The 57,671-nt window shown below is 45.3% G+C and carries 57 protein-coding genes and 1 pseudogene (1 of these 58 running past the window's edge); 20 read left to right on the forward strand and 38 right to left on the reverse strand.

Going from position 1 to position 57,671, the window contains the following annotated elements; translation table 11 throughout:
* Positions 1-145: 145 nt before the first annotated feature.
* On the forward strand, positions 146-481 hold the full coding sequence (locus tag H7708_RS10995; protein WP_223670831.1) for a hypothetical protein: 336 nt from the start codon (positions 146-148) through the stop codon (positions 479-481).
* Between the two features lie 97 nt (positions 482-578).
* Here H7708_RS10995 and rplI read toward each other — a convergent pair whose 3' ends face one another.
* Genes rplI through rpsF form a run of 3 tightly spaced genes read right to left on the reverse strand, consistent with a single transcriptional unit; the run spans position 579 to position 1,705 of the window.
* Positions 579-1,043 carry a 50S ribosomal protein L9 gene (rplI, locus tag H7708_RS11000; protein ID WP_223670832.1) on the reverse strand — a complete coding sequence of 155 codons (465 nt, stop codon included), beginning with the start codon at positions 1,041-1,043 and terminating at the stop codon, positions 579-581.
* 24 nt (positions 1,044-1,067) lie between these two features.
* Positions 1,068-1,295, reverse strand: a complete 228-nt coding sequence (gene rpsR / locus H7708_RS11005) for a 30S ribosomal protein S18 (protein ID WP_223670833.1) — start codon at positions 1,293-1,295, stop codon at positions 1,068-1,070.
* Positions 1,296-1,309: 14 nt separating this feature from the next.
* The gene (gene rpsF, locus H7708_RS11010) at positions 1,310-1,705 is read right to left on the reverse strand and encodes a 30S ribosomal protein S6 (protein ID WP_223670834.1); all 396 of its coding nucleotides are present in this window, start codon (positions 1,703-1,705) and stop codon (positions 1,310-1,312) included.
* 202 nt (positions 1,706-1,907) lie between these two features.
* On the opposite strand from rpsF, the gene H7708_RS11015 reads away from it, so the two are divergent.
* The 6 genes from H7708_RS11015 to thrC all read left to right on the forward strand — a co-directional run bounded on the left by H7708_RS11015 (position 1,908) and on the right by thrC (position 8,708).
* A complete protein-coding gene (locus H7708_RS11015; RefSeq protein WP_223670835.1) occupies positions 1,908-2,387 on the forward strand; it encodes a hypothetical protein in 480 nt (159 codons plus the stop codon).
* Positions 2,380-3,342 carry a hypothetical protein gene (locus H7708_RS11020; protein WP_223670836.1) on the forward strand — a complete coding sequence of 321 codons (963 nt, stop codon included), beginning with the start codon at positions 2,380-2,382 and terminating at the stop codon, positions 3,340-3,342. The genes H7708_RS11015 and H7708_RS11020 overlap by 8 nt, the downstream gene beginning before the upstream one ends.
* Positions 3,342-3,821, forward strand: a complete 480-nt coding sequence (locus H7708_RS11025; protein ID WP_223670837.1) for a pilin — start codon at positions 3,342-3,344, stop codon at positions 3,819-3,821. The genes H7708_RS11020 and H7708_RS11025 overlap by 1 nt, the downstream gene beginning before the upstream one ends.
* 212 nt (positions 3,822-4,033) lie before the next feature.
* Positions 4,034-6,478 (forward strand): bifunctional aspartate kinase/homoserine dehydrogenase I, encoded by a 2,445-nt coding sequence (thrA, locus tag H7708_RS11030; RefSeq protein ID WP_223670838.1) that lies wholly within the window; start codon positions 4,034-4,036, stop codon positions 6,476-6,478.
* Positions 6,475-7,446 (forward strand): homoserine kinase, encoded by a 972-nt coding sequence (gene thrB / locus H7708_RS11035; RefSeq protein ID WP_223670839.1) that lies wholly within the window; start codon positions 6,475-6,477, stop codon positions 7,444-7,446. The genes thrA and thrB overlap by 4 nt, the downstream gene beginning before the upstream one ends.
* Positions 7,434-8,708, forward strand: coding sequence for a threonine synthase (gene thrC / locus H7708_RS11040; RefSeq protein ID WP_223670840.1), 1,275 nt, complete (start codon positions 7,434-7,436; stop codon positions 8,706-8,708). Before thrB ends, thrC begins: the two co-directional genes overlap by 13 nt.
* On the opposite strand, the gene asnC is transcribed toward thrC, so the two are convergent.
* Positions 8,709-9,176: a transcriptional regulator AsnC gene (gene asnC / locus H7708_RS11045; protein ID WP_223670841.1), complete on the reverse strand. Its 468-nt coding sequence runs from the start codon at positions 9,174-9,176 to the stop codon at positions 8,709-8,711. It lies immediately after the preceding gene.
* Positions 9,177-9,330: 154 nt separating this feature from the next.
* On the opposite strand from asnC, the gene asnA reads away from it, so the two are divergent.
* Positions 9,331-10,323, forward strand: coding sequence for an aspartate--ammonia ligase (gene asnA, locus H7708_RS11050; RefSeq protein WP_223670842.1), 993 nt, complete (start codon positions 9,331-9,333; stop codon positions 10,321-10,323).
* Positions 10,324-10,368: 45 nt separating this feature from the next.
* Here asnA and H7708_RS11055 read toward each other — a convergent pair whose 3' ends face one another.
* Positions 10,369-11,073 (reverse strand): hypothetical protein, encoded by a 705-nt coding sequence (locus tag H7708_RS11055; RefSeq protein WP_223670843.1) that lies wholly within the window; start codon positions 11,071-11,073, stop codon positions 10,369-10,371.
* Positions 11,074-11,198: 125 nt separating this feature from the next.
* Here H7708_RS11055 and H7708_RS11060 point away from each other — a divergent pair, with 125 nt between their 5' ends.
* Genes H7708_RS11060 through H7708_RS11075 form a run of 4 tightly spaced genes read left to right on the forward strand, consistent with a single transcriptional unit; the run spans position 11,199 to position 14,800 of the window.
* Complete coding sequence (locus H7708_RS11060) at positions 11,199-12,416, forward strand: Nramp family divalent metal transporter (protein ID WP_223670844.1); 1,218 nt, start codon at positions 11,199-11,201, stop codon at positions 12,414-12,416.
* A gap of 13 nt (positions 12,417-12,429) precedes the next feature.
* Positions 12,430-13,185, forward strand: a complete 756-nt coding sequence (pxpA, locus tag H7708_RS11065; protein WP_223670845.1) for a 5-oxoprolinase subunit PxpA — start codon at positions 12,430-12,432, stop codon at positions 13,183-13,185.
* On the forward strand, positions 13,186-13,866 hold the full coding sequence (gene pxpB, locus H7708_RS11070; RefSeq protein ID WP_223670846.1) for a 5-oxoprolinase subunit PxpB: 681 nt from the start codon (positions 13,186-13,188) through the stop codon (positions 13,864-13,866).
* Positions 13,856-14,800: a 5-oxoprolinase subunit C family protein gene (locus H7708_RS11075; protein ID WP_223670847.1), complete on the forward strand. Its 945-nt coding sequence runs from the start codon at positions 13,856-13,858 to the stop codon at positions 14,798-14,800. Before pxpB ends, H7708_RS11075 begins: the two co-directional genes overlap by 11 nt.
* A 2-nt stretch (positions 14,801-14,802) precedes the next feature.
* On the opposite strand, the gene rlmB is transcribed toward H7708_RS11075, so the two are convergent.
* From rlmB to H7708_RS11090, 3 genes are all read right to left on the reverse strand, one after another.
* Positions 14,803-15,543 carry a 23S rRNA (guanosine(2251)-2'-O)-methyltransferase RlmB gene (rlmB, locus tag H7708_RS11080; protein WP_223670848.1) on the reverse strand — a complete coding sequence of 247 codons (741 nt, stop codon included), beginning with the start codon at positions 15,541-15,543 and terminating at the stop codon, positions 14,803-14,805.
* Positions 15,544-15,574: 31 nt separating this feature from the next.
* Entirely contained in the window at positions 15,575-17,944 is a 2,370-nt protein-coding gene (gene rnr, locus H7708_RS11085) for a ribonuclease R (RefSeq protein WP_223670849.1), read from the reverse strand.
* 129 nt (positions 17,945-18,073) lie between these two features.
* Positions 18,074-18,364, reverse strand: a complete 291-nt coding sequence (locus H7708_RS11090; protein WP_223670850.1) for a hypothetical protein — start codon at positions 18,362-18,364, stop codon at positions 18,074-18,076.
* 145 nt (positions 18,365-18,509) lie between these two features.
* Between H7708_RS11090 and hldE the strand changes: the two genes are divergently transcribed.
* Complete coding sequence (gene hldE / locus H7708_RS11095) at positions 18,510-19,931, forward strand: bifunctional D-glycero-beta-D-manno-heptose-7-phosphate kinase/D-glycero-beta-D-manno-heptose 1-phosphate adenylyltransferase HldE (protein ID WP_223670851.1); 1,422 nt, start codon at positions 18,510-18,512, stop codon at positions 19,929-19,931.
* A gap of 58 nt (positions 19,932-19,989) precedes the next feature.
* Here hldE and H7708_RS11100 read toward each other — a convergent pair whose 3' ends face one another.
* The 18 genes from H7708_RS11100 to H7708_RS11185 form a co-directional block, all read right to left on the reverse strand.
* A complete protein-coding gene (locus tag H7708_RS11100; RefSeq protein ID WP_223670852.1) occupies positions 19,990-20,586 on the reverse strand; it encodes a Yip1 family protein in 597 nt (198 codons plus the stop codon).
* A 24-nt stretch (positions 20,587-20,610) separates the two neighbouring features.
* Positions 20,611-21,318 carry a fumarate/nitrate reduction transcriptional regulator Fnr gene (gene fnr / locus H7708_RS11105; RefSeq protein WP_223670853.1) on the reverse strand — a complete coding sequence of 236 codons (708 nt, stop codon included), beginning with the start codon at positions 21,316-21,318 and terminating at the stop codon, positions 20,611-20,613.
* Positions 21,319-21,373: 55 nt separating this feature from the next.
* Positions 21,374-22,747 carry an oxygen-independent coproporphyrinogen III oxidase gene (gene hemN, locus H7708_RS11110; protein WP_223670854.1) on the reverse strand — a complete coding sequence of 458 codons (1,374 nt, stop codon included), beginning with the start codon at positions 22,745-22,747 and terminating at the stop codon, positions 21,374-21,376.
* Positions 22,748-22,849: 102 nt separating this feature from the next.
* Complete coding sequence (locus tag H7708_RS11115; RefSeq protein WP_223670855.1) at positions 22,850-23,545, reverse strand: sulfite exporter TauE/SafE family protein; 696 nt, start codon at positions 23,543-23,545, stop codon at positions 22,850-22,852.
* A 1-nt stretch (position 23,546) separates the two neighbouring features.
* Positions 23,547-23,756 carry a cbb3-type cytochrome oxidase assembly protein CcoS gene (ccoS, locus tag H7708_RS11120; protein WP_223670856.1) on the reverse strand — a complete coding sequence of 70 codons (210 nt, stop codon included), beginning with the start codon at positions 23,754-23,756 and terminating at the stop codon, positions 23,547-23,549.
* A gap of 6 nt (positions 23,757-23,762) precedes the next feature.
* On the reverse strand, positions 23,763-26,177 hold the full coding sequence (locus tag H7708_RS11125) for a heavy metal translocating P-type ATPase (RefSeq protein ID WP_223670857.1): 2,415 nt from the start codon (positions 26,175-26,177) through the stop codon (positions 23,763-23,765).
* Positions 26,178-26,666: a FixH family protein gene (locus tag H7708_RS11130; RefSeq protein ID WP_223670858.1), complete on the reverse strand. Its 489-nt coding sequence runs from the start codon at positions 26,664-26,666 to the stop codon at positions 26,178-26,180. It lies immediately after the preceding gene.
* 4 nt (positions 26,667-26,670) lie between these two features.
* On the reverse strand, positions 26,671-28,083 hold the full coding sequence (gene ccoG, locus H7708_RS11135) for a cytochrome c oxidase accessory protein CcoG (protein WP_223670859.1): 1,413 nt from the start codon (positions 28,081-28,083) through the stop codon (positions 26,671-26,673).
* A gap of 18 nt (positions 28,084-28,101) precedes the next feature.
* Positions 28,102-29,010 carry a cytochrome-c oxidase, cbb3-type subunit III gene (gene ccoP / locus H7708_RS11140; protein ID WP_223670860.1) on the reverse strand — a complete coding sequence of 303 codons (909 nt, stop codon included), beginning with the start codon at positions 29,008-29,010 and terminating at the stop codon, positions 28,102-28,104.
* Entirely contained in the window at positions 29,003-29,176 is a 174-nt protein-coding gene (locus H7708_RS11145) for a cbb3-type cytochrome oxidase subunit 3 (protein ID WP_223670861.1), read from the reverse strand. Before H7708_RS11145 ends, ccoP begins: the two co-directional genes overlap by 8 nt.
* A 2-nt stretch (positions 29,177-29,178) precedes the next feature.
* Complete coding sequence (ccoO, locus tag H7708_RS11150; protein ID WP_223670862.1) at positions 29,179-29,817, reverse strand: cytochrome-c oxidase, cbb3-type subunit II; 639 nt, start codon at positions 29,815-29,817, stop codon at positions 29,179-29,181.
* 12 nt (positions 29,818-29,829) lie between these two features.
* The gene (gene ccoN / locus H7708_RS11155; RefSeq protein WP_223670863.1) at positions 29,830-31,260 is read right to left on the reverse strand and encodes a cytochrome-c oxidase, cbb3-type subunit I; all 1,431 of its coding nucleotides are present in this window, start codon (positions 31,258-31,260) and stop codon (positions 29,830-29,832) included.
* Positions 31,261-31,525: 265 nt separating this feature from the next.
* Complete coding sequence (gene argH, locus H7708_RS11160; protein ID WP_223670864.1) at positions 31,526-32,833, reverse strand: argininosuccinate lyase; 1,308 nt, start codon at positions 32,831-32,833, stop codon at positions 31,526-31,528.
* Positions 32,834-32,842: 9 nt separating this feature from the next.
* Positions 32,843-33,775 carry an N-acetyl-gamma-glutamyl-phosphate reductase gene (argC, locus tag H7708_RS11165; RefSeq protein WP_223670865.1) on the reverse strand — a complete coding sequence of 311 codons (933 nt, stop codon included), beginning with the start codon at positions 33,773-33,775 and terminating at the stop codon, positions 32,843-32,845.
* The gene (locus H7708_RS11170; RefSeq protein ID WP_223670866.1) at positions 33,765-35,096 is read right to left on the reverse strand and encodes an acetylglutamate kinase; all 1,332 of its coding nucleotides are present in this window, start codon (positions 35,094-35,096) and stop codon (positions 33,765-33,767) included. The genes argC and H7708_RS11170 overlap by 11 nt, the downstream gene beginning before the upstream one ends.
* A complete protein-coding gene (locus H7708_RS11175; RefSeq protein ID WP_223670867.1) occupies positions 35,089-36,168 on the reverse strand; it encodes an acetylornithine deacetylase in 1,080 nt (359 codons plus the stop codon). Before H7708_RS11175 ends, H7708_RS11170 begins: the two co-directional genes overlap by 8 nt.
* Positions 36,165-37,373 (reverse strand): argininosuccinate synthase, encoded by a 1,209-nt coding sequence (locus H7708_RS11180; protein ID WP_223670868.1) that lies wholly within the window; start codon positions 37,371-37,373, stop codon positions 36,165-36,167. Before H7708_RS11180 ends, H7708_RS11175 begins: the two co-directional genes overlap by 4 nt.
* Before the next feature lie 10 nt (positions 37,374-37,383).
* Positions 37,384-38,385, reverse strand: coding sequence for an N-acetylornithine carbamoyltransferase (locus H7708_RS11185; RefSeq protein ID WP_223670869.1), 1,002 nt, complete (start codon positions 38,383-38,385; stop codon positions 37,384-37,386).
* A gap of 397 nt (positions 38,386-38,782) precedes the next feature.
* Here H7708_RS11185 and H7708_RS11190 point away from each other — a divergent pair, with 397 nt between their 5' ends.
* The 7 genes from H7708_RS11190 to H7708_RS13520 all read left to right on the forward strand — a co-directional run bounded on the left by H7708_RS11190 (position 38,783) and on the right by H7708_RS13520 (position 45,382).
* Complete coding sequence (locus H7708_RS11190) at positions 38,783-40,531, forward strand: choice-of-anchor I family protein (protein ID WP_223670870.1); 1,749 nt, start codon at positions 38,783-38,785, stop codon at positions 40,529-40,531.
* A 67-nt stretch (positions 40,532-40,598) separates the two neighbouring features.
* On the forward strand, positions 40,599-40,904 hold the full coding sequence (locus H7708_RS11195) for an excalibur calcium-binding domain-containing protein (protein ID WP_223670871.1): 306 nt from the start codon (positions 40,599-40,601) through the stop codon (positions 40,902-40,904).
* A 94-nt stretch (positions 40,905-40,998) separates the two neighbouring features.
* On the forward strand, positions 40,999-42,501 hold the full coding sequence (locus H7708_RS11200; protein ID WP_223670872.1) for a S10 family peptidase: 1,503 nt from the start codon (positions 40,999-41,001) through the stop codon (positions 42,499-42,501).
* A gap of 319 nt (positions 42,502-42,820) precedes the next feature.
* On the forward strand, positions 42,821-43,390 hold the full coding sequence (efpL, locus tag H7708_RS11205) for an elongation factor P-like protein EfpL (RefSeq protein ID WP_223670873.1): 570 nt from the start codon (positions 42,821-42,823) through the stop codon (positions 43,388-43,390).
* 18 nt (positions 43,391-43,408) lie between these two features.
* The gene (locus tag H7708_RS11210; RefSeq protein ID WP_223670874.1) at positions 43,409-44,545 is read left to right on the forward strand and encodes a saccharopine dehydrogenase family protein; all 1,137 of its coding nucleotides are present in this window, start codon (positions 43,409-43,411) and stop codon (positions 44,543-44,545) included.
* Complete coding sequence (locus H7708_RS11215; protein WP_223670875.1) at positions 44,523-44,996, forward strand: DUF2269 family protein; 474 nt, start codon at positions 44,523-44,525, stop codon at positions 44,994-44,996. Before H7708_RS11210 ends, H7708_RS11215 begins: the two co-directional genes overlap by 23 nt.
* A gap of 2 nt (positions 44,997-44,998) precedes the next feature.
* Positions 44,999-45,382, forward strand: coding sequence for a DoxX-like family protein (locus H7708_RS13520; RefSeq protein WP_223670876.1), 384 nt, complete (start codon positions 44,999-45,001; stop codon positions 45,380-45,382).
* Between the two features lie 44 nt (positions 45,383-45,426).
* Here H7708_RS13520 and H7708_RS13490 read toward each other — a convergent pair whose 3' ends face one another.
* From H7708_RS13490 to H7708_RS11280, 12 genes and pseudogenes are all read right to left on the reverse strand, one after another.
* The gene (locus H7708_RS13490; protein ID WP_223670877.1) at positions 45,427-46,617 is read right to left on the reverse strand and encodes a DUF418 domain-containing protein; all 1,191 of its coding nucleotides are present in this window, start codon (positions 46,615-46,617) and stop codon (positions 45,427-45,429) included.
* Between the two features lie 103 nt (positions 46,618-46,720).
* The gene (locus tag H7708_RS11230; RefSeq protein WP_223670878.1) at positions 46,721-48,022 is read right to left on the reverse strand and encodes an adenylosuccinate synthase; all 1,302 of its coding nucleotides are present in this window, start codon (positions 48,020-48,022) and stop codon (positions 46,721-46,723) included.
* Positions 48,023-48,221: 199 nt separating this feature from the next.
* Positions 48,222-48,407: a DUF2065 domain-containing protein gene (locus H7708_RS11235; protein WP_223670879.1), complete on the reverse strand. Its 186-nt coding sequence runs from the start codon at positions 48,405-48,407 to the stop codon at positions 48,222-48,224.
* Between the two features lie 69 nt (positions 48,408-48,476).
* Positions 48,477-49,364 carry a protease modulator HflC gene (gene hflC / locus H7708_RS11240; RefSeq protein WP_223670880.1) on the reverse strand — a complete coding sequence of 296 codons (888 nt, stop codon included), beginning with the start codon at positions 49,362-49,364 and terminating at the stop codon, positions 48,477-48,479.
* An 11-nt stretch (positions 49,365-49,375) separates the two neighbouring features.
* A complete protein-coding gene (gene hflK / locus H7708_RS11245; protein ID WP_223670881.1) occupies positions 49,376-50,425 on the reverse strand; it encodes an FtsH protease activity modulator HflK in 1,050 nt (349 codons plus the stop codon).
* Between the two features lie 102 nt (positions 50,426-50,527).
* Positions 50,528-51,841, reverse strand: a complete 1,314-nt coding sequence (hflX, locus tag H7708_RS11250; protein ID WP_223670882.1) for a ribosome rescue GTPase HflX — start codon at positions 51,839-51,841, stop codon at positions 50,528-50,530.
* A 114-nt stretch (positions 51,842-51,955) separates the two neighbouring features.
* Positions 51,956-52,297, reverse strand: a pseudogene (hfq, locus tag H7708_RS11255) (RNA chaperone Hfq); the annotation flags it as partial.
* 179 nt (positions 52,298-52,476) lie between these two features.
* Entirely contained in the window at positions 52,477-53,418 is a 942-nt protein-coding gene (gene miaA, locus H7708_RS11260) for a tRNA (adenosine(37)-N6)-dimethylallyltransferase MiaA (protein ID WP_223670884.1), read from the reverse strand.
* The gene (gene mutL / locus H7708_RS11265) at positions 53,418-55,199 is read right to left on the reverse strand and encodes a DNA mismatch repair endonuclease MutL (RefSeq protein WP_223670885.1); all 1,782 of its coding nucleotides are present in this window, start codon (positions 55,197-55,199) and stop codon (positions 53,418-53,420) included. The genes miaA and mutL overlap by 1 nt, the downstream gene beginning before the upstream one ends.
* Before the next feature lie 4 nt (positions 55,200-55,203).
* The gene (locus tag H7708_RS11270; protein ID WP_223670886.1) at positions 55,204-56,520 is read right to left on the reverse strand and encodes an N-acetylmuramoyl-L-alanine amidase; all 1,317 of its coding nucleotides are present in this window, start codon (positions 56,518-56,520) and stop codon (positions 55,204-55,206) included.
* A 42-nt stretch (positions 56,521-56,562) separates the two neighbouring features.
* Positions 56,563-57,084, reverse strand: coding sequence for a tRNA (adenosine(37)-N6)-threonylcarbamoyltransferase complex ATPase subunit type 1 TsaE (tsaE, locus tag H7708_RS11275; protein ID WP_223670887.1), 522 nt, complete (start codon positions 57,082-57,084; stop codon positions 56,563-56,565).
* A protein-coding gene (locus H7708_RS11280; RefSeq protein ID WP_223670888.1) for an NAD(P)H-hydrate dehydratase crosses the window boundary here: on the reverse strand, positions 57,085-57,671 show its final stretch. Its footprint extends 1,018 nt past the window's final position; 587 of the gene's 1,605 nt are visible here — the last part of the coding sequence; its start codon lies beyond the right edge, outside the window; the stop codon is at positions 57,085-57,087. It abuts the gene before it with no gap.

Genomic DNA, 57,671 nt, shown 5'->3' on the forward strand with positions numbered 1-57,671 from the left:
CGCTTTCTGTAATGTGCTTGACGGCCTGAATTTTAAATTCTTCGGTATATCGCTTGGATGACATTTCATTCTCCTCTTTAGCTTCATTGTATAGCTAAAAAGTGTCTAGGAATATCGGGGCGATTCAGATGGCGTAGCAACTTTTATGTATTATGAGCTTGTAAGCTATTCATTTAGCGTTACTCCTCAAACAAATAGTAAGTCACATAAAAAAACAGTGGATAATCTCAATACTATCCTTGGGGCGTTAAAGCCAGAAGCAAAAGAAGGGAGGGTTCTAGCCATGCATTACCTTGGTAGAACTTACTTTGCTTTATGGGACTACCCTAAGGCCTTTGCATGGTTTACAGTAGCAGCAAAAAAGGGGCATGCTCCTTCTGGAGTCTATCAAAAAATGACACTTCAGTTTGTCGAGAAAGAGGAACTATTCGAACAGTCTATAAAAGAGCTAAACAAGGTTATAGAGTTCACTGGAAATTAGTAGATAAAGCAGGCTTGAGCTGTAAACGAATATACTACTCCCAGAGTCAAAAAGGCACCCGAAGGTGCCTTTTTCTTAACGCTTTTAGCTTAACTGATTAAGCTTGAGCTTCGTCGAATTCACCAACAACAACAACTTTGATGCTAGCTTCAACTTCTGGGTGTAAATGTACTTCGAAAGTATATTCGCCCGTTTGACGGATAGCGCCTTCTGGCATACGAACTTCTTTCTTCTCTAATTCAACACCTTGCTCAACTACCGCTTCAGCGATGTCAGCTGTACCAACTGAACCGAAAAGCTTACCTTCGTCACCAGCGTTAGCAGCGATAGTAACTTCTAGACCAGCCAGTTTATCAGCGCGCTCTTGAGCTGCTTTAAGAACTTCAGCAGCTTTCGCTTCTAGCTCAGCACGACGCTCTTCGAAGTGCTTGATATTTTCTTTTGTCGCAGGGACTGCTTTACCGTTAGGGATAAGGAAGTTACGACCATAGCCAGCAGCTACAGTTACAGTATCACCTAAATCACCAAGGTTGCGACGTTTTTCAAGTAAAATGACGTTCATCGTTATACCCTCTCAAAATGCCGCTTATTCGTGGCTATCAGTGTATGGCAAAAGAGCCAAGAAGCGTGCACGCTTTACAGCGCCAGCTAGTTGACGTTGGTATTTTGCGCTCGTACCGGTAATACGGCTAGGAACAATTTTACCAGTTTCAGTGATGTAGTTTTTCAGTGTAGCAATATCTTTATAATCGATCTCAGTTACACCTTCAGCCGAGAAACGGCAGAACTTACGACGACGGTTAAAACGTGCCATGATATGTCTCCTTATTACTCAGCCGCAGCTTCAGTTGATTCTTCTTTCTTAGCCTCTTCTTTCGCTGGCTTTTCGTCACGAGTAGGTTTCTCGTCTTTCTTAGCCATTGGAGAAGCTTCCGTGACAGCTTCCTTACGACGCATGATCATATTACGTAGAACAGCATCGTTATAACGGAAAGTGTCTTCTAATTCTTCGATAGTTTCACCAGTCGCCTCAACGTTCATAAGTACGTAGTGCGCTTTGTGAAGCTTATTGATTGGGTATGCAAGCTGACGACGGCCCCAGTCTTCTAGACGGTGAACTGTACCAGCAGCATCAGTGATCATCTTGCTGTAACGCTCGATCATGCCTGGAACTTGGTCAGACTGATCCGGGTGCACCAAGAATACGATTTCGTAGTGTCTCATTTAAAGTCTCCTTTCGGTTTCCAGTCACCTATGGCTAAGGAACCATAAGCAACAAGGAGTAAACCTGATTGTAAAAAGCTTGGCCACAACGACCAAGGGCGCGTATTTTAAGGGCTTTCGGCCCGATGATCAAGCCAATTTGACCTTCCGGTCTCTCCTGTATTAATATTTCTGCCACAGGAAAAGGAAAAACGATAAGATATTGGATCCTCTATTTAAACGCCACCGCCGTAATTTCGGTAAAAATCTGTTTAAAAACAACTGGTTAGCTTTAGAGCTAATTGCCGTGCTATGCCTCATCTGTTTGTTATTGGTCAGTTTTCTGCAAGTTATCCCACAGTATTTCTATAAAACCTCGGCGACAGAGCCTCTGTCACAATACCCCATCAACGCTCGAGTCAGGCAACAAGAACATTATGCCTGGCATGGGGCTTTTGATGAAAAGCCTCCCAGCGCATCGATATCCAAAAGTACTGTCGGTGAAACGGTAATGCTCTCAGGGGGCAGCACGACAAGCATCACCACCAAGAGCTATAAACAGCTGCCCGAAACAAGTTACCAGATCGAGCTGATACCAATATCCGGTTCGCTCATCATGCCTCAGTGCACCAGCACGGAAACCGAACACCGTTATTTACTACCTTACATCTGCAAACTACAAAACCAACACTTCTATGAATAATCACTTATTTTATCTACGCCAACTGTCCCATTTACTGGGCAAGGGAACCGAAACAGGGGAGGCGCTGGAGCAAATCACCCAGCAAACAGTATCCTGGCAGCCCGTTCTACAACATTATCAGCAGTCGCAAGACTTACTGGCTTCGCTGGAGCAATTAAACGATAGCGACATGTCGAGCTTCATCGAAAACCTCAAAGCTGGGCGTGAACTTGGCCTCAACGACAGAGACCTTTTGCTCCATATCGAATCATCAACCTCGTCCAGTCTACAAATCAACACTATTATCAAAGCCCGCTTAGTACGTTCGCTCGGTTATGCCGCACTGGTTGCAGGTATCGCCCTTATCGTGCTGGCAATTTTCTACCTGTACGTCCTGCCAGTTTATCAAACCGTTATTTACGACCAGATGACGCAGTCGAAGTCCTTAATGGCTCACATAGATGCTCTGACCTTTAATTCCTGGCGCTCGCTGTACATTTATTTACCGCCAGTTATCATTATCGTCATTTTCGCGAGCATAGCCTTTACGCCGACTAAAGCCCTTCCTCAGAGTCGCCTGCTATCTTTTATTCCAATGATGAAAGGTTTACCCAGACACAGTGCAAGAGTGGCTTTAATCCATCAACTTAATGATTTTTATGTTTTTTTATCTCGCGACAAAGACACATTTAAACAACAGCTGAACTCAAATTTTTTCACCTCACAATCTCGCTGGGACTTCACTCAGTTATTTAGCGCAAAAGAACGTGAAACCATTATGGCGTTGCATCAGTTAGATACTTTCCATCAGGAGTCCGGAAACTTAGTGACTCAAGTTGAAAGTGATGCCATAGAAAGTATTTCCAGCCAAACCAATATTCTGGCAGTCATTTTCCATATTGCCATTATTATTATCGTTGCCCAGATCGTGATGTCGATCTATCAACCCATCTTCCAACTAGGAGCAGGATTCTAATGACAAAAAATAATCACGGCTTTACCCTTATCGAACTTATGATCGTTGTCGCTATTATTGGTATTTTAGCGGCCATCGCCCTGCCCGCTTATCAGGATTACACTGTTCGCGCCAAAATTGCGGAAAGCATCAGTCTCGCCAGCGAAATACAAGGTTCAGTAAAAGAATATTATAAATACCACACCAAGTTCCCCAGCGATAACCATGAAGCCGGTGTACCGAAAGCTAAACACTTAATGGGTAATTACGTCAGTTCAATCCAAGTCGAGCAAGGCGCTATTCATGTCACTTTGGGTAACAAGGTTAATGCCCCGGTAAAAGGGAAGATATTATCTCTTCGCCCTATCTATGTAGAAGCAAGCCCAACGAGCCCAATTTCATGGGTCTGTGGTGGAGACGCTCCACCTGAAGGAATGCTTGCATCTGGTGAAGATAAAACAAATATTGAACCAAAATATTTACCTGCGAGCTGTCGTTAATAACTTATTGACAGCAATATCTAATCAAGATAATCTCAAGCTCATGAATAATTTTTACACAACAACCACGACCACAACGATTTTCCTGACGGAGGTCGCTGGCTAGTTATTGTGTGAAGAAAGTACAGAACGCTTAAGCCCGAGGCCTCAAAACCTCGGGCTTTTTTTTGCTTTAAATTTATCAACCATAAACCAATAAACAGGAAAACGTTATGAAAGTACTAAAATTCGGTGGTTCCTCGCTGGCGGACAGCGCAGGGTTTCGCAATGTTGCTCAGATTATTACTGCCCAGGCGACCCGCAGTATTATCACAGTATCAGCAACTGCGACCACCACCGATACGTTACACCTGTTTATCGAAACAGCAGACAAAGCCGAAGCACATCAGTTATTGTCTGCACTTTTTGAGAGACATCAACAACTTGTCGATGCGTTAGATCTTAACGACAGCGGACAGTTATTGATGCAGTTCAACCAGCTGCAGCAACAGCTTCAACAACACTGGCAAGCTCGTCACAGTTCATCTTTGTTGGATCCGCACCGGCTTAGCGAGATTCTCTCCGCAGGTGAACTCTTAAGTTCTTATATATTATATGCGCTGCTGAAAAGCATGGGCTATGCCAGTCATTGGCTGGACAGTCGAGAAGTTATACATGCGAGCGGGCCAGTCCTCGAGTCACAGGCTGATCTTATCGCCAGTCAGGAAGCGTGGAACTCTCTACAGCTACCCTCTAATGTCCATTACATCATTGTCCCTGGCTTTATGGCATCGGATAACGCTCAAGCAACCTGCTTGCTAGGCCGAAATGGTTCAGATTATTCGGCGGCTATATTTGCAAACTTAAGTCATGCCGATAGCTTGGAAATATGGACTGATGTTTCAGGAATTTATAGTGCTGACCCCAGGAAAATATCCCAGGCTCAGTTGATTAAAAGCATTTCTTACCGTGAAGCGATGGAGTTAGCACATCATGGCACGGGCGTTATTCACCCCAAAACCATAGGCCCTGTTCGCCAAAAAGGCATTCCATTAATAGTAAAGAACAGCTTCCAACCCAATGACGCAGGAACGGTTATTACTCCCAGCTGCTCCAATCCAGCTAAGGTAAAAGCAATATCGAGTCAGAGTCGAATGAGCTTAGTCAGTATCAGCGGCAGTTACCTCTGTGATACTTCTGGTGCTGCTGAGCGAATCTTTGGTTGCCTGGCACAACAGCATATCTCCATCATACTCATCAGCCAGTCATCTTCAGAGTACAGCGTTTGCTTTGCTATCCGTCAGCAAGATGAACAAATCGCCAAAGCGGCCCTTAAGGCAGAGTTTTCCAGCGAACTGCAACAGCAAGTGCTTGATCCAATTGATATCAGATCGCACCGCTCCATTTTGACCGTGGTTGGTAAAGGACTGATTGACGAGAAAGGCATTTCCTCTAAGTTTTTAAGCGCTATCTCTGCTGGCGGAGCAAATATCGAAGCCATTGCGCAAGGTTCTTCGGAGCTTTCGATCTCAGCAGTAATAAAAGACCAGCATTTATCTTCTGCTTATCGCAGAGTCTACGCTGAGTTTTTTGATCGCAAACGTCAGGTTGACCTGTTCATTCTCGGTTGTGGTAACGTTGGCACTGAGCTTATCCGGCAAGTACAGTCGCAACAGGACTACCTTCATAACAAAGGTATTCGTGCGAATGTTCGCTTAATTGCCAACTCAAAATACTATTGTGATGATGAGCAGCTGGAACAACAGGACTGGCGTCCACTACTCGAACAAAGTCACCAGACTCTTAGCAATAAACAACTTCAGGGACTTATTGAGTCAGGCCATTACGTCAACCCAACCATTGTCGACTGCACTTGTTCAGAAGAAGTCAGCGCTAATTATGCCGACTATCTCGATATGGGGTTCAACTTAGTGACGGCCAACAAAAAAGCTAACTCCAGCGATATGGCAACATACCGTCGTATCCGCCAATCTGCTTCACGCCGATTCCGCCACTTTTTTTACGAAACTAACGTTGGTGCCGGACTCCCTATTCTGAAAACACTGGACTCACTTCTATGTTCAGGTGATACAGTGCAAAATATTTCAGGGATACTATCAGGCTCACTCTCCTATATTTTAGGACTGGTTGAAGATGGTCTGCCAATGTCACAGGCTGTTGCTCAGGCAAAAGAGCAAGGTTTTACCGAACCGGACCCACGGGACGATTTGAGTGGTATGGATGTCGCCAGAAAGATTTTAATTTTAGCCCGCGAGTTAGGTGCTGAATTAGAGCTATCCGACATTCGCTTAAACTCGTTATTACCAAATGAGTTTGACTCGAGTGGTTCAGTTGCAGACTTTATGCAGTCCTTACCGCAAACGGATGCTTATTTTGAAGAACTATTCGCCAAAGCAAAATCACAACATGCCACATTAAAATATGTTGCGAGTTTTGAAGATGGGCAATTAAGCGTAGGATTACAGCAAGTATCGGAAACCGAACCGTTATACCCGATTAAAGGTGGCGAAAATGCTATTGCCGTTTATAGCGAATACTATTCTCCAATCCCTTTTGTGATTAAGGGTTATGGTGCTGGCGCATCGGTTACGGCCTCCGGTATTTTTTCAAACATACTGCAAACCTTACCGCATCGCGAACAGGAGTTAGCGTCATGAGCATCAAGATTTTTGCACCAGCATCCATCGGTAATTTTTCTGTGGGCTATGATCTTCTGGGAGCAGCTATTAGACCAATAGATGGCTCGCTGTTAGGAGATGTTGTAGCAGTTAAAGCTAGTGATAATTATGAGCTGATAACGGATGGGCGCTTTGCATCACAGCTACCAGGCCATCCTGACGACAATATTATTCATCACTGCCATGAACTTTTTCAACAACAACTTTCTGAAAAAGCTATGCAAACACAACCAGTATTAATCACACTGTCTAAGAACTTACCGGTAGGCAGTGGCCTGGGGTCGAGTAGCAGTTCGATTGTTGCTGCTTTCGTCGCGTTAAACCAGTGGTACGATTGTCCATTCTCGGAGCAGGAGCTGTTACTTATGATGGGGCAAATGGAAGCACAAATTAGCGGCAGTCTGCACTATGACAATATAGCCCCGTGCTTCATCGGTGGTTTGCAGCTGATGACTAATGATAACCACATTTGCCAGTCACTACCTTGGTTCAATGATTGGTATATCGTTATTGCCAACCCGGGTATCAACATCCTGACCAAAGCAGCGCGGGATGCCATACCTAAAGCGATAAAACTTTCTAGAGCCACCGAGTATGCTCAAAACCTGGCAGGATTTGTTCAGGCACTATATCGTCAAGATAAAAGTAGCGTTGCTCACCACTTAAAAGATGTTATCGCCGAACCTTATCGTTACACACTGATGCCAAACTTTAAGCAACATAAAGCAAAGCTTCTCCGGATGGGTGCACATGCCATGGGTATTTCTGGTTCAGGCCCAACTATTTTTGCAGTTTGTTCGAATCGTGATATTGCAGATGAAGTTCATCACTACCTGCAAAAACACTACAACGAAAACGAATGCGCATTCAGTTACGTATGTAAACTTAGCGGACAGGGCGCACAACAGCTAAAAGAAGAATCAGAGGGCGTAGCATGTCATTCATAAATATTGCACAGCAAAAACAAATCGTTTCTTTTAAAGAAGCTGTACTCAACCCTATTGGCGACAATAAAGGGATTTATTTTCCCAGAGAAATAAAAAAGCTCGATAGTAATGTTTTTGCAAGTAAAGACTTCAATCACATTGCAGTAGAAACCTTGTACAACCTGACCTGTGGTGAAATTCCAAAAGTTCAGCTACAGCATATGGTTGGCCGTGCTTTTAATTTCCCATTGAGCGTTCACTCGTTAAATCCTCAACTCCACGTCTTAGAGCTTTTTCATGGCCCGACTTTGGCCTTTAAAGATTTTGGCGCCAGATTTTTAGCCGAATGTTTAGCCAGCTTTAATAAAAAGCAAGCGACTATCATCACTGCGACTTCCGGAGATACTGGAGCAGCAGTAGCCCATGCTTTTCATGGTAAGTCAGATATTGATGTCGTCATTCTCTATCCGAAAGGGAAAATATCGAAAGAACAGGAGCAACTGTTCTGTACTTTAGGCGATAATATTCATACGGTTAAAGTCGATGGTGACTTCGATGCATGTCAGAATCTGGTTAAACAGGCGTTTAATGATAATGACATCAAGCAAGCTCACAACCTTAACTCCGCCAACTCAATTAATGTGGCTCGCCTGGTGGCCCAGGTCTGTTATTACAATGCACTACCTGCGCTTCTGGACAAACCTATCGATAAGTTGGTCGTGCCCAGTGGAAATTTTGGTAACCTGACCGCGGCCATGATAGCCAAAGCCATGGGCGCTCCTATTGACCATTTAGTAGCAGCAACCAATATTAATGATACGGTACCCCGTTTCTTTATGGATAAGACTTGGCGCCCGAAAGAAACTCAACGTACTCTATCCAATGCCATGGATGTATCACAACCTAATAACTTTTCACGCATTCTCTATTGTTACCAGAAAAACTTAGAGACTCTGTTTGATGATATGAGCGCTATGAGTATAACCGATGAAGAAACTCAGGAAATTATAAAGCAACAAGCACAACAGGGTTATCAGGTTGACCCGCACACAGCTGTTGGCTTAAAGGCGATACAAGATCGCCAGCCGACTTTCGGATCAAATAATAATTTAGTCGTCTCCACAGCTCACCCGGCCAAGTTCGCTGATGTATTAGAAGATATTCTGCAACAACCAATGGAGCTTCCATCAGCAATAACCGAAGCTTTGCATAAACCAAACTTGTCGAAGCCATTGAGTAATGACTTTGATGATTTCAAAGACTATCTGTTAGCTATGAGTTAACTACACCAACAGGCCATCAATATCCCTGTAAATTGGATTTTGCAGGGATATTAACGTCTCCGTCGAGCGCACCTGTTCGATCGACTGCAGCTTATTGATAAGAATGTCCTGAAAATGATCAATGTCCGGTGCGATTACTTTGATCAAAACACTGTATTGCCCGGTGGTATAGTAAGCTTCAATAACTTCAGGGATCTCGATTAGCTGCTCTTTCACCGGATGATAGTCCTTGGCTGATTTAAGATAAACTCCAACAAAGCAGCACACATCATAGCCCAGCGCCTTGGGTTCGATTTTAACTTTAGTACCTTTGATGACTCCAGCCTGACGCATTTTCTCTATCCTGACATGAATGGTACCGGCACTCACTCCGACATTCTCTGCAATTTTGGCGTAAGGAGTACGAGCTTCCTGCAGTAAATGAGCCAATATCTTTTTATCCAAATTATCGATTTCATAATTTTTCATCTGCTAACCCACGCATTCTGAATACAATCTAAAACAACAAGCTGCAATTAGACAATATATAGCATGCAAAGCATTTTATTAAACAAATATTGACCAAAATGCCAAATAAATTATAAAAATACTAACAAGACAATAACTTCACCGAGACAGACTAATGAAAAAATTACCAAAAGAAGCCTTTATTCAAGATCAAAGGCTGATCCAGAGAACCAAATCTTTTTTTATGGATAAACTGAGCCAGGAGCTTTCACTGCTAGAAATTCAAGCCCCTATTTTGACCTATCAGGGGGATGGCGTTCAGGATGATCTTAACGGTATTGAGAAGCCGGTTGCGGTGCAAAGCCAGACGTTGAACAGATCTCTGGAAATCGTTCAGTCGCTGGCCAAATGGAAAAGACAGCTTTTAGCCAGAAGTGACTTTGACATTGATAGCGGTATCGTCACTCAAATGCGAGCCATTCGTCCCGACGAGGAATTCTTAAGCGAGCGGCACTCATTGTATGTTGATCAATGGGACTGGGAAAAAGTCATCGGTACAGAAGACCGCCATTTAGATTATTTAAAAGAAACGGTCGAAAAAATTTATAAAGCATTGCTCGAAACCGACCAAATCGTGGCTCATGCAACATTGCGCGACACCTTGCTACCACCAGAGATTACCTTTATTCACACCGAGGAGCTGCTCAAACGCTATCCCGAACTCACACCAAAACAGCGTGAACACGAAGCCTGTAAAGAGTACGGGGCTATTTTCCTGAGCGGTATTGGCGGAGAGCTAAGCGATGGCTCCATTCATGATGGACGCGCCCCCGACTATGACGACTGGAGTACCCCAACAGAAAGTGGTTGTTATGGTCTAAATGGCGACATTCTGCTGTGGAACCCAGCTTTGAAAGATGCTTTTGAAATTTCCTCCATGGGAATTCGGGTATCACCGGAAATAATGCAGCAGCAGCTTCAAATCCGTGGCTGTGAACATCGCTTAAACTATCTTTGGCATCAGCAGTTAATGGCAGGTCACCTACCACAAACCATCGGCGGTGGTATCGGTCAGTCACGACTATTAATGTTTATGCTACAGAAAGAGCACATAGGCCAAGTCCAGTTCAGCGTTTGGCCAGAAGAACTGGAAATTGAAGTATTATAATTAATGAAAAGAAGGCTCGTAGCAATACGAGCCTTCCAGAGGTATTTAGCCTTCGGAATCCGGGCGCTCTATATAAATATATACGTTATTTGATTCATCGTCATGATGAGATGAACTCAAGTAATCTTTGAATTGCTCATCCTCACGAAGCATTTGCGAGAATTCAAAGTAGGCTCCAATTCTTGCCCCCACTCCTTCCTGTAATGGCGTTACCGAGACTCGACAACTGCTCGTTTTACAGGTGACCTCATTCACACTCATTCTTGCCAACAGCTCAGAATCACTAATCACATCATTGAGGTCATCTTGCGTAGGGTAAGCCCACTCTTGGTTAACAGCTTCATTTTCAAAAAGCGCTATTCTTCTATTCTGATCTTCCTTTAACTCTTCAACAGTTTTTTCGCCCTTACTTTTCTTTGGCTTATCATTACTTGCGACTTCTTCAGGACTGTTGTCCACAGTAGTTCTGTCCTCTTCTAGGCTTGCTATTTTACTCTCGAGCTCCTGATTCTTTTTTTTCAAACTTTCGACAAGTGAACGTGACTGAAGTAATTTTTCATTCAGATCCTGAATAATGGTATCTGTCTCTGAATGGTTATCTGCCGGCTTAATCTCAACGACTTCAGCCACAGCACTTTGACCTTCAGATTGCTTAACCTCCGGCTTCTGAGGCTGGCCGCTATGATCAAACAAAAGATAAGCATTGCCTACAACTGAGGCGACTAATAGTGGGACGAGTAGTTTATTCATTTTAACTCCATGTTTTTCATATTTTTCGTCGGTAGTTATAGCGGATTAGTTATAACAAGGCAAATTATTGCGGGACTCAGCAATTATCTGTAACCTCATAACAAAACAGAACTAAAGTCCTTACTATGGCAAAATTTAAACTCTCCATTGGGCCTGCGGCATTAGTGGCAGCAGCCTTTATCGGTCCAGGAACTGTGACTATGGCAACCAAGGCCGGTGCAGGCTTTGGCTTCAGCCTGCTGTGGGCATTACTTTTTTCCATTATCGCGACCATGATATTAAAGGAAATGACCGCTCGGCTTGGCGTGGTTGGACAGAAGGGGCTTGGCGAAGCCATCCGCGAACTGATAAAAAATCCCATCATAAAAGCATTCTCAATCTTACTGGTCGTTAGTGCCATTATCATCGGTAATGCCGCCTATGAAGGAGGGAACATCGCCGGTGCAACATTAGGTATACAGGCAGTTTGGGATTATACCGAACTCGGTGGTTTCGATTTTACAGCCGTGATTATCGGGGTCGTTGCTTTTATTATTTTATGGACAGGCAGTTATCGGTTTATCGAAAAAGCCCTCATCGCTGTCGTTATTTTGATGAGCATTGCCTTTCTTGTAACTTTCTTTATGACGAAACCCGACTGGAGTGAATTATTTACAGGGTTATTCGTTCCATCGTTACCCGATGGTTCTACATTAACGGTTATCGCTTTAATCGGTACCACAGTGGTCCCTTACAATTTGTTCCTTCACTCCTCCAGCGCAAAAAAGAAGTGGAGTACTCCTGAAGAACTGCCGCAGGCAAGAAAAGATATTTACATTGCCATTCCCTTTGGCGGGTTAATTTCGATAGCCATCGTATCAACAGCGGCCAGCGCCTTTTTTGGCAGCCAGCTGGAAATCAGCAACGCCGCAGACATGGCAAAAAGCATCGAACCGGCCTTTGGTAACCTGGCCAAGTATATGATTGCTGTCGGGCTATTTGCTGCCGGTATATCCTCAGCGATTACTGCACCTCTTGCCTCAGCTTATGCCTTAACCGGCCTGTTAAATATTCCAGAAGACTTGAAATCATTTCAGTTCCGAGCTATCTGGATCATTATTTTAGTCATTGGCGTCACCGCGGCATCGTTAGGCCTAAAACCAATATCTGTGATTTGGTTTGCCCAGGTTGCTAATGGACTGTTACTACCTATCATTGTCATATTTTTATTATGGGCCATGAACCAGAGCTTTCTTGGAAACTATCGCAATAACTGGTGGAAAAACTTATTGGGCATGATCGTCGTGATGGTGTCGATCATTCTCGGTGGCAAGAGTCTACTTGCTGCATTCGAGTTGTTATAATCGGCACATGACTATGACGATTGATATTAACTGTGATCTTGGTGAAAGCACTGAACCTGAACAATGGGAGCGGGATGCTTTATTGATGCCTTATATTTCGTCTTGCAATATTGCTTGTGGCGGACACGCTGGTAATAAAAGAAGTATTGAGGTCTCTGTCAGAAATGCTTTTTCACACAGCCTTGCTATAGGTGCGCACCCTTCTTACCCAGATAAGGTAAATTTTGGTCGTCGCTCGATAGCGATCGATAATAAAAGCTTAAGGCAAACCATTTCGGAGCAAATATCACAGGTACTCGAAGCCTGTGAGTCACAACGGACCAGTCTTCGCCATGTCAAACCCCATGGCGCCTTATACAATGATGCTGCCAAAGATCTGGAACTGTCAACGTTAGTTGCAGAAGAAATCGCACAAATTTCTCCTGACATAAAGCTGATGGGGCTCGCCGAATCAGCAATGTATGAAGCGGCTCAAAAGGTTGGTATCGATTTTATTCACGAAGGCTTTATGGATCGAAACTACCAGACTGATAAAACTTTAATCCCTAGGACACAACAATATGCTTTGCATAACTCACTCGAAGATAGCCTCAACCAGGCCCTTAATTTTGCACTGAGTAAACCCATTAGTACACCAGATAACGTTGAATTAAAAATCATCGTCGATTCAATTTGTCTGCACGGCGATAATCCCAATGCATTATCGATAGCCAAACAACTGTACGAGAGATTACAAGAGCATGAGTTCAGGGTAAGGGCTCCAATTTAAATGTCACAGCCAGAGCTTTTCATTAACAGCGATAATTCGATTATTATAGAGTTTGATGATGCCATTAGTCTCAAACTGACGCGGTATATTCTCGGCGTAAAATTATCCATTGAAAAAGCCAAGCTCGAAGGTTTTGTAGAAGCAGTTCCGGCTTACGACAGTTTACTTATTCTATTTGATGCAGAAACTTTTCACCCGGAACGTCATTGGCAGCAACTCCATTCGATAGTCAAGACAGCACAACCCATTGATAACAGAGACAGTCAGCGCTATGTCATTCCAGTTTGCTATGATCTTGAAGTAGCACCAGATCTACCGTTTGTAGCTGACCATGCTGGGCTTACCACCGACGACGTAATTCAACTGCACAGTGAGCAGGATTATCCCGTTTACATGCTTGGCTTCCTTCCCGGCTTCCTCTATTTAGGCGAGCTGAAGAGTCAACTGCACTGCCCCAGGCGCTCAGCTCCCAGAGCAAAAATCGAAGCGGGCTCTGTTGCCATTGGCGGCAGTCAAACCGGGATATACCCAATCGATAGTCCAGGCGGGTGGCATATTATCGGCAAAACACCAATGAAAATGCTGGACGTTTCTGCCAGTAACCCCGCTATTGCCAAGCCTTTAGATATCATCACCTTTAAACCGATCGGCCTGGAGGAGTTTAAGCAATATGAGCATTAACGTCCTGAAAGCCGGTTTACAAACAACGATTCAAGATTCAGGCCGCGAAGGCTTCCGAGAATACGGTATAGCCAGCAATGGCGCACTCGATGAATACAGTCAGAGAATGGCCAATTGGCTGGTTGGGAAAAGTGCTGGAGAAACCACGTTAGAAATCACCCAGATTGGTCCAACGCTAGAGTTTGAAGCGGATATGACGATCGGCGTTACCGGTGCCAACTTTGAAATTCTGGTGAACGACCAACCTCAAACAACAAACAAAACGCTACAGCTTAAGGCTGGGGACGTTGTAAAATTCGGAAAACTTTACTCAGGAGCAAGAGCCTATCTGGCTTTTTCGGGTCAACTGACAACTGACACCATTATGGGTAGCCAATCGACAAACCTCTTGGCAGGTTTCGGCGGTAACCGGGGCTTGGCTCTAAAGGATGGCGACAGGCTAAACGTCGTTTCAGAAATATTCAATCAAACCCGCCAGATACCCGAAGCATTACAGCAGGAACATCATCATAACCTGCAGCAGCACCACTTAATTGTTCGCTTCACTCAAGGCAGAGAGTTTGACTTATTATCCGATGAAAGCAGAAACGTTTTCCTACAAACGAATTATCAGGTCAGCAGCTCAAGTAGCCGTATGGCTGTCACCTTAGAGGGTGAGAATCTCGCTTTGGGAGATGACCTCTCAATGACCACAGTCCCCATCGTTGCCGGAACCGTACAGCTCCCCTCTCATGGCCAGCCCATCATCACTTTAGCCGATGGACAAACGACCGGTGGCTATCCAAGAATAGGACAAGTGATTAGCGCCGACCTGAGTTTGCTTGCTCAGCTGAAACCGAACGACTCCGTATCTTTTTATCCGGCAACTATCGCGCAAGCGCACAAGGCACTTATGCAAAAGGAACAATATCTTAAAACGTTATTAACGGAATAAGGTTATTGATTTCTCTGCCTGACAGCTTCAAACAATGTGACACCAGTAGCAACCGAAACGTTCAAACTGGATACTTCACCCGCCATTGGAATCTTAATCAGAAAGTCACAGTTTTCTCGAGTTAGTCTTCTCATTCCATCGCCTTCTGCTCCCATGACGATGGCAAGCCCACCTTTCAAATTGGCTTGATAAATATCCTGTTCTGCTTCGCCTGCCGTGCCAGCAATCCAGACATTCCTTTCCTGCAATAACTTCATGGTTCGAACCAGGTTGGTCACTGGAATAAATGGAACAGACTCTGCCGCACCGCATGCCACTTTACGCACAACATCAGTAATGCTGGCAGCGTTATCTTTAGGAGCAATAACCATATGAACACCTGCCGCATCCGCACTTCGCAGGCAAGCTCCAAGGTTATGCGGGTCGGTCACACCATCCAGGATCAGAATAAAGGGGGCTTCTTCTAAAGCATCCAGCAGATCAGGAATATGCTTTTCATGATATTGCTTTTCTTTTAGCTGATGGCATTGAGCAATCACACCCTGGTGACGCTGCTGAGTCATTTCATCAAGCTCAACACGCTCTTTTTGTTCCACTGTAATATTCTTAGCTTGTGCGAGCTTTACTAATTTGTGGACACGCTGATCATGACGATTTCTCTGTACGTATAAACGTTGGACGCTATCGCTATTTCTTTTCAACAACACTTCAACGGCGTGAACACCATAAACTAATTCAGACATAATAACCTAGTATTTAAATATTAAGAGTGTATTAACGGCGGCTTTTCTTGCCGCTTTTACCGCGTTTTTTCTTACTGTTTTTAGCGCCTTTGCCTGCGCTGCCTTTCTTCCCTTTAAAGCCAGCCTTGTCACCTTTTTTGGCGACTGAACCCGAGCGCTTGGCTTTTTCAAATAATTTTTTTCGTTCAGAACCGCGAACTTTTTCACGCTTTACTTTGTCGCGCTCAAGCAATTCAAAGTCGATATTACGTTGTTCTAAATCAACTTGGCTTACCTTGATCTTAACGCGGTCACCGACTCTAAAGGTTTGGTGAGTTCGTTCACCGACAAGTCGCATTTTGGTTGCATCAAAGTGGTAATAATCATCACCAAGCTCGCTGATATGAACCAGACCCTCAACATACAGCTCGTCCAGCGCAATAAAAATACCGAAACTGGTAACTGACGATAGCGTCCCCCAGTATTCATCGCCCACTCGAGTCAGCATATATTCGCACTTCAACCAGTCGACAACATCTCGTGTAGCCAGATCGGCACGGCGCTCCGTCATCGAACTGTGCTCAGCGAGCTGAACTAATTCCTGTTCATTGTACTTGCGCCCACCTTCCGTTCCGATCAGCTCACTCGACTTCAGTAGTGCTTTTATAATGCGGTGTACCAGAAGATCGGGGTAACGACGAATAGGCGAAGTGAAGTGGGTATAAGAGTCAAACGCTAAACCAAAGTGCCCTTCATTTTCTGGAGTATAAACTGCCTGCATCATTGAGCGCAGCATCATGGTTTGTATTAACTCATAATCAGGTCGCTCCTTGATCGCATCATGTAATTCCCGGTAATGATTCGGCTCTGGTTTATCCCCCCCAAAAAGGAAAATTCCCAGCTCACCGAGAAAAGCTCTGAATTTTTCCAGGCGCTCTTCAGACGGGCCTTCGTGTACGCGGAAAATACCCGGCAATTTACTTTGTTCGATAAATTCTGCCGCAGCGACATTGGCGCAAATCATGCACTCTTCAATAATCTTATGAGCATCATTACGTTGACTCGCAACGATATCTTTAATCTTACGGTTTTCATCAAACACGATTTGAGTTTCAGTCGTCTCAAACTCGATTGCGCCACGTTTATTCTTTAGGGCCAGACGAGTTTTAAATAACTCATACAGTTCTTCCAATTCTGGCACACGCTCTGAGTACTCTTGACGTAACTTCTCATCACCATTCAATATGGCCCAGACTTTGTCATAAGTAAAACGAGCATGCGAATGCATCACCGCAGGATAAAACTGACTATCAATAACATTGCCGTCGGCATCCAGCTCCATTTCAGAAACCATGCACAAACGATCAACATCCGGGTTTAGCGAGCACAATCCATTGGATAGGATCTCAGGCAACATTGGCACCACATACTCAGGGAAATAAACCGAGTTACCTCGCTCAATAGCTTCCTTATCCAGAGCGCTTTCAGGTCGTACATAGTGACTGACATCGGCAATGGCTACCCACAACTTCCAGCCACCTTTTGCCTGCTTCTCACAATAAACAGCATCATCAAAATCGCGAGCATCAGCCCCGTCAATCGTCACCAATGGTAACTGGCGCAAATCAACACGCCCCTGCCAATCTTTATCCGTCACCTCTACTGGTAGGTCGGTTACTTCCGAATTAACCTCTTTCGGCCATTCATGCGGGATCTGATGGTTGCGGATAGCAATTTCGATTTCCATCCCTGCTGACAGGTGATCACCAAGCACTTCGGTGATGATGCCGTGAGCATGACGGTTCTTTTGGGGGCGCTGTGTAATCTCAGCAACCACAACCTGCCCCTTTTTCGCACCTAGAGTGTCATCAGAAGATATTATCAGGTCATGCAGAATCCTCGGATCTTCGGACGACACAAAAAGCATTCCGCTTTCTTCAAGCAAACGGCCTACGATGTGGCTTGTTGAACCATCGAGAATTTCGACAATAGCGCCTTCCGTTCGTCCTCTGCGATCAATATTTTTAACTCGAGCCAGTACCTTGTCACCATGAAAAACACTATGCATTTCACGCGGTGATAAATACCAGTCGTCTCCACCTTCTTCAAGCGCCAGGTACCCATAACCGTCGCGATGGGCTAACACTTTTCCTCGCTTTAAATCCGTAGCATCCACCAAACAATATCGCCCTTTACGATTACAGATTAGCTGGCCATCACGCTCCATGGCGTTAAGGCGCTTATGCAGTGCTCGTTTCTGCTCGGACTCTTCGATGCTTGATTTCTTTGCAATAGTATCAAATGATACCGGCTCACCAGCTTCTTCCAGCAACTGTAAGATAAATTGGCGGCTGGCAATGGGGTTGTCGTAGCGCTGAGCTTCGAGCTCAGCCTGTGGATCGTGCTTGGTCTTCTTCGGCATATATTCATCCTAATTTTTTATTATTGTATCGGTTATCACCCCCTGTCACCAAGCCTAATTAGAGAATAAGTCCTCTGACAGTAAAAAAGCGGCATAAACGCCGCTTTATTTGATGACTCAAGGGTTTTATTAACCTTTTCGTGACTCTCTGATGTAGTAGCGTGCCTTTTCTGCGTTGTTAACACAGGCATCGTAGCTTTCAAAAGTTTGATTGGTTTTGGCCGCGGTTAACAAGCTGGCGGCCTTGGTATAGTTAACCGTACCAGCAAAACCTTCACTCTTGGCAAAACTCAGCTCGTCATAAGCCGTATCGAGAGCTTGTCGACATTGAGCTGCGTTATATCCTTTGCGGGAACCAGCACAAGAAGCCAATACCAACACTGTCACACTCAACAGTAAAAACATTGTAACTTTTTTCATAATTTACCTCCGGCGATAAGCCTTTTATGGTCACAGTTTACCGCCAAACCCATTGATATAACACAAAATACCTCTCAACTCTTACATCACTCAGGGTAACACGCTATCATTAACACACACTTAATATATTCATTGAGTAGATGGTTTGAACTTAAATCTTCCAAAATTTAACAAAGCAAGAGTACTGGTAATTGGCGATATCATGCTGGATCGCTATTGGCATGGTGATACCTCACGCGTATCGCCTGAAGCCCCTGTCCCCGTGGTCAATGTCAGTCAAACAGAAGATCGGGCTGGTGGCGCAGGTAACGTTGCCTTAAACATAGCAGTACTCGGCTGTCAGGTGACATTATGTGGCGTCACAGGTGATGATGAAGCGGCTCAAAGTCTGGAAGAAATTCTTAACCACCACCAAGTCTCCTGTGAATTCGAAAAGCGCAATCATCACCAAACCATCACCAAACTGCGTTTAATGAGCCGAAGCCAACAACTTCTGAGAGCAGACTTTGAACAGGAATTTTCACTCAATAATGGCATTTCCATGGAAGCCGTTAACCGCTTAGTTGAAGAACACGACGTCATCGTACTGTCTGACTATGGTAAAGGCACTTTGCAGGATCCACAGCCCATTATTCAGGCGGCAGTAGTACACCAAAAACCGGTCATCGTCGATCCCAAAGGGAGCGACTTCAGCAAGTATCGTCAGGCCACCCTGATCACGCCGAATCAATCTGAGTTTGATACCATTGCCGGTAAATCGGTAAACGAAGACGAATTCCTGGACAAAGCTCAAAAAATACGCCAACAACTGAGTATTGATAGCCTGCTGGTGACGCGTAGCGAAAAAGGCATGGCGCTATTTTCCGCTAACTGCGAACCCTACTTACAGGCAACTCAGGCACAGGAAGTTTATGATGTTACCGGTGCCGGTGACACAGTGGTGGCGACGCTCGCCAGCGCCATGGCGGCTGGTGCTTCATTACAAGAATCGGTACAGATAGCAAATCTTGCAGCCGGTATTGTGGTTGGTAAGTTGGGTACGGCTACCGTCACCACGCAGGAGCTTCACCACGCCATGCTCAGTCATCAACCACTGCAACAGGGTGTGGTATCAGAGCTGACGTTATTGGAGCTCATTGCGCAGGCTAAAGCCTCCGGGGAAACGATCGTGATGACCAACGGTTGCTTCGATATTCTGCATTCAGGCCATGTTAGCTACCTGAAACAGGCAGCGGAATTGGGTGATAGACTCATCGTTGCCGTTAACAGCGACGACTCGGTCAAACGCCTCAAGGGCGACAGCCGCCCACTCAACCCTTGCCAACAACGCATGCTGGTATTATCAGAATTATCCAGCGTCGACTGGGTGGTAGAGTTTACCGAAGATACGCCTCAGCGCTTGATAGAAGCAATGCGACCAGACGTATTAGTCAAAGGGGGCGACTATAAAGTGGAGGAAATCGCTGGTTCCAGTAGCGTCATAAGCAATGGCGGTGATGTGGTCATACTCGACTTTGTCGATGGTGTTTCAACCACCAATATCATTAATAAAGCCAAAACACATTAAAAGCAAACCCTAACAAAAGCCTCAATTAATCGAGGCTTTTTAAAACCTGTGTCAGTACTTAGCGAGTAAATACCGGACCGACACCATGTGCCCAGAAGAGTACGCTCATGGCCAGGGCCGCAACCACTAACACCAGACCGACCGTAATAATCGAGTTTGAGAAGAAGAAAGCCTTTTCACTGTTAATGCCCATCATGATAGGCGTACCCAGGAACAGCAGCCTGACGGAGAAAGCCACGGCCACTAGGGTCAGCAACATATCTAACCACAGTATCGGATAAGCGCTGAAGACACTGACTAAGAATAATGGAATACACGAATAAACCACCAACGCAAAGCAGTCAGACAGGCTTGCATCAGAACCATAAGTTTTCGCCATCCAGTGAATTAAATGAGAGAAGATATAAGCACCCACCAGAATAGCCAAATAGGCGGTAATGGAAATACTTAAAGCGCTTTGCCAGGTGAGTTTAACCGGTTCTTCGTTGCCAATCCTCCAGCCACTGTAAACGGCCCCAATAAAAGCAAACAATGGCGGCAATAACGCCATCACTATCAAGACCCGAACATACACCTGAGAAACACTAAAGTTTTTTTCTTTAATGTGCTTCCAGGTGTCGACCGGACTGTACAAAATATTAAAACGATTTTTCATACCCACCCCTCCGCATCAAATGGTTTAGTGGCAACGAGCACCTGCCAGCTCGCTCATTGCCTGAAAATCCACTATGGTAATTTCCTTTTCTTTAACTGAAATCAGCGACTTTTGTTGTAATTTTGAAAAGAGCCTACTGACCGTTTCGACGGCCAGGCCAAGATAGTTGGCAATATCGCTTCGTGTCATGGTGAGGTTAAAGCAGGTTTTCGACAGCCCTCTGCTGGCAAACCGGCTCGACATATTCATTAAAAAAGCTGCCAAACGCTCATCCGCACTCTTCTTACTTAGTAACAGAAGTAGCTCTTGGTCGTCGTGAATTTCCCGACTCATCACTCGCAATAGCTGTTGGCGCAGACCTGGGATTTCTCCAGACAACATTTCTAACTTAGCGAAAGGAATGGTACAGACGGAAGAGGTTTCTATCGCTTTCGCCATACTCGGGTGCTTTTGCCGATTAATGGCATCGAGACCGATAATTTCACCCGGCAGATGAAATCCGGTGATCTGCTCCTCACCACTTTCGGAAATGGTATAGGACTTAATGCAACCCGAGCGTACCGCATAAATGGCTTTAAACTCATCGCCAGCGTGAAACATCATCTCACCTTTTTTCAACGGACGTCGCCGTTGAATGATACTATCCAAGTGTTCGACTTCAGCTTCAACCAGCATCACCGGAAGGCATAACTGGTTAATACTACAGCTCTGACATTTAACCGAAGGCAGCATATCTTAGTCCCTAATTTTCAAACGTTACTCAAGTATAAAGGTTAATTTATTTAAGTTAAATGGCTTTTGAATAAATCTGTAATGCCTTTAACTCTTTGAAATATTCATCGAAGGTCATACAAATATTTCTAATGAGTAAACGCCCATTTTCCGTTACCTCGATCCCCTTATCATCCAATATCAGAAGCCCATCCGACTCCATGCCCTTAAGTTCTTCAAGCTCACTAGCAAAATGCTCTTTAAAGTCAATATGATAAGCCGCTTCAATGCTCTTATAATCCAAGCGAAATAAACAAATAAGCTGCATAATCACATCGTGACGTAATCTATCCTCCAACGTCGATTCATAGCCTCTCCATAGGGCATATTTATCATTCTCCACGCATTCATAATACGCATTTAAGTCACGCTGGCTTTGGATGTAACAGTCGCCAACTTGACTGATCGACGATACACCCAAACCAATCAAGTCACAGTCAGCTTTGGTGGTATAGCCCTGGAAATTTCGATGCAAATCGCCCGTCTGTTGCGCATGGGTTAACTCATCATGCGGCAGGGCAAAATGATCCATGCCGATATACACATAACCTGCTTCGGTAAGCTTACGAATGGTCATTTCAAGAATGGCCAACTTTTCCTTGGGTGATGGTAAATCAGCGGCTTCAATTCGACGCTGTGGCTTAAAGCGGTGTGGTAAGTGCGCGTAATTGAAGACGGAAAGGCGATCCGGCGCCATCTCAATAATTTTATCCACGGTTTCGGCAAAGCTTTCTTCGCTTTGGAATGGCAAACCGTAAATCAGATCCACATTGATCGACTCGAAACCATACTTTCTTGCGTTAATCAGTACATTGCGGGTCATTGCTTCTGGCTGGATGCGGTTAACCGCTTTCTGCACCTGTTCATCAAAGTCTTGCACGCCCAGGCTGATCCGATTAAAGCCCAGCTTTGCCAATTCCGGCAATGTTTGGTGATCCATACGTCTCGGGTCAATCTCAATCGAGTAGTCACCCTCTTCTGCAAAATCAAAATACTCTTTTAAAGTATCCACCACCTCGGCAATTTCATCATTATTCAGGAAGGTTGGCGTACCACCACCCCAATGCATCTGCTCAACCTGACGCCCTTTGACATGCTCTGCAATACGCTTTGCTTCTCGCAGTAAAGCCGCTATATAGCGTTTAGTCTTACTTCTATCCTTGGTAATGACCTTGTTACAGGCACAGTAGTAACAAATGTTTTCACAAAACGGGATATGAATATAGATCGACAGCGGCTTGCTTGATTTACCCTGCTCTAACACCTCCACCAGACGCTCGGCGGTAAAACCTTCTTCAAACTGTAGAGCCGTTGGATAGGAGGTGTAACGCGGCCCAGAGATACTGTATTTCTCGATTAAAGAGCCATCCCATAAAACCTTTGTGTTCATAACCAGGTAGAGTTAATGATTGATAGGGTAAGGATAGTGGAGTAAGGGTTCAGTCACTTGATCTGGATCAATATAGTTGTCTGCAGATCACATAAATCGGTGTTAATGATGTAGGTGATGCGCCACTGGAGCCTGGGCCACAAAGACGATGGCATAGAGCTGATAGCCACCCCATACGATAAAAATGGCACCGATGAGATTTCTTACCCATTGGCGGCGGAAGAACTGGATCAAGTGTCTGGCAAACAATCCGGTAATATAGAGTGCCGGCAAGGTACCCAAGCCAAAAGCCAGCATGGTAATAACACCTTCTAGTGCGCCGCCGCTGGCCGCAGCCATGGCTAACGCACTGTAGACTAAGCCACATGGCAACAATCCCCATAAGAGACCAATTGGAATGGCTTGTGATGCTTTGCGTAGCGGCAAAAAGCGTTTTTGGAAGGGCTGGATAAGCCGCCACAAACGACTGCCCTGCTTTTCAAGGTAAGTTAGCAGGTTCCAGCTTCCCATCAGATACAACCCCATCATGATCAGTAAGATGCTGGCAAACAGCATCAAAATGGGAAACTCGGTCCAGCGCCCGATAACGGCTCCAACTAAGCCAACCACAGCTCCCAAAATGGCATAACTGATGACTCGACACAGCTGATATATTAAGGATAGATAGGCTTGTTTCTGAGGTTCACAACCGGAACTGAGTGCGACCGTAATACCACCGCACATTCCCATGCAGTGCGTACTGCCGAGCAACCCCATCATAAATGCCGGTAACCAAATCACAGAAAACTCAGTCACCACGCTAGCCTCCTGACTCTGTATCGTCGTCCGCCCTGGTGCCGTTGTCTGATTCTGCCTGCTCTTTCTGAGGAGATTCCTTATCGAATAAGATCCGGTGTGCTTCTTTATCCAGATCCGAGTACTGATCCGAATTCACGGCCCAGAAGAATACGGCAACTGCCACAATCAGCAGTACCACAGTTATCGGAATTAACAAATAGATAGCATCCATGATGCGTTATTTCTTTAACCTCAACGAATTAATGACGACCACTACCGAACTGAAAGACATTCCCAGTGCCGCCAAATACGGCGGGATATATCCCATCGCAGCCACTGGGATCATGGTCGCATTATATAGCAAGGCCCACAACAGGTTTTGTTTAATAATCCGCTGCGTATGTTTCGATTTAGCTAACGCAAAATCGATATCCGCGAGTTTATCCGACAACAAATAACAGTCTGCCGATACTCGGGTAATATCGGCAGCATCGGCCATGGCCATAGAAGCATTGGCCACGCTCATCACGGGAGCATCGTTGACACCATCCCCCACCATAAGAACTTTGCTACCTTGCGCCTGTAAGGTTTTCACATATTCGAATTTATCTTCTGGCTGCGCATTATTTTTCCACTGGTCCAGTTGCAACTGCCGACTCACCTCTCCGACCTGCGACGAAGGATCACCGCTGAGTAAATGCAACCGATACCCCTGCACCTTAAGCTTGGCACAGACATCAAACGCCGACTCCCGCAGAGTGTCATTCAAAGTGACTTTCGCTACGGGCCGCTGCTCCTGTAATAGCCATAAGGCATCGAGATCAGAACGCTTCTCAATATAAGATTCTTCCACACCCTGTATACAGTCCGCATTACCGAAAGTATAGATTGTCTGCTCCACCTCGCCGGTCACCCCTTTAAAAGGAAAAAAGTGTACATTGGTAGCGAGACACTGTGAGGTCTCAAACGACTTAAAGGCTTGTCCAATAGGATGCTCCGACTGGGCCTCAAGAGCAGCAATAATCTGTAGTGCTTTTTCTTTTTTGAATGAACCAAAGGTTTCGATGTCATCAACCGATAAAACGCCTTGTGTCAGGGTCCCGGTTTTATCAAAAACAATGTCCGTAATTTCACTCGAGGCCTGCAGGAACGACTGGCCTTTAATTAAGATATTGCGTTGATTATAAGCTAGCGTTCCACAGGTCATGGCAATAGGTGTCGCTAAGGATAGAGCACAGGGGCAGCTCACCACCAGAACTGATAAAGTAATCCCGAGCGCATCTTCCGAGCCAGCATTAAGCCAGTAAAATGCAACGCCGGTCGCAATCAATAAAATGGTTGCGACAAAATAGCGTGCCACTTTATCGGCCAATAAACCAATCTTTGGCTTATCCAGTAATGCAGCTTCCTGCAATCTCAACAGTTTCTGCCAATAACTCCCCTGTTCGCTGATACGCGCGCGCATCACAAAGGGTTGATGGTTATTCACGCTACCGGCCAACACAGACTGCCCATGACGGACTTTCGACGGTAAAAATTCACCATTAAGCATGGAAACGTTGAGTTCAGCCTGCTCACTGACCAGCTCGCCGTCAACAGTGACACTCTTGCCGGCCCGTACCAATAATAAATCACCGTCCTGTATCGCTTTAACAGCTATTGGAGTTGTGTCTCCCGTCTTGGCATCATACTGCTCAGCATAATTAGGTTTTCGTGCGCTGCCTTTGTAGATCCGCTCACTGATTTGTTGTCTGACTCGAAACTCGATATAGCGGCCGATTAATAAAAAGAACACAAACATGGTGACCGAATCAAAATAGACTTCACCGCCAGCAGAAAACAGCGCCCAGATGCTGGTGCCGTAAGCAATAAACAGAGCCAATGTAATGGGGACGTCCATATTGAGCTGCTTATTTCGTAACGAAGCCAGGCCACTCGAATAAAACGGATAACCGGAGTAGAAAAGCACCGGCGTTGCAATCAAGAAACTGACCCAGCGAATGAGGCCCTGATACTCCTGCGCCATGCCATTAAAAGCGCCGAGGTAAAGCGCTACCGCAAACATCATCACCTGCATCATGCCGAGGCCAGCCATACCTAATCGTTTAAGCCAGCCCTTCTGTGCTACTTTCTGCTGGATAACAGTTTCTTCCGGCTTGTAAGGCGTTGCACTGTAGCCCAGACTGTGCAGCTCTTTTAAGATACGACTCAGCGCAATGGTTTCTGGATTCCATTTCAGATGGATAATTTGTGATGTCACATTCACTTGAAGCGAGCTCACCCCCGACAGTTTATTCAGACGGCGCTCAATAAGCCAGGCGCAGGCACTGCAACGGATCTGCTCTGAGAAAAGTAACACGCTTTTCTCGGTTTCTGATGTGATATCCAGTAAATAATCTTCCTGGACCTGTTGCTGATCGTAGGCCGCCAACTCAGATTCCAGTTGTTTAACGTTATCGGGTCTATCCGCGGTCTCGGTTCGAAACTTATAATAATCATCCAGCTCGCTACTGACGATCATATCAGCAACGGCGTAACATCCTTCACAACAAAAAAAGCGTTCCTCCCCTAAAACTCTAAGGGATTTTATATAGTCATCGGGGATCGGCAGGCCGCAATGGTAACAGTCGTTGCCGCGGTAACGCTGTTCCATCTAATAACCTAGTCTCACTTTCGTCTTACTGGGTAGAATGACTTTTCTTTCAATCTCCCAGCTTTCTTGATAAGGATACAAACGGATAAACCAACTACCATCAATCTCATGTTGTAATTGTGAATAATATTGACCTTTGCCGTCTTTCGTTAACGCAACTTTGAAGTCTCGGGTCGATAGCGTTGCATGTTGGAAATTAACAAATAGACTATCGTTAACAGTTGCTTCCGAATCCAGTTCAACAATGACCTTATCCTGCTCAAAGGAGAGTGTCGCCTGAATGCCTAGTTGCTTCGCTTTTTCCTGCTTCGCCAGAGATTCGTTAATGGCCAGCCCATCTTTGTAATAATCATCCACCACCATACTATCGGTGGTATTGTTAGCAATGATCACCGTGCTGATGCCAGCGATAACCGACGACAAAGGTAAAGCAATTAAAAACCAGGGCCAAAACTGCTTATACCATGGTTTATTATCTTGTTGTTGCATAACACTAACGCCCTCTACGCTGAACGGGACCAATAAAACTGGCCGGCTGAGTCACTTCGATGGACTCATCGTCAATACTTCTCAGTTGAAATGCAATATCCACGCTGGTGGTCTTTAATAAGAAAGGATCAATCTCAACTCGTACCGGAACTTCTTTTATCGACTCAGGTTGCAAAGTCACCTGCTGAGGGCCTTCATATTCAATTCCATCAAAACCGCTGGCTGAAATGGCATAAGTATGTACATGTTGATCTTTGTTCAAAATCCGTAATTTATAAATATTAACAATAAAACCTTCCGAGTTGGTTAGATACAGACGGTTTCGGTCTTTGATAATATCCAGCTCCAGCGGAGTTCGCATCCACACCGATACCACAAAGGCTGCCGAAATAATTGCTAATGCAATCCCGTAACCAATCGTCTTAGGACGGAAAGGATTCAACTTACCGCCGGCATCATGAGTTTCCGAGGTATAACGAATCAGGTTTTGCTCATAACCCATCTTGTCCATGACATCGTTACAGGCATCGATACAAGCTGCACAGGCAATGCACTCATACTGCAGACCATCACGAATATCGATTCCTGTCGGACAGACATGAACGCACTGCATACAATCAATACAATCACCCAGACCTTCACTTTGGTACTCTTCCTTACTTAATGATTTTTTCCTCGCGCCTCTATCTTCACCACGTTTTTCGTCATAAGCAATGATCAATGTATCCTTATCAAACATGGAGCTCTGGAAACGGGCGTAAGGGCACATGTAAATACAGACCTGTTCGCGTAACAAGCCGGCGTTACCCCAGGTGGCAAAACTATAAAAGAGAATCCAGAACCACTCCCAACCGCTGAAGGAAAGTGTCCATAATGAACCGGTCAGCTCACAAATGGGCGTGAAATATCCGACAAAGGTATAGCCGGTAAACAGGGCAAAAACTATCCATAAGGAGTGCTTAGTAAAACGCAGTCGAAACTTACGGAAACTCCATGGCTCCTTATCCAGTTTAATCTGCTTATTACGGTCCCCTTCGACCAGTCGCTCCATCCACAAAAAAGCCTCGGTCCATACCGTCTGCGGGCAGGCGTAACCACACCATAAACGCCCGGCAACGGCGGTAAAGAAGAAGAGTGCTAATGCTGCAATAATCAACAACATACTTAAAAATATGAAGTCCTGCGGCCAGAAAGTCAGGCCAAAAATTTGAAACTTACGAGCGGGCAAATCAAAGAGCACAGCCTGCTGCCCGTTCCAGGTGACCCACGGCATGCCATAATATAGTCCCAATAACAGCCAGGCCGACAAGACCCGTAAATTATTAAATTTTCCGGAAACAATCTTAGGGAAAATTTTGCGGCGTTTTTGGTAGAGGCTTTTTTCATCCCCTACCACATAAACATTTTCATCAGACATTAGATGATCACCTAACCTCTAGTTCGACTGCTCTTCATCTCCATGAGAAAGACTGTAAACGTAAGCCGCCACTAAGTGGATCTTATGTTTACCCAAGATTTTATCGTGCGGTGGCATATTGGCGTTAACACCGTTACGAATTGTATTTTTAATCATACTGATAGAGCCGCCGTGTAACCAGACGTCATCTTTTAAGTTCGGAGCCCCCATCGCTGGATTGCCGCTTAAGTCTTCTGCATGACATGCTTTACAGTAAGTCTGGTAAGTAGTTCTACCTTCCTCGACCAATTCTTCGCGGTAGGTCCGCTCAACTTCATTTTCACTCAGAACATAGTGAAGAACCGCCGATAATTTTTCTTCACCAAGGGTCTCACCCCACGGCGGCATGGCACCCTGACGACCTTCAGTAATCGAGTAAACGATGTCATCTGGAGTGCCTCCATAAATCCACTCATCATCAGTTAAATTTGGGAAACCAATGCCACCACGACCATCCGCACCATGACAGCCGAAACAGGTGTTGGCAAAAATAGACTGCCCCATATCAAGTGCTTCCGGTTCGTTCTGTAAATCCTCAATACTCATCGCAGAGTACTGTTCAAAAAGAGGTAAATATTTTTCATCCGCAGTCGCGACTTCCTCTTCGTATTGCTTAGTTTGAGTCCAGCCCAAAACACCTTCAAACTTACCCAGGCCGGGATACAGGATCAAATAGATCACAGAGAAAATAATGGTGATATAAAACATCCATAACCACCAACGCGGTAATGGGTTATCATACTCTTCAATGCCATCATATACGTGACCGGTTGTTTCATTCTCTTCCGCGCCAGATTTTTTTCGGCGAGTAAAGAAAAGTAATGCTGCACAACCAATAATATTGATCGCGATAATTGCTATTATGTAGCCACTCCAAAAATCACTCATCGCGGTTTACCTCTTTATTCTTTGCTGAAACGCCCCCATCCAAAGCCATTTTGGCGGCTTCCTCATATTGTGATTTGCGCTTCTTAGAAAAGACCCAAAAACAAAGCCCAACAAACAGAATCAATAGCACGACAGTTAATATGCCTCGAATTAAATTAATATCCATGACTATTGCTCCTCTGCTGCGTTAGCGGTTCCAGAGTTTGCCGAAGTGTGTTCACGCCCCAGTGACTGCAAGTACTCAATCAAAGCATCCATTTCTGTAACACCCTTAACCTGCTCGGCAGCACTGGCAATTTGTTCATCGGTATAAGGTACGCCGAGCGTTTGCATCGCCTTCATCTTCTTTACCGTGTCTTCACCGGTTAGTACGTTTTCGGCCAACCAGGGAAACGCCGGCATATTCGACTCCGGAACCGGCACTCGTGGATCCATCAGGTGCGTATAATGCCAGTCGTCAGAATAGCGGCCACCGACGCGCGATAAGTCAGGACCGGTGCGCTTTGAGCCCCAAAGGAAAGGACGCTCGTATACATCTTCACCGGCTACCGAGTAATGACCATAGCGCTCAGTTTCGGCACGGAAAGGACGCACCATCTGGGTGTGACAAACGTGGCAACCTTCACGAATATAGATATCACGCCCTTCCAACTCGACAGGCGAATAAGGTTCCAATGTCGCCATAGGCTCGGTTGTATCCTTTAAGAAGAACAGCGGAACAATCTCTGCCAAACCTCCAAAGCTGATAGCAACCACGATTAGAATTCCCATCAACCCAATGTTCTTTTCTACCTTTTCATGTTTCATCGTCATCAACTCCTAATGTGCTGGCTGTGGGATCTTAGTGTCAGCTTTACCAGGGTTGCTGATGGTCTTAATCACGTTATAAGCCATCACAAACATGCCCGCTAAGAAGATAAAGCCACCGAGTAAACGAATACCGTAGTATGGATAAGTCGCTTCCAGACTCTGTACAAAGGTATAAGTCAAAGTGCCGTCAGGGTTTGTCGCTCGCCACATCAAACCTTGTGTGACCCCCGCAATCCACATCGACGCGATATAAAGCACAACGCCAATGGTCGATAACCAGAAGTGCAGGTTAATCAGACTGATGCTGTACATTTTTGCTTTTCCGAAAACACTTGGAATCATCGCGTACAAAGCACCAATCGATACCATCGCGACCCAGCCCAGGGCACCAGAGTGGACGTGGCCAATGGTCCAGTCCGTATTGTGGGATAGTGCATTGACGGTCTTAATCGACATCATCGGACCTTCAAAAGTCGACATGCCGTAGAACGAGAGCGACACGATCAAGAACTTGATAATCGGGTCCGTTCTTAATTTATGCCAGGCACCTGACAGCGTCATGATGCCGTTGATCATGCCGCCCCAGGATGGCGCTAACAGAATGATTGAGAACACCATACCCGCAGACTGCGCCCAGTCTGGCAGCGAACTGTAGTGTAAGTGGTGAGGACCCGCCCACATGTAAACGGCGATCAATGCCCAAAAATGCACAATAGATAAACGATAAGAATATACCGGACGCTCAGCCTGCTTCGGCACAAAGTAATACATGATGCCGAGGAAACCCGCTGTCAAATAGAAGCCAACCGCGTTATGACCGTACCACCACTGAACCATGGCGTCGATAGCACCGGCGTAGGCGGAGTAGGACTTAAAGGACGTCCAGTCTATCGGTAAGGCTGCGCTATTGACCACGTGTAGAATAGCGATGGTGATAATAAAGGCGCCGAAAAACCAGTTAGCCACATAGATATGCGACACCTTGCGCTTGATGATGGTACCGAAGAACACAATAGCGTATGCAATCCAGACAATGGCGATGAGGATATCAATCGGCCACTCCAGTTCGGCATACTCTTTGGTCGAGGTTAACCCCATGGGTAAGGTAATGACCGCCGCAACAATCACGGCCTGCCAGCCCCAGAAAACAAAGGCCGCCAGTTTATCGCTGATAAGCCTGGCGTAACTGGTACGCTGCACACAGTAAAAGGAGGTTCCCATCAAGACACAGCCACCAAATGCAAAAATCACGGCATTGGTATGCAGTGGACGCAATCGACCAAAGCTAAGCCAGGCTGTATCAAAATTCAGAGCCGGAAACATTAATTGCGCCGCAATCCACACCCCGATCGCCATGCCGACGATACCCCAAACTACGGACATAACAGCAAATTGCCTGATGACCTTGTAGTTGTAGTTGTGTTCTTTTAATTCACTCATTGACCTCACCTTAGATAAGAGACTTAAAACACTCGTATTTTTATACAGTGCATCTTAAGTAAGCCCCGCTCTTATCACTTGATCTGGATCAATCTTTTTAGCGATAAATGGCTATCCACAGCGAAAACTTTTACCTTGTGAAAAATGCACTATAAAACAACCACTTACAAGAAAAGCTGGATTTATCACAAGTCCGCTTTAACTTATAAATTCTAATCCGTCCAAAATCATCATACATGGCGTTGATTATTTTTTCATCAGCTCTTTAGGTTAAAGCTTTTAAACGAGTCTCAATTTCACTTAACTGTAAATTGCCACAAGCTCCCGGTGACTGTCGTTGCTCGATGGACGCCTTCGCCTTACGCTGCTCCAGCTCACCATAATTACTTTTTATGTGACGATAGGCATCGCGAAAAGCCATCCTCTCCTCAATAACCAGCTCCACGGCTTTATCGGTTGCAAACATTGCAGCCTCGACCGCCTGTTCGCTCTGCTGCAGATTGATGGTTAATGACTGCAGCAAAGCGGGTACCAAGGATAAACATTGCAACGAGGAGGAAGTTCCTTTCAATAAAGCTTCCTTAGTATTTTGCAGATCACGTTGATAACCACCGGGCAGCGATAACAAAGACTCCAGCTCGTTGTAACACCCCACTAACTTGGCATATTCCGCCCGCATTAACTCAACCGCATCAGGGTTGTGTTTATTGGGCATAATGGATGAGCCGGTACTGAAGTCATCCCCAACCTCGACAAAATTATATTCTGCGGTTGAGAATAAGCTCAGGTCCCAGGCCATACGGCGCAAATCCAATAACGCATTTTTAAAACACCCCAGCACCTGTAGCTCAATCTTGCCACGACTGTTCTGCACGTACATCGGATTAATCTGCTGACGGTTAAAACCCAAAGCCCGGGTCGTATGCTCTCTGTCCAGTTCCAGATTCACCCCATAGCCAGCTGCAGTGCCCAGTGGGTTACTGTTGATTAATTCAAACGTCTGCGCGGCAGCCATGGCGTTATCACAGAAAGCCTCGGCAAACGAGGCAAACCACAATCCCCAGCTGGAAACGACGGCACGTTGTAAATGGGTATAGCCTGGCAGAACATCGAACTCATGTTTTTTGGCCAGCTCTAAACAAGTGCTGGCGATGTCCAGGCAACTTATCTTCAACTGCTTTAATGACTCGCGACAATATAGTCTTGTGGCGACAGAAACCTGATCATTCCGACTACGGCCTGTGTGAATTTTCTTTCCTACTTCCCCCAACTGCTCAGTCAAATACCACTCAATCGCTGAGTGCCCATCCTCAAACCGCGTATCGAGAACAAACACTCCCTGCTCAAAATCATCACTTAACTGCTGTAGACAGTTTATAATCTGTTGCAACTCATCCTTCTCTAAAACACCTATATGGTGCAACCCTTCCGCATGGGCTTTACTGGCCTGTATATCGAATAGCAAAATTTGTTGATCGAGAATAACGTCACGACCGGACATAAACTGATTAATTTTTGATTGTAAATCAGATGTGTTTTGTTGAGACTTTTTACTCCAAAGAGGCTGTGTCATTTTACCCACCTATTGCAAGTCAATGCCTGCCAGCAGAGGAAGCTGGAAAGCTAAATTAATGTTTTGTATCGCCTGCGTCGCCGCACCCTTGAGTAAATTATCCAAAGAGCAGTTTAAAGCTAAGTGTCGTCCATCTTTTGACAGCTCCCAGCCGCCGACAATGGCGGAATGTTGGTGCGCTACCTGGCTGATCTGAGGTACATCTTTTTGTACAGCAATCAAATCCTTATCCTGATAAAATTTCTGATATATTTTTTCGACCGCAGTTAGGTCTAGACGCGCCTTCAGCGGTATATGACTGGTCAGGCTGATCCCACGAAAAAAACCGGCGACATGAGGAGAAAACTTGATGCCCGTATCCAAGTGTCTCGACACCTCTTGCTCATGCAGATGCTCAGCGAGTTTGTACGGCATAATATTATTGACCAACAGTAACGGATTATTCTTATCCGAAGGTGTGGTACCGGCCCCGCTATAACCAGAGATACCAAAGCAACTGATCTGTCCATCGATAAGCTCCCTGACAGGAGCAATACTCAGCTGCATTGCCGTAGCATAACAACCTGGGTTGCTGATGCGTTTTGAAGTTTGATGACCGTATACTTCAGGCAGTCCATAACACCAGTTGTCATCAAACCGATTGTCAGCACTCAAATCGAGCACAACCGTTTCTGGACAATGCTGCTCAACTGCATCAACAAATTTATGCGACAAACCGTTCGGTAAAGCCAGCACCACCACATCGGGTTTCAGTTCGATCACTTCATCAACCGATAACTGCTGATAGGCAAGTGGAAACTTGTGATATCCTTCAATCTTCTGTCCAGCTAACTCCCGTGAACTGGCTGCGGCCAAATCAACCGCAGGATGGTTGGATAACATACTGATAAGTTCATGCCCAACATAACCTCTCGCTCCGATTAACACAGCTTTAATTGACATTACTAGCATCCTCTTCTACCAACGTTTTACCTCTGCTCGAAGCAGCCTCAACACAAGACTTAATTTCGTCGTAATCAGTAAGCCCTGTCCAATAGACATTCCAGTGACCAGACTTAATAAAGCCATCGGCTACCACGGCGTAAAATTTATTAATGGGATTGGTGATATAGGCACGCCAGAATAACTTTTTATGGTTCCTCACCACCTTGTCCCATAAAGCTCGACCAACACCCTCACCTTTTGCTTTTTGGCTGACAACAAACTTATCCAGATAAGGGACTTCATCATCACCGGATAACACAATGGCTGCACGATAGCATTCGGTAACGTAAACTTTATGCAGGTTAAAATCACTGAAATAATTCGGTACCAAAGACCGTCCAAAAGATGATTCAATTAATGCTCTAAGTTTATCCCTATCGATCAGGCTCCACTTATCTGCAACGATGGCTTTTTCCCCCATATTGACCAGAGTACCGGAGCCTTTATCGGTAAATAATTCTTTTGCTAATAATTGCGGCTTAGTGATTGAGACTGAAGTTGCCGCAGGTAAAGCCTCTAAAATATCTTTAATCATCTCCAACTTTAATTTCATACCAGAATGAACCCAGCTTCGTTTGATCAAGTAAGAATAGTTATTAACGATACTGATATTGGGAATAACCTGATTGTCTTGATCTAACACGCCACCCGTTTCTGTTAGGAAAATAATCTTATATGGCTGAACCGTTTTAGCCAGACTGAAGGTTGCCACATCGGCATTGAGGTTAACTATCTGCCCTTCTTCGGTTTCACCCAAAGGACTGACGACCGGCACTCGTCCCTTGCCGACAGCTTTCAGAAGCTGTTCGACAACAACCGACGTGACACTTCCAACAAGACCAAGTTGCTTTTCATCTTGTAGTTCACAATTAAAAACGCCGGAATAGAATGACGTCGCATCGACTCCAGTTTCTTTTAAGCGAGAGGTCAGATTATGATTTTCATCGATAAAAACTTCACGCGCGGCTTTTAACACTTTCGGGGAGGTGACCCGGTGACCATCTACAAAATCTGAATCAATACTATGCTCTTTCAAGTATTGATTTAACTGTGGGCCTGCGCCATGTACCACTATCGGTGTTAAGCCAACCTGCTTTAAAAAGGATAGTGACGTTACCAGATTATCCATTTCCTCTTTTAGAATTTCCCCACCAACTTTTATGACGGCAAACTTTAATCCTTCTTCCGAAGAGAACCGTTTCAAATACTTACGGATCTGGGTTTCGCTATCGATGACGCTCAATAATTTATAAACGGTATCTTTGACTTGACTACTCATGACTCAATATTCTCCAGTAGTGCCCAAGCACTTGCTCTAGCTCATCGATTGCAACCCACTCATTCGCCGTATGAGCTTGCTCGATAGATCCTGGGCCGAAAACGATGACCGGATAATCGGCAGCGGAAAATAACGCCGCCTCCGTCCAGAAGTTAACCGGCGGACTGATATCCAGACCCAGTTTCTTCGCCAGTTTTTCATTTTTACCCAAGTTGTTATGACTCGGTAAGGATGGCGCATTAAATCCTTCCGTAACCTGTTCAAGGTTAAGACCTGTTGCAGCAACAAGCTCGTGAAGTAATCTGGAGGTATCGACCTCAGGCAAAGGCCTTAAGCCGAACTTTATATCAGTCTGAGGAGCAATCACATTGGGTTTGATTCCACCCTGCAAGTGACCAATGTTGAAACAGGTTCCCTGTAAGCAATCGTATGTATCTGCCAACTTATCTTCCGCCCAACGAATCGCTTTGCTCATCCAGCTTGCTGCCTGATGATTAGCATTCTCTTTTAACGCTCTTGGCTCAGAACTATGGCCGCTTTGCGCCGCAAAGGAGACGCTGGCGGTAACGATACCGCGATGCGCCAATACCGCTTTTGCCTGCGTCGGTTCGGCAACGATCACCCCCTGGTAATTGTGAGACTGTTTTAAAAACGATTTAATACAAAGGCTGCTGCCATGCTCTTCATCCGATGAAAACAGTACGGCGTAATCATCCGCCCCAGCTTCGATACAGGCCAACATACAGGCTGCCGCCCCTTTAATGTCGCACGCTCCAAGAGCCACCAGCTTTCCATCACTTTGATGTAACGTGAACGGATCGGTTTGCCAGCCATCGGTGACCGGCACTGTATCGATATGATAGTTAAATAAATATTCAGGCTGACCTTTTGTCGCCAGAACATTGATCGAACCATCGCCATAGTCCGTAACCTTGATATCGGCTCCTGGAAGGCACTCCTGTAAGTATTCAACAATCCCCGAGTCTTTAATTTGTCTCGGGGGGTTGGTGGTATTAAACGACACCAGACTCTGCAAATGTTTTTTAACTTGTTCAATATTCGGCTTTGTCATGACACACCTTCCTGCTGATGTACCGAAGCCCAGGTTGCTGTGCTTTGGCCGAGCAACTTAATAAAGCCACTCGCTTCTTCAATACCCCAGGGCGCTTTCTGCGCATACTCAACATCACTTGATACCAGCATAGCCGGAGCAGTCACCGCCACAGCTTCCACCTGTCCAGGACTTAGTTTTAGCGTCACCTGGCCCGTCACATTCTGCTGTGATGATGCTAGATAACTGTGCAAGTCATGAGCTAAAGGATCAAAATAGAACCCCTGATAAACCAGCTCGATCCATTTTTTAGCGACAAGCGGTTTAAAGTGATTTTGCTGCTGGGTAGTCACCACTTCCTCTAACGCTTTATGCGCTTTCAGTAACCCAATTAGCGCAGGGGCTTCGAAAACAATCCGTCCTTTTAAGCCGATAATGGTATCGCCAGTGTAAATATCCCGGCCGATACCAAAACTCCCTAATTGTTTATTTAATGTTTGCATTAGGGTTACGCCGGGCATGATTTCTTCATTAATACTGACTAACTCGCCCTGCTTAAATTCCAAGGTGATTTTTTCTGATGCTTTATTGATTGACTCAGTGGGCTGAGTTAACACATAAGTATCATTCTTTGGCTCCTGCCATTTATCGATCTCACCACCAGAAATGGTGACACCCAATAAGTTTTCATTAATGCTATAACTCTTATGCACGACAGAGACTTCATGTCCTTTCTGGCTTAAATAATCGATCTCGTATTGCCGGACATCGGTAATGTCTTTCTGAATATCCCGAATCGGTGAAAGGATGGTGTAATCACCCAATGCCTTAATCGACAGATCAAAACGCACCTGATCGTTGCCCATACCGGTACAACCATGTGCCACAAACTTTGTGCCCAGTTTTTGACACAGCTGCACAGCTTCCTGAGCAATTAAATAACGATCAGCGCATAGCACTGGATACTGATCCTGATACATCGAATTACCCCAGACCAGAGGTTTGATAATGGTTTGCCACAGGGCTTTCTGGGCATCGATAGTCCAGTGCTTTTCTGCTCCGAGAGAAAGTGCCGTTTGCTCAATCTGCTCGACCTGCTTATGAGGAACGCCGCCGGTATTCACAAAAAGCGTATGAACCTCAAAGCCTTTATCAATCAGGTACGGCACACAGAAGCTGGTATCCAGGCCACCGGAAAATGCTAAAACTACTTTATCTTTATTCACAACAGTCACCCTAAACTTTATTCATTAATGTATTCATAATCGATTTTTGTACGTGCAAACGATTCTCCGCTTCCTGAATCGCAATACAGTTTTCGGAATCCACCACGCCATCGGTGGCTTTAATATTTCTTCTCAATGGTAGACAGTGACTGAATAAGGCATTGTTGGTCTTTGCCATTTTCGCTTCGTCTACCATAAAGTGTTTGTATTGATCACGAATGGGCTTTTCTTTTTCCCATTGACCGAAATAAGGCAGTGCGCCCCAGCTTTTGGCGTAAACGACGTCGGCCCCCTCGTAGGCAGTATCAATGTCATGCGTTACCGTCAGCTCCTGTCCATGGGCCTGACTGTAAGACTGTCCCAGTTGCATATAGTGAGGATCCAACAAGTACTCTTCGGTTGGACATAACAGGGTCACGTCCATACCGAACTTCGTCGCGATCAATAATGACGAGTTAGCCACGGCAGTATTTAAAGGTTTGGGGTGATAGGTCCAGGTCAGCACATACTTCTTACCTTGCAAGTCGCCCAGCTGTTCCTGCAGCGCCATGACATGCGCCAACTCCTGACACGGATGCGTAATGGTTTCCATGTTAATGACAGGTACCGAGGCATAGTTGGCCAAGGCCGTTATCAGCTTATCCTGCCGATCATCCTGCCAATTGTGGAATTTTGGAAATGCCCGCACGGCAATCATGTCACAATAGGCTGACAGCACCTGTGCGACTTCACTGATGTGTTCTTCGGCTTCGCCATCCATAACGGAGCCAAGCTCAAACTCAATCGGCCAGGCATCTTTGCCCGGCTGAAGAACAACGACTTGTCCACCCAGTTGATGCACACCCAGCTCAAAACTGGTACGAGTCCGCAATGACGGATTAAAAAACAGTAGCGCAACAGACTTTTCTTTCAGCAAAGGCTGAAACTTGTGCTTCTTTAAACTTCTAGCAAAGTCGACCATCTCCTGCAGTGATGATTGCGACCAATGCTCCGTCGTTAAAAAATGTTTCATGGCAGTTACCTGTCGGTCATGCCATCGGAAGGGGGATTTTAGACAAGCATAAAAAAACCCAGCCGATGGCTGGGTTTTAAATTCTTTAGTGAGTTTCTTAAGGCACTAACAATTCCCAGCCGGCATAATTCGGCTGCGACGTCGTTGTTGTACTGAGTTGCTAGCGGCAACTACTGTTAATGTCTTAAAATTCATGTTTGCGTGAAACTCTTCGACTAAAAATGTTCAGTTCGATTGTGAATTTACAGGCTAATTTTCAGCCTGTAAAGCCTTTATAAGAAAATATTCTAAAGAAATTTTTCAGAGCTATGATGCTAACCAACCGGCATAGCTGTCATCACAGTGTCATATAAAAAGCAGATAATTAATCCAACCTGTTGGTAAATATAGAGAAAGTATGAACCCTTCAAAGCACAAACTAGTAGCCTTGTTTGCTATTCACAGCGCCATGCTCTCGGCATGTAAAACTACGTCTTCCTATACGAATCCGGACAACCAGCTGAAAATGGAGCTGGTGGCCCGTTACACCTCCGGCCAATTCGGGGAAGGCGCGGCCGAAGTACTAGCATATGATAAACAGCGACAATCGCTGTATGTGGTTAACGGTGCGGCTAAGGCTATTGATATTATTCCGCTGTCTAAAATGCCGACCACTAAGTTATCACTGCCTTACACCGGTAGTAACCTCGCCAGTCAGCGACTGGAACTACCCATATCTATTAGTACAGCAACTCAACAGGACATTGCGCTGGGCAGTCCTAATTCGCTGGCGATTCACGATAATACGCTAGCGGTAGCAGTAGAAAATAAAAACAAGCAAAAACAAGGCGTTGTACTATTTTACTCGCTCAGCGGTGGGCAACCAGCATTGAGCAAAGCGGTTTCCGTTGGCGCACTACCGGATATGGTCACCTTCTCTCATGACGGCAGCAAGGTCCTGGTTGCGAATGAAGGCGAACCAAGCAAAGACTATAAGCAGGATCCTGAAGGCTCAGTGAGTATCATCATGACGGCACCAAGAATTGCTAACGAAGCAATCACGCTTGGCTTTACCGCCTTCAACTCACAACGCGACAACCTGATGGCAACCGGCGTTAAATTTGCTTGCCCGCAAACGACCACAGTTGCTCAGGATCTGGAACCAGAATACATCACAATAAGTCCCGATGATTCCACAGCCTTTGTCAGCCTGCAGGAAAACAATGCCATGGCCGTGGTCGACCTGCAATCCTTCTCTATCAAGTCGGTAAAAGGGTTAGGTTATAAAGATTGGAACCAGTACTCGATTGATGTCAGCAATAAAGATGGCATTAACTTAAGCCGCTACGAAAACTTATACGGTCTTTATCAGCCAGACTCTTTAGCCAGCTATCAGGTCAACGGCAAGACTTACATCTTGAGTGCAAACGAAGGCGATGCACGCGAGTATATTTATGAGGCTACTGAGGCTGAATGTAAAGCGGCCGGCCATAAGTACGACGATGAAGATGGTTGTATCAGCTACACGGAAGAGTTTCGCGCGAAAAAACTTTCTATCAAATCACCGTCCATTATTGATTCCTATTACCAGAAAGACGGTATTGGTCGTTTAAAAGTCACCAATGTTTTAGGCGATGAGGACGGCGATGGCCTCTACGAAAAACTCTACAGCTTCGGTGCTCGCTCGTTCAGTATCTGGTCACCCGATGCCGAACTGGTCTATGACAGTGGCGATGAGTTCGACCGAATTCTGCTGGAACATCATGGCGATAACTTCAACAATAACGAGTCTGAAAATAAAGGCGATAACCGTTCTGACGACAAAGGTTCTGAGCCGGAAGCAATCACCGTTGGCCAAATCAATGGCCGCCCTTATGCTTTTATCGGACTTGAACGCCAGGGCGGCATTATGGCCTACGACATCGGCCAACCGCATGCTCCTAAATTTTCTGGCTATACCATTAACCGGAACTTCGATCTGGAGTTTGAAATAGACGACGATACCAGCCCGGTCTCGTTATCAGGAGACTATACCAAGGTAGGAGATCTGGCGCCTGAAGGACTGACCTTTATTGACGCAGAAACGAGTCCAAATGGTCAGCCATTGTTAGCTGTAGCTAATGAAGTGAGTGGCAGCGTTTCTATTTATCAACTATCGGCCCCTTAAGTCCCGCTATACTTTTTCGCAAAGACTGGTTAACCTGAATTGTTAGTCGTTCTTTGCGGAGATAGTGTTGAGACAATTGTTATTGATAATTTGCTTATTACTTATCAGCAGTCAGCTGGCCGCTCACGGTGGCCGGACCAATAGTGAAGGCTGTCATAACAACCGCAAAACCGGCGATTACCATTGCCATAATGGCAGCTCAACACCAAAAAAGATTTCTCCGATAAAACTGCAAAACCCAAAGTGTGGTCAAAAGTATTATTGCAAAGAAATGACCAGCTGTTCAGAGGCCCAGTTTTATTACCGGCAGTGCAAGCTGTATAAACTCGACGGTGATAACGACGGCATTCCTTGTGAGAATGTTTGTCAGTAATGTTTTCTTACATCTCACACCTTTGTCCGCCGCTAATAACTTGATAACCTCTACAATTCCGTAAAAACCGCTCAAATTTTATTGGGGAGACTCCATGAAACAGCTTGCCTACTCTGCCCTGTTAGCAGTCAGCCTGGCGCTAACGCCACTGGCACAAGCCGACGAACAGAAAGATAAATCGCCAAACCCATATCCAGAAGAGAAAACGGTGGTCACCGAACATTCAACGAAAGTTGGTGGTGACACCATAAAATACAAAGCAACCACCGGTAACTCCTTCGTATATAACGATAAAAATGAAGTGATCGGCTCGATTTTCTTCACTGCGTACACCAAGAAAGGGGCCAACCCGAAAAAGCGTCCGATAACTTTTGCCTATAATGGCGGGCCAGGTTCAGCCTCAGTCTGGCTGCATATGGGAGCTCTGGGTCCCAAACGTGTCGAGATAGATAAAGAAGGGTTTCCATTAAAGCCACCTTTTAACATGATCGACAATGAATACTCGCTTCTGGATCTCACCGATATCGTGTTTATCGATCCGGTGGGCACAGGTTATAGCCGCGCTCATGACAAAGGTAGCGATAAAGATTTCCATGGCGTGTGGGAAGATATCAGCACCGTGTCAGAGTTTATTCGTCTCTACATGACTCGCAACGAACGCTGGAGCTCACCTAAATTTTTGGTCGGTGAAAGCTATGGTACCACTCGCTCTGCGGGTATCGCTTATCATATGGGCCAAAACCATGGTGTTTACTTCAATGGCATCATGCTGATTTCAAGCGTACTGGATTTCCGACTGGACGACTTCAATGACCAAAACGGTGTGCTGGCGCCAATTACCATGTTGCCTAGCTACACTGCCGCGGCCTGGTACCATAAAAAACTCAATGCAACTTTAAGCAACGACCTTCAAGGCTCTATCCAGCAGGCGAAAGAGTTCGCCATGAACGATTATGCCTTAGCACTGCTACAGGGTGATGAGCTGGAGCCACGTCGAAAATTAGCGATTGCTGAGCGCGTTGCCGACTTTACCGGCCTGTCCGTGGATCTGGTATTAGAAAAAGATTTACGAATCACCCTTAACGACTTCCTGCATAATATTAAACGTGATGAAGGCGAAACCGTTGGCCGCCTTGATAGCCGCTTCACTACACCAGAACTCGATGCCATGAATAAGCGTGGTTACCGCGATCCAAGCTACATGGCGATCCATGGTACCTACACTGAAACCTTAATGACGTATCTCTCAAAAGAGTTAAATTATAAATCTGATCTGCCATATCATATTCTGGGTGGCGGTGTTAAAAGCTGGAACTATGAAGACTTCAACCGTCAGAGTAATGACATCAGTGACAAGTTAACCGCTGCCATGCTACGTAACCCAGATATGCAGGTTTATGTGGGTAATGGTTACTACGACTTCGCAACGCCATTCTTTGCCACAGAGTATACCTTCTCGCACATGGGACTACCGAAAGAGCTTAAAGATAATGTTCATATGTCTTACTACGAGTCAGGCCACATGATGTATATTCGTGAGCATGATTTGATTAAATTGAAGAAGGATCTGACCGAGTTTTTTAAGAAGTCGTTATAGGCTCTCGCTAACCTTATCCTCAATAGTTCTTTTTATGTTCCTTTTCTTGCTTGCCCAAGAAAAGGAACCAAAAGAAAGGCACCCCTGTCGTTAGTCCCTTCGGGCTACCTTCACTCCTTAAAGTTACTAACGCGCCGTCAAACGAAACCTCCTGTTTCGTTTTGACTAAATTGGGCTATCCCTGCCCAATTTACGCTATAACTTTAATTTTTTCAGCTAACTCCAAAGGGGCTCAATTACACATTCCTTCGTTTTTAACTATTCCAAATAGCCGCGGTTCCTCATAGAATGGCTACAGCTTAAATTACAGGAAAGAACAATGGCAAAAGCTAGTGATATCAAAAGAAACATGGCCGTTGAGCATAACGGTAAGTTATTAGTGGTTAAAAATATTGAAGTCAGCAGCCCAAGCGCTCGCGGCGCCGCGACCTTATACAAAATGCGTTTTACTGACGTTCAAGCAGGTAGCAAAGTTGAGCAGACCTTCAAAGGCGATGACCAACTGACTCTGGTCGATCTGACCAAACGTGCGGCAACCTACTCTTATGATGAAGGTGACAACATCATCTTCATGGACAGCGAAGACTATAGCCAGTACACCTTCAACCGCGAAGATATTGAAGACGAATTATTATTCATCACCGATGAAATCCAGGACTTAAAAGTCGTGATTGCCGATGAAAAAGTTGTAGGTTTAGAACTGCCTCAATCCGTCGAAATGGTCATCGAACAAACTGACCCATCCATCAAAGGTGCCTCCGCCACCGCCCGCACCAAACCCGCCGAGTTCGCCACTGGCTTAACCATTCAGGTCCCTGAATATATTTCGACTGGCGAAAAAGTAAAGATTAACGTCGAAGAAAAGAAATTTATGAGCCGCGCGGATTAAAAGTAACTTTCTATAATTATGAAGAAAGTCATCATACTTGGAGGTTATGGTAACTTCGGTAAACGAATTGTTGAGGAACTTTTAGATCTTCAAGCAGTGACTTTATATATTACGGGACGTAACAAAAAGAAAGCCGACCTGCTGAGAGATAAGCTTCAAAACAAAGCTAACGCAGTTTTAAAAACAACCGTTATAGATATAAACGCTCCAACCTTTAAAGAAAAACTGAAGTCGATATCTCCTGATATTGTGATACATACCAGTGGCCCTTTTCAGGGCCAAATGCCACATGTACCACAAGCTTGCCTTGATGTAGGTGCCCACTATATCGATCTATCCGATGACCGAAGCTTTGTATGCGGTATCAAGCAGCTCAATCAAATGGCAAAAGATAAAAATCTGCTATTGGTCAGCGGAGCCAGTTCAGTTCCCGGACTATCCTCAGCTGTCATTGAGCACTATAAAGGACAATTCAAAGAATTGGAGTCTATTGATATAGCCATAGCTCCTGGCAATAAAGCAGAAAGAGGGGAGGCGACCATTCGAGGAATTCTGTCCTATATCGGCCGCCCTTTTAAAGTTTACAGCAATAGTAAATGGGAAGAGCTTTATGGATGGATGTCACCGCGAAAGTTAGATTTTGGAGGTGTCGTTGGTAAACGATGGTTAGCTAACATTGATGTTCCTGACTTAGCACTATTTCCCAAGCATTACGCAGTAAAAAATACAGTAACCTTTCAAGCTGGACTCGAATTACCTTTTTTGCATTGGTTTATGGTATTGATGGCCTACTTCACCAAAATAGGGTTAGTAAAAAACTGGGCGCCACTAACTAAGCCGATTGTAAAAGTCAGCAACCTGTTTAAGTCTTTGGGTACCGATATTGGTGGTATGCGTGTAGAAATAAACGGTAAGTCTCATAATAAAACCAATAAGAAAATACATTGGACACTATTTGCTGACAAAGGTGTTGGCCCCTATATTCCGACCATATCGGCGGTAATCATAGCCAGAAAATTGTTGGCTGGCGAACTCAAAGATACTGGTGCGACACCGTGTATTGGATTATATCAGCTAGATGACTTTGCTCCCTACGCAGAAAAGTTACAACTCGACTATAAGGAAGAGACTGTTGAACAGCTACTTAACCCTTAAATTACTGCATATTTTATCAGCTGTTGTGGTCGCCGGCACAGGTACAGGCTTAGCCTTTTTTATGTTTATGGCAAACCGCTCAGATAGTCACGAAGCGATAAAAGTAACAGCTAAAAATGTCATATTGGGTGACTGGATTTTCACATTACCGGGAGTGATCACATTAATTATTACCGGCCCCCTCCTCATGCTGAAATTAGGGTACTCTTTCCATTCCCCGTGGTTTTACTGGGTAAGTGGGTTGTTTATTTTCATCGGAGCATGCTGGATACCTGTATTGCGAATTCAGTACAAACTTTATGGATTATCAAAAAGCATTGAGCATGACAGCGACGCCCTCCTTCAGTTTAAGAAACTTATGAAGTACTGGACACTACTTGGCGCTGCGGCTTTCAGCGCTATTTTGGTTATCTTCTGGCTCATGATTTTCAAACCTATTTCTGTAGTTTAACCATGAACTTATCAGTCAAATTTCTATTACTCACCAGCAAACTCACATTAGCCGCGCTGTGGATTTTTACCGGGTTAACATCTGTCTTTTTCTACCCGGAACTAGGCTTTAATATTATTACTGAAGCTGGCTTCGAGCCGAACACAGCAGAACTGTTGATTTATTGTGGTAGTACTGCAGATATAGCAGTTGGAGTATGGGTATTGTCTTCTTGGAAGGTAAGGTTTTGTAGTTTTGTGCAAGTTGGCTTCATCATTACTTACACCATTTTGCTAACGCTATTTGATGCTTCCTACTGGCTCCACCCTTTCGGACCAATAACTAAGAACTTCCCCATATTAGTTTTAATATTGATAACCTTAAAACTTCAGGATACTAAAAGGTAGGATGGGTTAGCTTTGCTAAGCGTAACCCATCAATTTAACCAGTTTTACTTAGCCGCCCACTCATAACCTTTACGCCAAACGGCTTCTAATGGTCCGCGTTTGAAATACTTAAACCAAACAACGACAAATAATAACTGGAAAGCCCAAATCGCAAGTGTATAGAGCCACAGTTCACTGCGACTGACTTGTCCAAATAAATCCAAACCATAGCCATAAAACAACCAACCACAGATCACACTTTGCATAATGTACAGGGTAAATGCCATACGTCCGGCTTTCGCCAATAGATTCTGCAGCGGTTTTAGAACGCTAGTTTGTCCCCACAGCATGACTCCACCTAAATAACCTAGAGCTAACACGATACTGCCAATATAAAACCCTAAACTATTGATACCAACAAATACTAGGTATTGAAAACCTGAATCGACAAAACACCAGGTTGCTCCAAGCGATATGACTAAACCCAATAATAGTCCCCATACGGCAAAGTGCTTAAGCGTTCGAGGTGATGTTAACGCACCTAACTTCCATAGCCCCATACCGAGCATCATTAGTCCGCAACAGCGCCATAAGGTGAAATAAATAAAATCTAAAGACTGTCTGCCCCAAGCTGCCGCAACTCTGTCCGGCGTCAACTCCCACCAAGAGCCTTGATACTGCTGTAACGCCGCCTGTTGTGCAGTAACCGCGTCAGGGCTCCACTGCTCTGGAATCTCTGGTGGATGTATCATGGCCTGAATCGCACCCCACATATCTGGAGAAACAACACCAACGGCCATGAGCAACCCAAGCACTATCAACCATCCAGCAGCCAATCCTCGAAGCCACAAGACAATTAATCCACACAATGCATAGGCAACCAGAATATCGCCATCCCAGATCAAGTAGGCGTGAGCTAGACCAAACAGCAACAGAAAAAGGGAGCGAAAGACGAAAGGTTTCGTCGGGCTGGTTTTTAATCTTTCATATTTAGCCACGAATAGCATAATGCCAACGCCATACAGTAACGCCAGCAAGGTCATAAACCGTTGTTTAATCAGCCCATACTCAAATAACCACACCCACTGATCGAGTGGGGTAAACTCACCATAGGCTAAGGGGTTATAGCGAATAAGGCTGGGCGTCGAAAAATAGTTAATATTGATAATGAGGATAGCCAGAATCACAACCCCACGAAGGACATCTAAATTACCAAGGCGCTGGCTTTTCATCTCCATAGCTTCTAATGCTGCCACGGCTTATATCCTATTATTTTTTTAATGAGTCGATACTATACATTTTCCACCGACACAAAAAAAGCGACCCGAAGGTCGCTTTTATAACTTAGAAAGTTAACTCTTAGGCTTCAAATGGATGACGCTTAATGATCGTCTCAACACGATCAGGACCTGTTGAGATAATATCAACAGGTACACCTACAATCTCTTCAACTTTAGCGATGAAATCTAGTGCGGCCTGCGGCAAGTCGTCAATTGACTTAGCGCCGAAAGTCGACTCTTTCCATCCCGGAAGCTCGATATATTCTGGCTTAAGCTTTTCATAATCTTCGGCACCACAAGGTGTATTCTTTAACTCGCCATTTTCTGGGCACTGATATTTAGTAGCGATCTTAACTGTTTCAAGTCCATCTAATACATCAAGCTTAGTCATACAGAGGCCCGATACACTATTGATATCAACCGCACGCTTTAACGCCACGGCATCGAGCCAACCGCATCGGCGTGCACGACCCGTTGTCGCACCAAACTCATTGCCGCGTTCGGCTAAACCGTGTCCAACGTCATCGAACAACTCGGTAGGGAATGGACCGCCACCAACACGTGTCGTGTAGGCTTTGGTAATACCAAGAACGTAATCAATATGGCGTGGACCGACACCGGCACCCGTGGCAACACCACCAGCCGTGGTGTTAGAAGAAGTAACGTAAGGATAAGTACCGTGGTCGATATCTAATAAAGTCCCTTGTGCGCCTTCAAACATCAGCTTTTGACCGTCGCGACGCATGTCCGCCAAGATAGCAGGAACGTCTGCAACCATTGGCTTTAACCACTGAGCATACTCTTTACAAAGCGCCAAAGTTTCGTCGAAATCAATCGCATCAGCCTTATAATACTGAGTTAGCGCGAAATTATGCAGCTCCATTACTTCACGAAGCTTTTCTTCAAGACGCGCTTCATCAAACAGGTCTTCAACACGTAAACCACGACGAGACACTTTGTCTTCGTAGGCAGGACCAATACCACGGCCAGTGGTACCGATTTTCTTTTCAGGATGACGTGCCGCTTCGCGCGCATTATCCAGTGCTACATGGTATGGAAGAATCAGCGGACACGCAGGACTGATACGTAAACGCTCTTCAACAGGAACGTTACGCTCTTTTAGCATATCCATTTCTTTTTTCAGTGCATCTGGCGCTAGAACCACACCATTACCGATATAGCACATCACATCATCATTTAAGATGCCTGACGGAATTAAGTGGAGTACGGTTTTTTCTCCATTAATGACTAATGTATGACCGGCATTATGACCACCTTGGTAGCGAACTACAGCGCTCGCCTGCTCAGTCAACAAATCAACAATTTTACCTTTACCTTCGTCACCCCATTGGGTGCCTAGAACCACAACACTTTGTGCCATTACTAAACTCTTACCCTACTTTTGTAGATGAATCGTTCGTTGTCCTATGTGGACACCAAACCGCGCATTTTACCGAGAATAACAGTGAAAATCCCCCTTTTTTTATAAAAAAGCTCAAATTTCCAACAACTATTTATGTCACTCAGTTATGCGGGCTCAAGATCAACAAGTTAACGTAAAAATCTATACTCGACTTTAATTAACGAATCAGGAAAACCCAGCCCATGCCTAACAGCATCAATACCAGCCCAATGAGCCGCAATTGACTATCCGGTCTGGTTACCATCTCACTCACTGCTTTCTTCCAGGCTTTTGGAGCCAGAGTTGGAATCAAACCTTCCAAAATTAAGACCAAACCTAACGCGATTAACCACTCTTCTGCCATCATCTTCACCAAAACATTACGCACAATTAAAAAAGGCCAGCTAAGCTGGCCTTAATCAATAACTTGCGATTAATTTACCCCTTCAGCGTCTTTAAAGTATTTAAAGAACTCGCTTTCAGGTTTAATCACTAACACGTCATCCGAATCTTTAAACGACTCACGGTAAGCGTCCAAACTGCGTAAGAAAGCATAAAACTCAGGGTTTTGGTTATAAGTTTCAGCATAAATTTTCGCTGCTTCGGCGTCCGCATCACCTCGTATTTCACGCGCCTTCCTGTCAGCTCCTGCTAAAATTTGCTGTACAGTAAAATCAGTTTCAGCAAAGATGATCCTCTTATCTTTTTCACCTTCGGCCCGATGCTTGTTGGCAATTTTTACACGCTCATTACGCATACGGTTATAAATCGCTTCGCTCACTTCATTTGGCAGGTTAATGGTTTTGACTCGAATATCAACGACCTCAATACCTAAGTCCGGAGCGATCTTCTGGGTTTCACTCAGCATCAACCCCATGACTTCTTCGCGCTCACCTGATACCACCTGTGTACGGGTACGCTGACCAAACTCATCCCTCAGTGCGTTCTCAATCGTATCATCAAGACGGCTTTCCGCGATCCGGTGGTTAGCATTGGTTTTGCGATAAAATTGACCAAAATCTTTGATACGCCACTTAATGTAACTATCAACGATTAAATCTTTTTGTTCAGAGGTAGCGATTCGATCAGATTCGCCATCAAAGGTTTGGATACGCTTATCCATAATGATGGCCTTATCAGCAATCGGCCAACGGAAATGTAAGCCGCGTCCATATAGTTTAGCTTTACCATTATCATCTACTTTGATATCACCAAACTGCAAAACAATCGCCGTTTCCCACTCTTTGACTTTAAAAGTACAGGTCCAGAATACCGCTAAAATGACCAGAAGAATGACCACAGTACTAATTAACTTATTCATCATTGGCCTCCTTATTGGTTCTTATTGTTTGATTGAGACGAGTTGCTCTTATTTCGCTGCATAATTTTATCCAACGGAATGTAAGTCATGTTATTGCCACCCTCTGTATCAAGCACCACTTTCGATGTTTTGCTTAATACCTCCTCAAGGGTTTCTAGATATAGACGCTTGCGTGTTACTTCCGGCGCGGCATTATATTCCGGTAATAGCGCTTTAAATCGAGCCACTTCACCGTGTGCTTTTTCGACTACTCGAGCACGATAGGATTCAGCTTCTTGAATCACTTTCTCTGCATTACCTTCTGCCAATGGAATTTTCTGGCTACGATAAGCATTACCCTGTTCCTTATATGCGCGTTGGTCCTCTTCTGCCTTAATCGCATCATCAAATGCAGGCTTTACTGACGCAGGAACATCAACGTTACCAACCAAATTCACACGAAATATTTCCAAACCAGTATTATATGGTTTCAGAATAGAAGCGATTTCATTCTGCACATTTTGTCGCACGGCTTCTTTCTTATTGGTACGGGCATCTTGTAAAAGCGTATGTCCAATTACTTGACGCAGCGCAGCTTCCGTCGCATGTTTTAACGTTTGAACAGGATCAACGACATTAAACTGATAATCCAGCGCATTATCAACACGATACTGGACTTTCACTCTAACCGTTGCAACATTATCATCTTTGGTCAGCATCAAACCTTCTACTTCAATATCTTTAATGCTTTCGACATCAACAAAATAAACTTGTTGAACCGGTGCGAAAGCAAAATGAAGACCAGCATTATCGGTACGAGTATGTTCACCAAAGGTCAATACAATTGCCTGCTCTTTCTCATTAACGGTATAAGCTGACTTAAATAAATAAACGGCTATCAACACTAATAGACCAATGATAATAACGATACTATTACCACCGCCTTTGCCGCTGCCGCCACCAAAAATTCCACCGATTTTCTCGCCAGCTTTTTTGATTAAATCATCCAGATCATCATTTTTATTTGGGCGTTTCTTACCCCATGGGTCTTGATTGTTATTACCCGGTTCATTCCAGGCCATATAGACTTCTCCAGTTTTAAACTATGAATTCACAAGCTTATACAAATTATGGGCTCAAACACCCACATATAACCAGTATCGCTACTTCAGACACTTATAGTATCACGAACTCAGCACGAACTGGTTTAAATCTTTTTCCAACTGCCGTCCGAGGCGAATCCAGTCAGACTCGTCCAGACGGACCTCTAAAATCATATCGCCATCACCATCGCTATCTTCGTTTTCGACAGCCTGTAGTTCGTACAACAAGCCACGCAAACGGCCTTCCTGTGGTGGTAATCTCAGTGTTGCCTGGAATTGCTTTTCTTCCGCCAGCTCTTCTATTGCCTGAAGTAAAAGGTCAATACCTTTATTCTCCACCGCAGAAGTCCACACCCGAATAGGCAACCCGTCTCCATCCCTGTCGATCCGAGGTTCTGCCCCATCAATCATATCAATTTTATTGTACACTTCTAAAGTGCGGATCTCGTCTGCACCGATGTCTGTCAAAACTTCCATGACCTGCTCGATATTCTCATCGCGTCGCTCGCTGGCAGCATCAATCACATGCAACAGAATATCCGCCTCCACCGACTCTTCAAGTGTCGCCCGGAAAGCTGCCACCAGTTCGTGCGGCAAATGACGAATAAAGCCTACGGTATCGGCCAAAATTACATCGCTACCCTGAGGCAGAGACACTCTGCGCAAGATCGGATCCAGTGTCGCGAACAGTTTATCTGCAGCCAAGACTTTGGCTTCGGTCAGCCGGTTGAATAAGGTAGACTTGCCGGCATTGGTATAACCGACGATAGATACGGTTTTAATGTTAGCCCGCTTTCGCGAACGTCTTCCCTGTTCGCGCTGCTTACCGACTTTATCCAGGCGCTTTTCAATATACTTGATTCGATCGCGCACCAGTCGTCTATCGGTCTCGAGCTGCGTTTCACCCGGCCCCCGCATACCGATACCGCCCTTTTGGCGCTCAAGGTGGGTCCAGCCTCGCACCAACCGGGTCGACAAGTGTCGCAACTGGGCTAGCTCTACCTGTAACTTACCTTCAAAGGTAAAAGCGCGCTGAGCAAAAATATCCAGAATCAACCCAATTCTGTCAATCACTCGACATTTAACTACCTGCTCAATATTACGTTCTTGTGCGGGAGATAAGTTGTGATTAAAAATGACGACATTGGCATCTGTTGCACCACGGGCACTTCCTTTGATCGCCTGCTTAGCGCTGAGAATTTCATCGATTTTACCCTTGCCAATAAAGAATTTAGGATCTGGTGTATGCCGCTTGGCAGTGACGATATCCATGACCTTGAGCCCCGCGGAACGCACTAGCTCAACAAATTCCTGTAAATCTTCTTGATTGGCTTCTTGGTCAAAATCAATGTGTACTAGAATGGCGGACTCGCCACCACTGTGTCGATCAAACAATCATTAACCTCAGATTGGATCTCTCTTAGGAAAAGAATAGTGTAATGCTACCTGCCGGAATAAGCCAGCAAGTAGCAAAATTCTTTTTACTGTATTCAGGGTAGAGTGTTACAGACCGCCCATTGGACCGCCAGTATAACCACCACCATTACCGCCAGACATAGGACCACCCATTCCTGGGCCACCCATACCGCTTTGACTGCCCTGATCTTCACGCTGTCCGCCGTTATCATTATTTTGGTAATGACCACGTACATTGCGAATCGGAACTACTGTCGATATAGCGTGCTTATAAACCATCTGGCTTACCGTATTTTTCAACAAGATGACAAACTGATCGAATGACTCAATTTGTCCCTGTAACTTTATACCATTAACCAAATAGATTGAAACGGGAACTTTCTCACGTCGAAGTGCGTTCAAGAAAGGGTCTTGTAATGATTGCCCTTTTGACATTACTCTCTCCTGTTATTTATAAAATTTATCATTTTGGCATTAGCTTTTTTTATTAAAAGTTCGACACCAAAGCTAATATTCTTTTATTACTTCTACAAATCTTATTGGAACTAATTCCACTTTGAAGTGTACATGATTTAATCAAGGAGATCGAGATATATCAATGAGATAGAATGACTTTAGTGCAATTTTAATAATTGCGTCACGTCTTGATAAATCTCAGATAAAGAAGCTTGAGAATTTACCCAATGTAGGTTAGGCCAGCTCCGAAGCCAAGTAAACTGGCGTTTAGCCAGCTGCCGTGTGGCAATAACTCCTCGCTCCACCGCTTCTTCTAAACTTAACTCACCTTCGAGATACTGCCATAGCTGGCGGTAACCGACGGAACGAATCGCAGGCAACTCAGAATTCAGGTCGCCTCGTTGATATAACCTCTCGACTTCCTGCAGAAAACCTTGCTCCATCATCAGCTTAAAACGCTGCTCGATTCTCTGGTGTAAAAACTTCCTGTCTTCCGGTGCCAGAGCAATCTGCGTCACGTCATAAGGAAACTCTTCCTGCTGCTGTTCCTGATGCAATGTCGATAACGGCTTTCCGGTAATGTAATAAACTTCCAGCGCACGTAGTGTTCTTTGGGGATCATTCTCATGAATACGCTGCGCAGCCTTGGGATCCACCCGTTTGAGCTCATCGTGTAATACGTTCAAACCTTCTTTATCCATTCGCCGCTGCAAAGTGCTACGAACCTTGGGATCCGAATCTGGTAAATTACTCATACCCTCGAGCAGCGCTTTGTAATAGAGCATGGTGCCGCCAACCAATAAAGGCGTTTTGCCTGACTCGGTGATATCGAACATTTCACGCAGAGCATCCTGTCGGAACTGAGCTGCCGAATAGGGTTCACTGGGATCACAGATATCGATTAAACGGTGAGGCGCCTGCGCCAGCTCCTGCGGCGAGGGCTTGGCAGATCCTATATCCATACCTTTGTACACCATCGCCGAATCAACACTGATGATTTCGCAGCGATGGTCCTGCACCAAGCGCATTGCTAAGTCCGTTTTGCCCGATGCTGTTGGCCCCATCAAAAATATAGCTTTGGGCTTAACCTCTTCACTCATTAATCACATGATCCTGTATACGTTTGCCGTAGCTGACTCTGTTTTTTATGAGATGACAGCCAAGTTGCAATATCATCAACGCTAAGTTGTTGACAAAATTCCGAATCCTGCCATTTATGCGGCTGCAAAAATTCTAACCAATTAACCTCAGATTGCGGTAACCAGTGTTGTTCCATACGCACCACCAGCTCCTGCCTCAATTTATCTTCACCCCAGCCCTGCTGAACATAGTCATACAGCGCTTGTTGCAGCCAGGGCTTAATGGCCACATGCTGTAAAGCCGATGGCACCCTTCTCAAGGCAACGGAGTGCGGTCCGGTCTGATTGATATCGAAGCCTAAGCTCTGAAGTAGTGTAACTTGCTCTTCTGTGAGCTGCTTTTCAGGCACGCCAAGGCGCTCTGGAATCAATAATGGTCGCTGCTTGACCTCTCCCGTTTGCCATTCTTTTTCCAGTAACTGCCGCAAATAGTGAAGCCAAAAACTTTTTATATCCAATAATACCGCGCCAGAACCAGACGGCTGCATCAAATAACGCTCAGCAATCATAATATAATCGCCGGCTTTAGCTGATGACTTGGGAGCATAAGACTGATAATGACGCTCACGAACAACTTGTTGCGTAGAACCAATACTGCCAGTGTCCGCCGAAGACTGTTTGACTCCTGCGGCTAAGCGCGGATGGTAATATTCGTCTCGTTGCGTATTAGTCTGCGGTTGATAATGCCCCTTTATTTCTTCGACTTGTCGCAACTCGGACGCGTCATGTATGGTTTCCTGAGGCTGTAAACACTCACTAACACTTCGGGTAATAAAATCGTGCACCATACGAGCATCCGAGAAGCGAACCTCGTGCTTGGTCGGGTGTACATTCACATCCACCTGTTCAGCGTCTAACTCCAAGTATAAAACATAAGCTGGGACCCGACCCGTCGGCAGTAAGTCCTGATAAGCCTGACGTATAGCATGGTTCAGGGTACGATCACGAACGGCCCTGCCATTAACGAAAACATACTGGCTGAGATTTGAGTTATGATGACGCTCCGGACTGGATAGCCAGCCCCATAAGTGTAAGCTGTCAATACTGGTATCGAGCAGTAACGCATCCACTAAAAAGTTATGACTGACTATCGAGCCGACGCGTTGTTTTTGTTGCTCTTCAGATTGTGCAGCAGGAATACGCTTAGTCACTTTGCCGTTATGCTTCAGGGTAAAAGCTATGCCTGGCGAGGCCAAAGCGACCCGTTTAATGGTTTCTTCGATATGAACGTATTCGGTGCGTTCTGCGCGTAAAAACTTCTGTCGAGCCGGGGTATTAAAGAATAAGTCTCTAACTTCGACGATAGTGCCTGTCGGCATCGCCCTTGGCTGAATCTCAACTGCCATATCCTGTCCTTTGGCAATGGCAGACCAGCCACTCGTCTCGTCATTCGCCGAATGAGCTTTGGAACTTAAGGTCAGCTTTGCTACGGAGCTGATACTGGCTAGCGCCTCACCGCGAAAACCCAGCGTATGAATGGCTTTTAAGTCTTGGGTTTGTTCAATCTTGCTGGTGGCATGTCGTGCCAGCGCTAATTCCAGCTGCGTCCGCTCAATGCCTGCACCATCATCCGTCACCCGGATTAGCCGAGTGCCGCCCCGTTCTATATCAACCTGAATTCGTTGAGCACCGGCATCAACCGCGTTCTCTAATAACTCTTTCACCACCGAGGAAGGTCGTTCAACGACCTCACCGGCAGCAATCTGGTTCGCTAACAGTGGAGAAAGTTTTTTAATTTGCATTGAACTAGCTGCTTGGGATAACCAGCTTCTGACCAATTCGAACCGTATTCGATGTCATTTTATTAACTTTTTTGATCTTACTGACACTGGTATTAAAACGTCGCGCTACTTTAATCAGGCTATCACCACGCTTTACATGATAGATGTTTTTCCGATACAGGTTGGCGAACTTGGTGCCGTCTGGCGCATGGTGCTTAAAATATTCAACAATACCACTTTTGACCGCTGTCGCCAGTTTGCGACGATAGGCAGAGGTTTTCAGCAGGCGCTCTTCCTGTGGATTTGATATAAACCCAGACTCTACCAGTATGGATGGAATATCGGGATTTTTCAAAACCACAAAACCTGCTTCTTCAACGTGCTTTTTGTGCATTTTCGGCGCCACGCCAGACATATGCCCATGAACCCTTTTGCCCAGGGTCAGGCTAGCCTGTATGGAGTGTTCCATTTGTAAATCCAAAATCACCTGAGCCACTGGCTTTTCATACACTGACAAGTCTAAGTTAGTATCAACCCCCCCTAACAGCTCGGACTCTGTTTCCTGCTTTCTTAACCAACGAGCCAGCTCAGAGCGAGCTCCTCGAGTCGATAGAATCCAAACGGAAGCGCCTCGAGCCTTACTATTTTTAAAGCTATCAGCATGGATTGATACAAATAGGTCCGCACGGTGCTGTCGAGCAATAGCAGTTCGTTTCCTCAACGATAAATAAAAGTCTGTTTTACGCGTCAATACTGCCTTAAGACCATTGACGGCATTTATCTGCTTTGCCAGCTCTTTCGCTAACTTTAACGTAATATTCTTTTCTTTTTGCCCCGTAGGACCACGAGCGCCAGGATCCTCCCCTCCATGTCCCGCATCAATCGCCACGACAATATCACGGTTGCTATTACCATCAACGACCGGCGGCTTAATCACTTTACGCTTTTTATCGACTAAATCGATTACTAAACGATCGCCATATTCCTGGTAGGGTTTGAGGGAGAAACTATTAGGTTCGGCTTTCTTGGTTAAGTCTAAAACCAAACGTAAAACGCCTTCCCGGGGCGGTTTGCTTTGGCGCACCCGTTTGACTAAATCACTTTTTATATCGAGCTGACTCAGATCAACGGTTACTCGTGAATCCGGAATATCGATAACGATTCGATCGGGATTTTTCAGGACAGACAGCTCATGCTCAACGGGCGAGGTTAAATCAAAAACCACTCGCGTTGATTCCGGAGACTGCCAAAACCTCATGCTTTTGATGACCGCAGCCTGTGCAGTCAAGCCGAGCAATAAGGTTGAAGCCAGTAAGAGTTTGATCAGTTGTTTTGTTATCATTGTCACGCCGTAGTTACTGCTCCCTAGTGATTTTGGCACAATTTAAAGTGTATTGGCTAGTGTTTCACGGATTTTTTGGAGCTCAAGCTTTCGACTCCCTGCCGCGGTTAACTGTAATCCAGCAAGTCTGGCTTCACCGTCATAAGTTAAAGAAGCGATTAAATCAGCCTCTGGAATCATACCTTCACCTTTATCCGGCCATTCAAATATTAATAATGAGTCGTCGTCCTGATACTCACGAATACCGATGAACTCCAACTCTTCTGGATCAGACAAACGGTACAGATCGAAGTGATAGACGTTTAATGAATCAAATTCATATGGCTCAACTAAAGTATAGGTAGGGCTTTTTACCGCGCCGCTATGTCCAAAGCCCTGTAGCAGTCCGCGAACCAGAGTCGTTTTACCCGCCCCTAGCTCACCATAAAGGTAAATCACAAAAGGTGCGGAAATAGCTTTTGATAACGCCCTCCCCAAAGCTACCGTATCGGCTTCTGCCTCCAAAACAACGGACAGGTGAGTCCCTTTATGTTCGCTCTTGGCTTCATCACTCAGTTTTATCATTTACTCTTTATCCAACTGATTAATTAACACATTCAATTCGTCACTGACTTCTGAAGCCAAAACACCTCGGTCTCGTGCTCCAGCGGCACTTTGGCCGGCAGCAAAGTGTAACTCACTCGACAGCAAAGCCGCTTCCATCAATTCAACGCCTTGCGCCAATAAACTGCCCATAAGTCCCGTCAGCACATCACCTAAGCCAGCTGTTGACATGGCCGGGTGCGCGCCGGCAGTAATATAAGTTTCTGTACCATTCGAAATAATGGTTGCCGCTCCCTTGAGCAGGCAAATGCTATTATATTTACGCGCCAGGTTTTCGGCGACTTTTATTCGATTCTGCTCGACGTAAGCTGTATCTACGCTTAACTGCGGCTCGATCCGTCCCGAAGCCAGAACATCCTGCTCCTGAGCGTTCAAAAGCCTGACCCCTTCCCCTGCATGCGGTGTGAGCACACTATTTGCTGGCAGCTGATAATCGCCTTTAGCCAACCAATATAAGCCATCGGCATCGACCACCAACGGAACGTCTCTGTCCTTAATTGTGTATAAAACCTGCTCAAACCTCCGCCTCGCCGTCTCACCTCGTCCCA

This window comes from Kangiella shandongensis, from assembly GCF_020005365.1.
In the GTDB taxonomy this organism is placed as follows: domain Bacteria; phylum Pseudomonadota; class Gammaproteobacteria; order Enterobacterales; family Kangiellaceae; genus Kangiella; species Kangiella shandongensis.

Bases quoted from the DNA above. Each gene is read 5' to 3' on its own strand.
- thrA (WP_223670838.1), top strand. From the start codon at position 4,034: ATGAAAGTACTAAAATTCGGTGGTTCCTCGCTGGCGGACAGCGCAGGG.
- hflC (WP_223670880.1), bottom strand. From the start codon at position 49,364: ATGAATAAGTTAATTAGTACTGTGGTCATTCTTCTGGTCATTTTAGCG.
- ccoO (WP_223670862.1), bottom strand. From the start codon at position 29,817: ATGAAACATGAAAAGGTAGAAAAGAACATTGGGTTGATGGGAATTCTA.
- pxpA (WP_223670845.1), top strand. From the start codon at position 12,430: ATGACGATTGATATTAACTGTGATCTTGGTGAAAGCACTGAACCTGAA.
- miaA (WP_223670884.1), bottom strand. From the start codon at position 53,418: ATGAGTGAAGAGGTTAAGCCCAAAGCTATATTTTTGATGGGGCCAACA.
- hemN (WP_223670854.1), bottom strand. From the start codon at position 22,747: ATGAACACAAAGGTTTTATGGGATGGCTCTTTAATCGAGAAATACAGT.
- ccoG (WP_223670859.1), bottom strand. From the start codon at position 28,083: ATGTCTGATGAAAATGTTTATGTGGTAGGGGATGAAAAAAGCCTCTAC.
- H7708_RS11175 (WP_223670867.1), bottom strand. From the start codon at position 36,168: ATGACAAAGCCGAATATTGAACAAGTTAAAAAACATTTGCAGAGTCTG.
- H7708_RS11145 (WP_223670861.1), bottom strand. From the start codon at position 29,176: ATGGATATTAATTTAATTCGAGGCATATTAACTGTCGTGCTATTGATT.
- argC (WP_223670865.1), bottom strand. From the start codon at position 33,775: ATGTCAATTAAAGCTGTGTTAATCGGAGCGAGAGGTTATGTTGGGCAT.
- H7708_RS11230 (WP_223670878.1), bottom strand. From the start codon at position 48,022: ATGGCACAAAGTGTTGTGGTTCTAGGCACCCAATGGGGTGACGAAGGT.
- H7708_RS13520 (WP_223670876.1), top strand. From the start codon at position 44,999: ATGAACTTATCAGTCAAATTTCTATTACTCACCAGCAAACTCACATTA.
- H7708_RS11235 (WP_223670879.1), bottom strand. From the start codon at position 48,407: ATGGCAGAAGAGTGGTTAATCGCGTTAGGTTTGGTCTTAATTTTGGAA.
- tsaE (WP_223670887.1), bottom strand. From the start codon at position 57,084: ATGATAAAACTGAGTGATGAAGCCAAGAGCGAACATAAAGGGACTCAC.
- H7708_RS11020 (WP_223670836.1), top strand. From the start codon at position 2,380: ATGAATAATCACTTATTTTATCTACGCCAACTGTCCCATTTACTGGGC.
- hflK (WP_223670881.1), bottom strand. From the start codon at position 50,425: ATGGCCTGGAATGAACCGGGTAATAACAATCAAGACCCATGGGGTAAG.
- asnA (WP_223670842.1), top strand. From the start codon at position 9,331: ATGAAAAAATTACCAAAAGAAGCCTTTATTCAAGATCAAAGGCTGATC.
- mutL (WP_223670885.1), bottom strand. From the start codon at position 55,199: ATGCAAATTAAAAAACTTTCTCCACTGTTAGCGAACCAGATTGCTGCC.
- H7708_RS11190 (WP_223670870.1), top strand. From the start codon at position 38,783: ATGAACCCTTCAAAGCACAAACTAGTAGCCTTGTTTGCTATTCACAGC.
- argH (WP_223670864.1), bottom strand. From the start codon at position 32,833: ATGACACAGCCTCTTTGGAGTAAAAAGTCTCAACAAAACACATCTGAT.
- H7708_RS11170 (WP_223670866.1), bottom strand. From the start codon at position 35,096: ATGAGTAGTCAAGTCAAAGATACCGTTTATAAATTATTGAGCGTCATC.
- thrB (WP_223670839.1), top strand. From the start codon at position 6,475: ATGAGCATCAAGATTTTTGCACCAGCATCCATCGGTAATTTTTCTGTG.
- ccoS (WP_223670856.1), bottom strand. From the start codon at position 23,756: ATGGATGCTATCTATTTGTTAATTCCGATAACTGTGGTACTGCTGATT.
- ccoN (WP_223670863.1), bottom strand. From the start codon at position 31,260: ATGAGTGAATTAAAAGAACACAACTACAACTACAAGGTCATCAGGCAA.
- H7708_RS11130 (WP_223670858.1), bottom strand. From the start codon at position 26,666: ATGCAACAACAAGATAATAAACCATGGTATAAGCAGTTTTGGCCCTGG.
- asnC (WP_223670841.1), bottom strand. From the start codon at position 9,176: ATGAAAAATTATGAAATCGATAATTTGGATAAAAAGATATTGGCTCAT.
- H7708_RS11100 (WP_223670852.1), bottom strand. From the start codon at position 20,586: ATGAAAAATCGTTTTAATATTTTGTACAGTCCGGTCGACACCTGGAAG.
- pxpB (WP_223670846.1), top strand. From the start codon at position 13,186: ATGTCACAGCCAGAGCTTTTCATTAACAGCGATAATTCGATTATTATA.
- rpsR (WP_223670833.1), bottom strand. From the start codon at position 1,295: ATGGCACGTTTTAACCGTCGTCGTAAGTTCTGCCGTTTCTCGGCTGAA.
- rlmB (WP_223670848.1), bottom strand. From the start codon at position 15,543: ATGTCTGAATTAGTTTATGGTGTTCACGCCGTTGAAGTGTTGTTGAAA.
- H7708_RS11185 (WP_223670869.1), bottom strand. From the start codon at position 38,385: ATGAAACATTTTTTAACGACGGAGCATTGGTCGCAATCATCACTGCAG.
- H7708_RS11270 (WP_223670886.1), bottom strand. From the start codon at position 56,520: ATGATAACAAAACAACTGATCAAACTCTTACTGGCTTCAACCTTATTG.
- efpL (WP_223670873.1), top strand. From the start codon at position 42,821: ATGGCAAAAGCTAGTGATATCAAAAGAAACATGGCCGTTGAGCATAAC.
- H7708_RS11075 (WP_223670847.1), top strand. From the start codon at position 13,856: ATGAGCATTAACGTCCTGAAAGCCGGTTTACAAACAACGATTCAAGAT.
- H7708_RS11055 (WP_223670843.1), bottom strand. From the start codon at position 11,073: ATGAATAAACTACTCGTCCCACTATTAGTCGCCTCAGTTGTAGGCAAT.
- H7708_RS11025 (WP_223670837.1), top strand. From the start codon at position 3,342: ATGACAAAAAATAATCACGGCTTTACCCTTATCGAACTTATGATCGTT.
- ccoP (WP_223670860.1), bottom strand. From the start codon at position 29,010: ATGAGTGATTTTTGGAGTGGCTACATAATAGCAATTATCGCGATCAAT.
- H7708_RS11090 (WP_223670850.1), bottom strand. From the start codon at position 18,364: ATGAAAAAAGTTACAATGTTTTTACTGTTGAGTGTGACAGTGTTGGTA.
- rpsF (WP_223670834.1), bottom strand. From the start codon at position 1,705: ATGAGACACTACGAAATCGTATTCTTGGTGCACCCGGATCAGTCTGAC.
- H7708_RS11210 (WP_223670874.1), top strand. From the start codon at position 43,409: ATGAAGAAAGTCATCATACTTGGAGGTTATGGTAACTTCGGTAAACGA.
- rplI (WP_223670832.1), bottom strand. From the start codon at position 1,043: ATGAACGTCATTTTACTTGAAAAACGTCGCAACCTTGGTGATTTAGGT.
- fnr (WP_223670853.1), bottom strand. From the start codon at position 21,318: ATGCTGCCTTCGGTTAAATGTCAGAGCTGTAGTATTAACCAGTTATGC.
- H7708_RS11060 (WP_223670844.1), top strand. From the start codon at position 11,199: ATGGCAAAATTTAAACTCTCCATTGGGCCTGCGGCATTAGTGGCAGCA.
- H7708_RS11125 (WP_223670857.1), bottom strand. From the start codon at position 26,177: ATGGAACAGCGTTACCGCGGCAACGACTGTTACCATTGCGGCCTGCCG.
- H7708_RS10995 (WP_223670831.1), top strand. From the start codon at position 146: ATGTATTATGAGCTTGTAAGCTATTCATTTAGCGTTACTCCTCAAACA.
- thrC (WP_223670840.1), top strand. From the start codon at position 7,434: ATGTCATTCATAAATATTGCACAGCAAAAACAAATCGTTTCTTTTAAA.
- H7708_RS11200 (WP_223670872.1), top strand. From the start codon at position 40,999: ATGAAACAGCTTGCCTACTCTGCCCTGTTAGCAGTCAGCCTGGCGCTA.
- rnr (WP_223670849.1), bottom strand. From the start codon at position 17,944: ATGCCGAAGAAGACCAAGCACGATCCACAGGCTGAGCTCGAAGCTCAG.